This is a genomic window from Paenibacillus sp. PAMC21692 (assembly GCF_014303795.1).
Classification (GTDB): domain Bacteria; phylum Bacillota; class Bacilli; order Paenibacillales; family Paenibacillaceae; genus Pristimantibacillus; species Pristimantibacillus agaridevorans.
Window position 1 is genome coordinate 4,945,654 of the sequence record NZ_CP060293.1, and the last position, 57,671, is coordinate 5,003,324.

45 protein-coding genes and 1 pseudogene (2 of these 46 only partly in view) are annotated in these 57,671 nt (G+C 53.1%); 40 read left to right on the forward strand and 6 right to left on the reverse strand.

The window, feature by feature from the left end; all coding sequences use genetic code 11:
* From H7F31_RS19780 to H7F31_RS19815, 8 genes are all read left to right on the forward strand, one after another.
* Positions 1 to 344, forward strand: the final stretch of a protein-coding gene (locus H7F31_RS19780) for an extracellular solute-binding protein (protein WP_187100176.1). 1,360 nt of this gene lie to the left of the window's left edge; 344 of the gene's 1,704 nt are visible here — the last part of the coding sequence; the start codon falls outside the window, past its left edge; its stop codon occupies positions 342 to 344.
* A gap of 86 nt (positions 345 to 430) precedes the next feature.
* Positions 431 to 1,330 (forward strand): ABC transporter permease, encoded by a 900-nt coding sequence (locus H7F31_RS19785; RefSeq protein WP_187100177.1) that lies wholly within the window; start codon positions 431 to 433, stop codon positions 1,328 to 1,330.
* A 16-nt stretch (positions 1,331 to 1,346) separates the two neighbouring features.
* Positions 1,347 to 2,225 (forward strand): carbohydrate ABC transporter permease, encoded by an 879-nt coding sequence (locus H7F31_RS19790; RefSeq protein ID WP_187100178.1) that lies wholly within the window; start codon positions 1,347 to 1,349, stop codon positions 2,223 to 2,225.
* A gap of 315 nt (positions 2,226 to 2,540) precedes the next feature.
* Positions 2,541 to 3,542 (forward strand): zinc-dependent alcohol dehydrogenase, encoded by a 1,002-nt coding sequence (locus H7F31_RS19795; protein WP_187100179.1) that lies wholly within the window; start codon positions 2,541 to 2,543, stop codon positions 3,540 to 3,542.
* A gap of 67 nt (positions 3,543 to 3,609) precedes the next feature.
* Positions 3,610 to 5,964: an alpha-L-rhamnosidase-related protein gene (locus H7F31_RS19800; protein WP_187100180.1), complete on the forward strand. Its 2,355-nt coding sequence runs from the start codon at positions 3,610 to 3,612 to the stop codon at positions 5,962 to 5,964.
* A 31-nt stretch (positions 5,965 to 5,995) separates the two neighbouring features.
* Complete coding sequence (locus tag H7F31_RS19805) at positions 5,996 to 7,465, forward strand: extracellular solute-binding protein (RefSeq protein WP_187100181.1); 1,470 nt, start codon at positions 5,996 to 5,998, stop codon at positions 7,463 to 7,465.
* Between the two features lie 75 nt (positions 7,466 to 7,540).
* On the forward strand, positions 7,541 to 8,449 hold the full coding sequence (locus tag H7F31_RS19810) for a carbohydrate ABC transporter permease (protein ID WP_187100182.1): 909 nt from the start codon (positions 7,541 to 7,543) through the stop codon (positions 8,447 to 8,449).
* Between the two features lie 13 nt (positions 8,450 to 8,462).
* Positions 8,463 to 9,293 (forward strand): carbohydrate ABC transporter permease, encoded by an 831-nt coding sequence (locus H7F31_RS19815; protein ID WP_187100183.1) that lies wholly within the window; start codon positions 8,463 to 8,465, stop codon positions 9,291 to 9,293.
* Between the two features lie 328 nt (positions 9,294 to 9,621).
* Here the strand turns inward: H7F31_RS19815 and H7F31_RS19820 are convergent, their stop codons facing one another.
* On the reverse strand, positions 9,622 to 9,780 hold the full coding sequence (locus tag H7F31_RS19820) for an asparagine synthase (protein WP_087572097.1): 159 nt from the start codon (positions 9,778 to 9,780) through the stop codon (positions 9,622 to 9,624).
* Between the two features lie 168 nt (positions 9,781 to 9,948).
* Here H7F31_RS19820 and H7F31_RS19825 point away from each other — a divergent pair, with 168 nt between their 5' ends.
* The 8 genes from H7F31_RS19825 to H7F31_RS19860 all read left to right on the forward strand — a co-directional run bounded on the left by H7F31_RS19825 (position 9,949) and on the right by H7F31_RS19860 (position 18,102).
* The gene (locus H7F31_RS19825; protein WP_261800058.1) at positions 9,949 to 11,142 is read left to right on the forward strand and encodes a M20 metallopeptidase family protein; all 1,194 of its coding nucleotides are present in this window, start codon (positions 9,949 to 9,951) and stop codon (positions 11,140 to 11,142) included.
* 2 nt (positions 11,143 to 11,144) lie between these two features.
* Complete coding sequence (locus H7F31_RS19830) at positions 11,145 to 11,882, forward strand: creatininase family protein (protein WP_261800537.1); 738 nt, start codon at positions 11,145 to 11,147, stop codon at positions 11,880 to 11,882.
* Between the two features lie 150 nt (positions 11,883 to 12,032).
* Positions 12,033 to 12,830, forward strand: a complete 798-nt coding sequence (locus H7F31_RS19835; RefSeq protein ID WP_187100186.1) for a M55 family metallopeptidase — start codon at positions 12,033 to 12,035, stop codon at positions 12,828 to 12,830.
* Positions 12,831 to 12,904: 74 nt separating this feature from the next.
* Positions 12,905 to 13,759, forward strand: coding sequence for a sugar phosphate isomerase/epimerase family protein (locus tag H7F31_RS19840; protein ID WP_187100187.1), 855 nt, complete (start codon positions 12,905 to 12,907; stop codon positions 13,757 to 13,759).
* A gap of 4 nt (positions 13,760 to 13,763) precedes the next feature.
* The gene (locus H7F31_RS19845; protein WP_187100188.1) at positions 13,764 to 14,786 is read left to right on the forward strand and encodes a Gfo/Idh/MocA family protein; all 1,023 of its coding nucleotides are present in this window, start codon (positions 13,764 to 13,766) and stop codon (positions 14,784 to 14,786) included.
* Positions 14,787 to 14,873: 87 nt separating this feature from the next.
* Positions 14,874 to 16,076 carry an N-acetylglucosamine-6-phosphate deacetylase gene (locus H7F31_RS19850; protein WP_261800059.1) on the forward strand — a complete coding sequence of 401 codons (1,203 nt, stop codon included), beginning with the start codon at positions 14,874 to 14,876 and terminating at the stop codon, positions 16,074 to 16,076.
* Positions 16,057 to 16,911: a sugar phosphate isomerase/epimerase family protein gene (locus H7F31_RS19855; protein WP_187100189.1), complete on the forward strand. Its 855-nt coding sequence runs from the start codon at positions 16,057 to 16,059 to the stop codon at positions 16,909 to 16,911. The genes H7F31_RS19850 and H7F31_RS19855 overlap by 20 nt, the downstream gene beginning before the upstream one ends.
* 90 nt (positions 16,912 to 17,001) lie before the next feature.
* The gene (locus tag H7F31_RS19860; RefSeq protein ID WP_187100190.1) at positions 17,002 to 18,102 is read left to right on the forward strand and encodes a Gfo/Idh/MocA family protein; all 1,101 of its coding nucleotides are present in this window, start codon (positions 17,002 to 17,004) and stop codon (positions 18,100 to 18,102) included.
* Positions 18,103 to 18,155: 53 nt separating this feature from the next.
* Here the strand turns inward: H7F31_RS19860 and H7F31_RS19865 are convergent, their stop codons facing one another.
* On the reverse strand, positions 18,156 to 19,199 hold the full coding sequence (locus H7F31_RS19865; protein ID WP_187100191.1) for an SIS domain-containing protein: 1,044 nt from the start codon (positions 19,197 to 19,199) through the stop codon (positions 18,156 to 18,158).
* 135 nt (positions 19,200 to 19,334) lie between these two features.
* Here H7F31_RS19865 and H7F31_RS19870 point away from each other — a divergent pair, with 135 nt between their 5' ends.
* The 5 genes from H7F31_RS19870 (at position 19,335) to H7F31_RS19890 (ending at position 30,730) form a co-directional block, all read left to right on the forward strand.
* Positions 19,335 to 20,201 (forward strand): class II fructose-bisphosphate aldolase, encoded by an 867-nt coding sequence (locus tag H7F31_RS19870; protein WP_187100192.1) that lies wholly within the window; start codon positions 19,335 to 19,337, stop codon positions 20,199 to 20,201.
* Positions 20,198 to 21,256: a Gfo/Idh/MocA family protein gene (locus H7F31_RS19875; RefSeq protein ID WP_187100193.1), complete on the forward strand. Its 1,059-nt coding sequence runs from the start codon at positions 20,198 to 20,200 to the stop codon at positions 21,254 to 21,256. The genes H7F31_RS19870 and H7F31_RS19875 overlap by 4 nt, the downstream gene beginning before the upstream one ends.
* Positions 21,253 to 22,485 carry a Gfo/Idh/MocA family protein gene (locus tag H7F31_RS19880; RefSeq protein ID WP_187100194.1) on the forward strand — a complete coding sequence of 411 codons (1,233 nt, stop codon included), beginning with the start codon at positions 21,253 to 21,255 and terminating at the stop codon, positions 22,483 to 22,485. The genes H7F31_RS19875 and H7F31_RS19880 overlap by 4 nt, the downstream gene beginning before the upstream one ends.
* Before the next feature lie 279 nt (positions 22,486 to 22,764).
* Positions 22,765 to 26,295 carry a fibronectin type III domain-containing protein gene (locus tag H7F31_RS19885; RefSeq protein WP_187100195.1) on the forward strand — a complete coding sequence of 1,177 codons (3,531 nt, stop codon included), beginning with the start codon at positions 22,765 to 22,767 and terminating at the stop codon, positions 26,293 to 26,295.
* Positions 26,201 to 30,730 carry a fibronectin type III domain-containing protein gene (locus H7F31_RS19890; protein ID WP_187100196.1) on the forward strand — a complete coding sequence of 1,510 codons (4,530 nt, stop codon included), beginning with the start codon at positions 26,201 to 26,203 and terminating at the stop codon, positions 30,728 to 30,730. The genes H7F31_RS19885 and H7F31_RS19890 overlap by 95 nt, the downstream gene beginning before the upstream one ends.
* Before the next feature lie 67 nt (positions 30,731 to 30,797).
* Here H7F31_RS19890 and H7F31_RS19895 read toward each other — a convergent pair whose 3' ends face one another.
* Positions 30,798 to 31,061, reverse strand: coding sequence for a hypothetical protein (locus H7F31_RS19895; RefSeq protein ID WP_187100197.1), 264 nt, complete (start codon positions 31,059 to 31,061; stop codon positions 30,798 to 30,800).
* A gap of 219 nt (positions 31,062 to 31,280) precedes the next feature.
* Positions 31,281 to 31,964 (reverse strand): hypothetical protein, encoded by a 684-nt coding sequence (locus H7F31_RS19900; protein WP_187100198.1) that lies wholly within the window; start codon positions 31,962 to 31,964, stop codon positions 31,281 to 31,283.
* 517 nt (positions 31,965 to 32,481) lie between these two features.
* Here H7F31_RS19900 and H7F31_RS19905 point away from each other — a divergent pair.
* From H7F31_RS19905 to H7F31_RS19945, 10 genes and pseudogenes are all read left to right on the forward strand, one after another.
* A complete protein-coding gene (locus tag H7F31_RS19905; RefSeq protein ID WP_187100199.1) occupies positions 32,482 to 35,025 on the forward strand; it encodes a beta-mannosidase in 2,544 nt (847 codons plus the stop codon).
* A gap of 42 nt (positions 35,026 to 35,067) precedes the next feature.
* Positions 35,068 to 35,638, forward strand: a pseudogene (locus H7F31_RS34255) (thiamine pyrophosphate-binding protein); the annotation flags it as partial.
* Between the two features lie 269 nt (positions 35,639 to 35,907).
* Entirely contained in the window at positions 35,908 to 36,258 is a 351-nt protein-coding gene (locus tag H7F31_RS34260) for a thiamine pyrophosphate-dependent enzyme (protein ID WP_397374725.1), read from the forward strand.
* An 11-nt stretch (positions 36,259 to 36,269) separates the two neighbouring features.
* Positions 36,270 to 38,054 carry a glycoside hydrolase domain-containing protein gene (locus tag H7F31_RS19915; protein WP_187100201.1) on the forward strand — a complete coding sequence of 595 codons (1,785 nt, stop codon included), beginning with the start codon at positions 36,270 to 36,272 and terminating at the stop codon, positions 38,052 to 38,054.
* 15 nt (positions 38,055 to 38,069) lie between these two features.
* Positions 38,070 to 38,555: a hypothetical protein gene (locus H7F31_RS19920; RefSeq protein WP_187100202.1), complete on the forward strand. Its 486-nt coding sequence runs from the start codon at positions 38,070 to 38,072 to the stop codon at positions 38,553 to 38,555.
* A 258-nt stretch (positions 38,556 to 38,813) separates the two neighbouring features.
* Positions 38,814 to 40,442: a response regulator gene (locus H7F31_RS19925; RefSeq protein WP_187100203.1), complete on the forward strand. Its 1,629-nt coding sequence runs from the start codon at positions 38,814 to 38,816 to the stop codon at positions 40,440 to 40,442.
* Positions 40,435 to 42,231 carry a cache domain-containing sensor histidine kinase gene (locus H7F31_RS19930; RefSeq protein ID WP_187100204.1) on the forward strand — a complete coding sequence of 599 codons (1,797 nt, stop codon included), beginning with the start codon at positions 40,435 to 40,437 and terminating at the stop codon, positions 42,229 to 42,231. The genes H7F31_RS19925 and H7F31_RS19930 overlap by 8 nt, the downstream gene beginning before the upstream one ends.
* A gap of 257 nt (positions 42,232 to 42,488) precedes the next feature.
* Positions 42,489 to 43,460: an ABC transporter permease gene (locus tag H7F31_RS19935; protein WP_261800060.1), complete on the forward strand. Its 972-nt coding sequence runs from the start codon at positions 42,489 to 42,491 to the stop codon at positions 43,458 to 43,460.
* A gap of 18 nt (positions 43,461 to 43,478) precedes the next feature.
* Complete coding sequence (locus H7F31_RS19940; RefSeq protein ID WP_187100205.1) at positions 43,479 to 44,360, forward strand: carbohydrate ABC transporter permease; 882 nt, start codon at positions 43,479 to 43,481, stop codon at positions 44,358 to 44,360.
* A 79-nt stretch (positions 44,361 to 44,439) separates the two neighbouring features.
* Positions 44,440 to 46,143 carry a type 2 periplasmic-binding domain-containing protein gene (locus H7F31_RS19945; protein ID WP_187100206.1) on the forward strand — a complete coding sequence of 568 codons (1,704 nt, stop codon included), beginning with the start codon at positions 44,440 to 44,442 and terminating at the stop codon, positions 46,141 to 46,143.
* Between the two features lie 63 nt (positions 46,144 to 46,206).
* Here H7F31_RS19945 and H7F31_RS19950 read toward each other — a convergent pair whose 3' ends face one another.
* A complete protein-coding gene (locus tag H7F31_RS19950) occupies positions 46,207 to 47,409 on the reverse strand; it encodes a right-handed parallel beta-helix repeat-containing protein (protein WP_187100207.1) in 1,203 nt (400 codons plus the stop codon).
* 185 nt (positions 47,410 to 47,594) lie between these two features.
* On the opposite strand from H7F31_RS19950, the gene H7F31_RS19955 reads away from it, so the two are divergent.
* The 3 genes from H7F31_RS19955 to H7F31_RS34265 are packed head-to-tail and all read left to right on the forward strand — an operon-like array spanning position 47,595 to position 49,915.
* Entirely contained in the window at positions 47,595 to 48,596 is a 1,002-nt protein-coding gene (locus H7F31_RS19955) for an ROK family protein (RefSeq protein WP_187100208.1), read from the forward strand.
* On the forward strand, positions 48,577 to 49,767 hold the full coding sequence (gene nagA / locus H7F31_RS19960; RefSeq protein ID WP_187100209.1) for an N-acetylglucosamine-6-phosphate deacetylase: 1,191 nt from the start codon (positions 48,577 to 48,579) through the stop codon (positions 49,765 to 49,767). Before H7F31_RS19955 ends, nagA begins: the two co-directional genes overlap by 20 nt.
* Positions 49,768 to 49,777: 10 nt before the next feature.
* The gene (locus tag H7F31_RS34265; protein ID WP_261800061.1) at positions 49,778 to 49,915 is read left to right on the forward strand and encodes an RDD family protein; all 138 of its coding nucleotides are present in this window, start codon (positions 49,778 to 49,780) and stop codon (positions 49,913 to 49,915) included.
* Between the two features lie 27 nt (positions 49,916 to 49,942).
* Here the strand turns inward: H7F31_RS34265 and H7F31_RS19970 are convergent, their stop codons facing one another.
* Complete coding sequence (locus H7F31_RS19970) at positions 49,943 to 50,197, reverse strand: hypothetical protein (protein ID WP_187100210.1); 255 nt, start codon at positions 50,195 to 50,197, stop codon at positions 49,943 to 49,945.
* Between the two features lie 208 nt (positions 50,198 to 50,405).
* On the opposite strand from H7F31_RS19970, the gene H7F31_RS19975 reads away from it, so the two are divergent.
* The 6 genes from H7F31_RS19975 to H7F31_RS20000 all read left to right on the forward strand — a co-directional run.
* Positions 50,406 to 50,555, forward strand: coding sequence for a hypothetical protein (locus H7F31_RS19975; RefSeq protein WP_187100211.1), 150 nt, complete (start codon positions 50,406 to 50,408; stop codon positions 50,553 to 50,555).
* A gap of 877 nt (positions 50,556 to 51,432) precedes the next feature.
* Entirely contained in the window at positions 51,433 to 52,335 is a 903-nt protein-coding gene (locus H7F31_RS19980; protein ID WP_261800062.1) for a carbohydrate ABC transporter permease, read from the forward strand.
* A gap of 33 nt (positions 52,336 to 52,368) precedes the next feature.
* On the forward strand, positions 52,369 to 53,196 hold the full coding sequence (locus H7F31_RS19985; RefSeq protein WP_108994161.1) for a carbohydrate ABC transporter permease: 828 nt from the start codon (positions 52,369 to 52,371) through the stop codon (positions 53,194 to 53,196).
* A gap of 254 nt (positions 53,197 to 53,450) precedes the next feature.
* Positions 53,451 to 55,244, forward strand: coding sequence for a sensor histidine kinase (locus H7F31_RS19990; protein ID WP_261800539.1), 1,794 nt, complete (start codon positions 53,451 to 53,453; stop codon positions 55,242 to 55,244).
* Positions 55,228 to 56,844, forward strand: a complete 1,617-nt coding sequence (locus H7F31_RS19995; RefSeq protein WP_187100213.1) for a response regulator transcription factor — start codon at positions 55,228 to 55,230, stop codon at positions 56,842 to 56,844. The genes H7F31_RS19990 and H7F31_RS19995 overlap by 17 nt, the downstream gene beginning before the upstream one ends.
* Positions 56,845 to 56,954: 110 nt before the next feature.
* On the forward strand, positions 56,955 to 57,671 hold the 5' portion of the coding sequence (locus tag H7F31_RS20000; RefSeq protein ID WP_187100214.1) for an ABC transporter substrate-binding protein. 654 nt of this gene lie beyond the right edge of the window; 717 of the gene's 1,371 nt are visible here — the first part of the coding sequence; it begins with the start codon at positions 56,955 to 56,957; the stop codon falls past the right edge of the window.

The following is a 57,671-nucleotide window of genomic DNA, read 5'->3' on the forward strand; positions in this document are numbered from 1 at the left end:
TTTCAGAAGACTCGCAAATTAAAATCGAATCGATCAAAGCCTACCGTGAAAATCCTAAAGACGTCGGGGGATGGTTGACGGATCGTATATTCGGAGCAGGTCATAGCGCCTTGGAAGTCGTAGCTTCGTATTTGGACAATGATTTATATGTGAATAATGCGTTGAACGTCCCGACAACGCCAACGATGAGCGAGAAGATGTCTACGTTGAACAAGATGGAAATTACCATGATGACTAGAATTATCATGGGGGATGTAGGCATCGAGGAGTTCGATAAATTTGTTCAGGATTGGAACAGGCAGGGCGGGGAGCAAATCACTAAGGAAGTCAACGAAATGAATTAATTCACTTCCATGCGCCGATGTGCTGGATGTCATGTTAGGGGGGGATATTTGATCCCCCTTATACTTTGCAGGAAGGAAACGATGAAATGAAAAGCAATCGTTGGAAGCGCAATCTGCCTCTTCATCTCATGATTATACCTGGCGTGATCCTTATTTTCTTATTCGCCTATATTCCGATGGGCGGAATTGCGATGGCTTTTCAGAAGTTTATCCCGAACCGGGGGCTTTTTGGATCCGAATGGGTGGGATTTGCCAACTTTGTGTACATGATCAACATGCCGGATATTTACGATGTAGTCAGGAACACCTTGCTCATAGCGATGTCGAAAATTGTTTTAGGGCAAATTGTAGCCATCATGGCCGCATTGTTGCTTAATGAAATGCGCAACAGAAGAGTTGTCCGAACTGTGCAAACGCTCATCTATATGCCTCACTTTCTTTCCTGGGTCATATTGGGCGGTATACTCGTAGATGTTCTTTCAACGAATGGCGGAATAGTGAATCAGTTGCTTGGGGTGTTTGGCATTGAGCCCATTTTTTTCCTAGGCAGCAACAGCTGGTTTCCCGTTACCCTGATCGCGTCTGACATATGGAAGGAATTTGGCTTTTCGACAATTATTTATTTAGCTGCGCTAACTTCCATCAACCCATCGCTCTATGAGGCTGCTTATATCGACGGAGCCAATCGCTGGAAACAAACTTTGCATATTACTTTGCCGGGGATTGGTCCGATCGTGGTGCTTCTTGCGCTGCTTAGCCTTGGCAATGTACTTAACGCAGGTTTCGAACAAGTTTTTATGTTATACAGTCCACAGGTATATCGCTCTGGCGACATTATCGACACGATGGTGTATCGAATCGGGTTTCAGGATTTTCAATATGGCGTCTCGACGGCTGTTAATTTGTTCAAATCCGTCATCAGCATGGTGCTGATTATCATCTCTTATCGATTGGTATATAAAATTGCCAACTACCGCATCTTCTGAAGAAAGGACCAGGATTATGGTAGAACCAAACTCCCTATCGCGCAAACTTTTTCATGCAGCAAACTATTCCTTCATGATCGCGTTATCATTACTTTGTTTGCTGCCGTTTATTCATATTTGGGCGATCTCCTTCAGCGATTCCGCAGCAGTCAACGGGGGGCTTGTTAAGCTGTGGCCGGTCGATTTTAATTTGGATGCCTATTCTTATATTTTAGGCGATTCCAAATTTGGCTCTGCGTTCTGGATTTCCTTGCAAAGAACCGTTCTCGGAACCTTGATCAATGTATTGCTTTGCGTTCTTGTCGCCTATCCGCTGTCCAAAGAAAGTACCCATTTTCCAGCAAGGAGCGTATACGTTTGGTATTTCATGCTGACGATGCTCATTGGTGGGGGACTCGTACCGAATTATATGACCATCAAAGCATATGGTTTGATCGATAGCCTATGGGCGCTTATTTTACCCGGAGCCGTATCCGTTTATTTTATCGTGCTCATGCTCAATTTTTTTCGCGGTTTGCCGAGGGAACTGGAGGAGTCGGCATTCGTTGACGGTGCAGGTCATTGGACGATCCTATTCAAGATCTATATGCCGCTTTCGCTGCCCTCGATAGCCACGATTTCCCTGTTTGCAATGGTAGGACATTGGAATGCGTGGTTCGATGGTCTGCTTTATCTGAACCGTCCGGAGAATTATCCGTTGCAGACCTTCTTGCAGACGATCATCACTCAACCCGACATGTCCAAATTACATGATGTATCGCAAATGATGAACGTGACGACTCGAAATGTGAAGACGGCGCAAATCTTCGTCGGCATGCTGCCGATCTTGCTTGTCTACCCATTTCTACAGCGGTTCTTCATTAAGGGAATTGTCGTAGGCAGCGTGAAGGGTTAGACGAATGTTGACAGATCCGCAGTATGAATGCATCTCAATATCATAGGGAAAATGAAGTCCCCTTATTTAGAAAACCGTCAGGGAGCGAACTTATCTCTGACGGTTTTTATTGGGGGACAGTTAAGTCTTTCGTCAATAGAAGTCGACACGAAAGTCAGTATAGTGCAAATGTCGTATCGCAAACGCCATTCGGATGCCGCAATAAGGACCAAGTTATATGCCGCATAACAATATACTTTGCAAAGACGAAGCCTTGTAGACAACGTAGAATAATACCAAGAGAGAGGCCATTCGCCGAATATGGGAGGAACAACTATGAAAGCGTTACAAATCATCGGTGCCGGACAATTCCGAATCGTGGATGCCGAAATGCCCGATCTTCAGGATCATCAAGTTTTAGTCGAAATACAGATGGTATCGACTTGCCCGCGCTGGGACATCAATATGATGGCTGGTCGAGATATGTTTAATTATGCCGAATCTCCCCAATATCCGCTGCCGATTGGTTTCCCAGGGCATGAGATGGCAGGCGTCGTCAAAGCCGTAGGGCCCGGTGTACACCGCTTCGCCGTAGGGGATCGTGTCGCGGCTCTAGAGCATATCGTCCCTAAAGGAGCCTATGCGGAGTACGCCGCTTTCCGTGAAGAGGAACTGATTAAGCTTCCTGACAGCATTACGTTTAAGCAAGCGGTTTCGTTCGAGCTGTTGAAATGTGTGGTCATTGGATTAATGCAGCTTGGCGATCTTAAAGGAAAGTCGCTTCTGGTTTCCGGTCTCGGCCCTGCCGGCATTCTGGCCGTTCAGGTGGCACGGCTGTGGGGAGCTTCACAGGTTGTCGGAATCGACGTCAACGAGAGCAGGATCGAGTTTGTACGAAATCTGGGTCTTGGAACGGTCATGCATGCGAACGAATTGCAGAATCAACGATTCGAGCTCGGTTACGACTGCGTGGGCGCGGCCGCTTCCGTTCAGAATGTACTGTCGCATGTGAACGAGCATGTTGTTATCTTCGGAGTGCTGCGCGGAGATATTACCTATTCGGAGAACCTGTGGGCACGAGGTACGAAGCTGGAATCGTACAAATACAGGCCCGTAGGTCCAAGAGATCATCAATTGTTAATCGATCTTGTCATGAACAAGGGTCTTAATACCGAATGTCTTCAGACACATCATTCGTCATTCGTTGACTATGATCAGGCCGTAGCGTTGTTGAACCAACAGGAAGCGATTAAAGCGTTCTTCTGCCCACAAACCGACTTTCTATCGACTGGCGATCATCCAGGGCAAGCGGCCGCCGGCAAGGAAGCTCGCGAATGAAAGGCAAAGGCTTCGTCTTTACAAGCAGACTAAAAGTCTCTTATCAAGAGGTTGGAGGAGGCACAAGGTGACTAGAACGGGGAATTATGAGTTTTTTAGAGCGGCAAGACCCGTATGGCCGAAAAATTCGGAGAAGGAAAAAAACATTACCGCCGGATTCAGAGGTATAGCAACTACACGGAAGGATGCAGATTTGACGTTGCATATTGCCGCATCAACCCTCTATCGATGTTATATAAACGGCAATTTCATCGGGCACGGACCTGCACGCGGACCCCATGGGCATTATCGAGTCGATATATGGGACTTGAGCAAATACGCGCACGAGGGCGATAACTTCATTGCCATTGAGGTGGCCGGCTATAATATCAACAGCTATTATGTACTCGATCAGCCGTCTTTCCTGCAGGCGGAGGTTCAGTCAGGCATGGATACCCTTCTAGCGTCGGGAAGCGATGGCGGTTTCGAGGCGACGATCTTGATGGAACGCGTACAGAAGGTGCAGCGATTCAGCTTTCAAAGAACGTTTGTCGAAGCTTATTCGCTTCAATCCGGCTATGATCGCTGGAGAGTGGATAAAAGTTTTTCTTTCAATCGGGTTGACTGTGAGGAGACGGCCGCCAAGACGTTAATTTCCAGAGGCGTTCCTATGGCCGAATTCACTCAGCGTTATCCGCTTATGTTGTATGCGAGGGGAGAAGTGATTCACCGGAAACTGCAAAGAGAATATTGGCGCGATCGTTCTTTGACAGGGGTAGGCCGTCAGTTTGGAGGCTTCGAAATGGAAGATCTGACCTTCATTATGTCGGATGAATTGGCCGATCTTCCGGTCCGGAGCCAACATAAAGTTCAACAACCGTATGCCCAAGACGTTCCTATGCTGCTCCATAAGAATGAATTCGAAATTCTGGATATGGGAATCAACCGGACCGGGTTTATTGGCGGTACTGTTCGTTGCAGCCGTAGGACCTTGCTGTACGTGACATTCGACGAAGTTCTGCGTGAAGACGATGTGGATCATTTGCGTTTCGGCTGCGTCAATGCTCTGCGGTATGAGCTTGAACCCGGAACCTACAGACTGGAGACGTTCGAGCCGTATACTCTTCGTTATATGAAGTGGATCGCAGCCGAAGGGGAATGCGAGATTACGGGAATATATATGAGGGAATATACGAACGCCGATGCCGGCAAGGCGAGGTTTCAATCTGACGATGAACGGCTTAACGCTATCTTTGAAGCAGGAAGGGAAACATTCCGCCAGAACGTAGTGGATCTCTTTATGGATTGTCCCTCAAGGGAACGTGCAGGATGGCTTTGCGACAGCTTTTTCATGGGACGAGCCGCATTCAACTTGACAGGGGAGACAAATGTAGAGCGAGCCTTCTTCGAAAATTACCTCTTGCCTGATCGATTCCCGTATTTGCCCGTAGGCATGCTTCCGATGTGTTATCCAGCGGATCATAACGACGGCGTCTTTATACCGAATTGGTCGTTATGGTTCGTTATAGAACTGGAGGAATATCTGGAACGAAGCGGAGACCGGCAGATGATCGATGCGTTGAAGCCGAGAGTCCTTGAATTGATCGACTACTTCGAACGATTCAAGAACGAGGACGGGCTGTTGGAGAGTCTTGAAAGTTGGGTATTCCTGGAGTGGTCAAAGGCGAATGATTTCGTGCAGGATGTCAATTATCCAACCAATATGCTGTATGCAGCCTCGCTTGCCGTCGCGGGTCGCTTGTATCAACTGCCTCATCTTTTGCATGAAGCTGAGAAGGTACATGAGGTGATTCGGTCGCAGTCCTATGATGGAGAATTTTTCATCGACAATGCCGAGCGACTTGACGGCCGCCTTGTCATTACTCGCAATAAGAGCGAAATTTGTCAGTATTACGCTTTCTATTTCGGAACAGCCGACCCCGACAGCCATCCTGAACTTTGGGATACATTGTTAACCCGGTTCGGACCGCTCAGAAACCAGACGAACACCTATCAAGACGTTCATAAAGCGAATGCCTTTATCGGTAATTATTTGCGTCTCGAATTGCTGGCAAGATACGGATATGTAAGGCAGGCGGTAGATGAATCCGCAGACTACCTCCATTACATGGTTGAGCGAACCGGGACACTCTGGGAGAACGATGGGGATTATGCCAGCTGCAATCACGGATTCGCTTCCCATGTCGTACACAGCTTGATTCGCGATGTTCTGGGCATCTACAAGATTGACCCCATCGCGAAAACCATCACACTAAGATTCTGCGATCTGGAAAATTCCTATTGCAAGGGGGTGCTTCCTTTAGGGGACGATACGATTCGCTTGGAATGGTCAAAGGCGGACGGAAGAGTGGAATATCAAATCGAAATCCCGCCGGACTACAGGGTGGAGGTCGAGAATTTAACTGTTCTTTCGCTGAATTGAAAATTGAATTAAAAACTGGGAGGGCCTAACGATGAATAAAAAAATGACATGGAGTTCTTTAGCGCTCATACTCTGCATGGTCTTGTTTGCCGCCGGATGCTCGAATGCTGCAAATACAAAGGGAGGCGCAAGCAACACAACTCCCGGATCCACGACTCCCGCGACAGGCGAACCATCTTCAGAAGAAGTCGACAATTACGAGAATGGGTTGCCTAGGAATGAAAAAGTGACGTTAAAGATCGGCTTGCTCGAATCGGGGTATGGAAGAGAATGGTTCGATTATGCCGTCAAACTTTTCACGGAAAAATATCCAAACGTTACATTCGATATTACGGCATCTCCGAAGATCGGTGATCTTGTCTCGACTAAGGCAGCCGCTGGCAACGACGAAGATATGTTCGATTTGTTCTACAGCGACACCTGGACGGAATACGTCAATGCCAACAAGTTGGAGCCGGTAACCGATATTTTCGAGATGTCGCCGGACGACGCGCCAGGGCAGAAGCTGAACGATCTGATCGTTCCGGGGTTTAATGATCCGGAGAAATATTATAAAGATAATGCCTGGATATTCCCGATTGCGAACTACATTGGCGGCATGTTCTTCGATCAGAAGCTGTTCGATGAGAATGGCTGGAACAAAAGTCCTAAGACGTATGACGAGTTTATTCAACTTTGCGAGACGATTATGAGCCAGGGCATTGATCCGATCGTGTATGCCGGCTTGTACAATTACGCGCAGTTCGCTTTCGATACGAAAATATTCGAAATTGCAGATGAAAACGAAAACAAGCAATTCCGCAACGATTTTGAGTATTTCAATGGTCCGCAGAATACTTCCCCGGAAAATATCGAGGTGTACAAACGACTTTACGATATGGGCAAGAAGGGTTATATCAGCAAAAAAAGCGTGGGCATGAATCACACGCAGTCGCAAATGCTCGTTCTTCAACATAAAGCGGCCATGGTGCCTTCGGGCGATTGGATCGAGAATGAGATGAAGGAATCCGCTCCGGACGACTTCCAATGGGGATACATGGCGGTACCATTCACGAATAATCCGAACGGGCCGATTTATATGAATAACGGATTGAGTTACTCTTTCGAAATTTGGGCGGCCAAGCCGGAATTGAACAAAAAATGGGCGAAGCAGTTCCTTCTCTCGCTCATGTCGAACGAAGTTCAGCAAGAGCTGGTCGAGAAGGGCGGCGCGCTTCCGCTGCGCAAGGATTACTTAGACGTTCCGACGCGGGCGGACAATATGAAGCCGCTGCAGAAATCGATCGCCACATATATGAAGGAGAATCAGGTCGTGCTCGAACTGAAGAATCGCAAAATCGAGCTCACGCATCCCGATTATGCGGCATCGCTTAAGGTTATCGTAGACAATATGGCACTTGTGTTGACAGGGCAGGAACAACCGGAGCCGATCTTACAAGACGCGGAGAAGCTGCTGCAGAACGCCGTTAAGAACGACAAAGAAGCCCAAAACAAAGAATAGACGGAATAAGAAACGGTCGAAAGGAAGTCATCCGGACTGCCTTTCGACCGTGATATGCGAGGAGAGAAGACCGCTATGCATTTCTTGAAAAGCGCACGGTTTCAAAAAGCGATATTTCTTTTCATTGTCGTGGCTCCGGCGTTTGCAGCCTATGTGTTATTCACACTCTATCCGAATGCTCTCTCCATCTTCTATTCTTTTTTGGATTGGGACGGCATAGGCGTCAAAACGTTCATTGGATGGGACAATTATATCCGGTTGTTCCAGGACCCGTTCATCGCGCGGGCATTGCAGCACAATCTGATTTTGCTCGTTACGGTTATTCCCATTACTTTAACGATTTCGTTGGAACTAGCCGATCTTCTTGTCAACCGTTCCTTCAGGGAAAATTCGTTTTATAAAGTCCTTTATTTTTTCCCGAACGTGCTGTCTCTAGTCGTTATCGCGCTCATCTGGTCATTCATCTACGACGGTACCTTCGGGTTGCTGAACGGACTGCTTCAGGTGTTCGGCCTAGGAGGGGAGCATAACTGGCTTGGCAGCAAAAGTACGGCGCTGCTCTCCATGATTCCGTTATACGTATGGTGTTACGTCGGTTTTTACGTGGTCATATTCATGAATGCGATGCAAGGTATCCCAAAATCTCTTTACGAGTCCGCCACTCTGGACGGAATCACACATATGCAACGGTTTACGAAGATTACGCTTCCTTTGTTGTCCGGCGTTATTCGGGTCGGGACGATCTTCCTGATTCTGTCCGTGATCAAAGGCTTCGAATATATGCTCATCATGACCAAGGGAGGTCCCGGCGGTTCGACGGAAGTCATCTCCCTATATATGTTCAACCTTGCTTTCGGCGGCTTAAACCTCGGTCAGCATTTTTACGGCTACGCATCCACAATCGGCATGATGATCTTTGTCCTGCTCGTCGGTCTGAAGCTGGTCGTGGACAAATTTTTCGCCAAAGACAGCGTTGAGTACTAAAAGGAGGGGTTCTATGAGAATCGGGGTCACTTCGTGGCTATGGCGAATGGTGCTGTTCGTTTGGGCGCTTACCGTCCTGCTTCCTCTATTCTGGATTTTTTATCAATCTCTTAAAACGAATCAAGAGTTTTTTGCCGATATATGGGCCTTCCCTTCGCACCTGAAATGGGGCAATTACGAGAAGGCTTGGACGCAGCTCGGCATCGGCAAATCGGTGATTAACACTCTTTATTATGTGGGGCTGAGTCTGCTTATCAGTCTGTTTGTCTCCACGGTGAACGCTTACGCCTTCACGCGAATCCAATGGAAGCTGAGATCCTTGTTGTGGAGCGTTATCATGATTTCATTGTTCTTGCCGGGCATCAACATTCTCGTATCCCAATATACGTTGATGCGCGCCTTGGATCTGACCAACAGTCTGAACGGATTGGTGCTCCTAGCCGGTCTGCCTGTCGGGGCCTTCGAACTGCTCTTGCTCGGCAGCTTCATGCGCTCTTTGCCTAAGGAACTGGATGAAAGCGCGTTTATCGACGGGGCGACGTTATTTCAGGTATTCCGCAAAATCATCTTGCCTCTGTCGATGCCAGGCATCGTGACGATCGGCATCTTCAAGTTTGTAGGCTTATACAATGATTTCCTGGGTCCCTTTATTCTCATCAGCGATCCAGACAAGTATCCGATTAGCGTGAACATGTATAATGCCAACGCTATGATGGAATTCAAGGCGGATTGGGTAACGCTGCTCGCGGGTCTTGTCATCACGATCATACCTACCGTTATCGTATACGTGTTATTTCAGAGAAGAATTATTGAAGGCGCAACAATGGGCGGAGTCAAGGGCTAAATGGATCTTCTCGAGAATTCGGATGACATGCTGAACGCAGGGGAACTCGATGGCTTTCCAACGGCAGTCGGCCTTGGTCCCTGATTTGAGGCATCAAGGAAGCTATTGCTGCGGACTCTCTGGAGCTTACTCTATCCATGTGTAAGCTCTTTTTTGCGTTTGACAGCGCAATGCCGATCTGACAGATTGACGATGATTCATCAATATGTCAGGGGCAATCTCCTTGCCCTTTTTCTACGGAGGGCTCTGACGACTGGCAGGGGTTCTGCCTCCTTCGAATGATAAACGGAGGATGCGATCATACGCATCCTCCGTCGTCTTGCCGCACCTATCGGTGTTCGACCAAATCGATGGCTCCGAGCACGATATGAGCAAGTCCAAATCCCAGAATGCCGGTTCCGATCAGCTTATGGTTCCTCTTCACTAGAGCGGCTCCGGAAGCCGTTACGACAGTTCCTAGCAGGGCCGGAATCATTCCTTCTCGCATATCCACCACTCCTCTGGTTTAATGGGCAAGACCTCCTTATTTTCCCTTAACGCTTCAAGCTTATTCAATAAATGCAAGTATTGTATCGTTTCGACCTATAAAAGAAAAGACAGCCATAGTGCGGAATCGGGGCCGGCTCTTTACAATACAAATAATGGGGGTGTTCATGTGAAAGAACATGTTTTGTTGGCGTCGGCCAAACAGTTAGCCGACCAGTTGATCGAATGGAGAAGGGACTTTCATCGGAATCCTGAATTAGGTTATGAGGAGGTTCGTACCTCCGGTATCGTTGCGGAGCATCTTCGCAGCTTGGGACTCGACGTTCGGACGGAGGTTGGCGGCACGGGAGTCGTCGGGCTGTTGAAGGGCGAGCTGCCGGGACCCACGTTCCTCCTTAGGGCGGATATGGATGCGCTGCCGATTCCGGATGCGAAGCAAGCCGAATACCGTTCGAGGGTGGAGGGCAAAGCGCATCTCTGCGGGCATGACGCTCACACCGCCATGCTGATGGGAGCGGCAAAACTGCTGGCGGATAGAGGCCTCAAGCGAGGCAACATCAAGTTTATGTTTCAACCGGCCGAGGAAGGCGGAGCCGGCGCGAACGCCATGATTCGGGACGGCTTGCTCGAAGAGCCCAAAGTCGACGCCGCGGCGGCCCTTCACGTCTCCCCGATGTTCAAGGTCGGCCGTGTCGCGGCTGCGAAGGGACCTGCTAGTGCGGCCACCCAATCGCTCCGAATCAAGATCATTGGCCGTGGAGGACATGCGGCAAGCCCGCACCAGACGGTCGATGCCATTGCTATCGCCGCGCAAGTGATTACGGCGCTGCAGCATATCGCAAGCCGTCAAGTCAATCCGCTCGATTCGGTCGTCGTTACGATCGGGAAGATGAGCGGAGGGCATGCGTTTAATGCGATCGCCCCGGAAGCGGAGCTGCTGGGAACCGTAAGGACATTGAATCCCGAGCTGCGCGAACAGATGAGGGGAAGGATCGAGACGATCGTAAAAGGCGTAACGGAAGCGTTCGGCGCCGGATACGAGCTGGAACTGAAAGAGGGATATCCCATCGTCGTAAACGATGGCGAGATGCACGAGTTGTTCGCGAGAACGAGCGAAGACACGCTAGGTCCAGGCCTTTGGGAGACGATCAAGCCGACGATGGGCGGAGAAGATTTTTCGTTCGTCGCGCGTCAGGTGCCGGCCGTCATGTTTCGACTCGGTACCAGGAGCGGCGATGAAACCGCTTTCCCGGTGCATCACCCCTCATTCGATCTGGATGAAAGCGCGATGCCGCTCGGAGCGGCCATGCTGGCCTCGATCGCGATCCGCTACTTGGAAGAGGGGGACGATCCTGTTTGCTGAACATGTATAACACAAGGAAGCAGTTCCTGGAGAAGGAATGCGAACTTGCCGTCCTTCCTGTCGGCGCGGTCGAGCAGCACGGCAGCCACTTGCCGGTGGGCACGGACGCGATCATCGCCCAAGAAATCGCTGCCCGGTTGGCGCGACGGTTGAACGCCTACTTGCTTCCTTGTTTAAGCATCTCATCCTCCATCGAACATCGGGAGAGCAAGGGAACCGTCTATTTGCGGTCGGATACGCTTGCGCTCGTTATTCGCGATATCGCGGAGTCCCTTCGATACTCGGGTTTCCGCCGTCTGATCGTTTTTACCGGGCACGGCGGCAATTGGATCTTGAAGCCGACCATTCGCCAGATGAACCGAGATTACGTGGAGCGCGGCTTGGATATGGACGTGATTCTCATCCCGTCTAATATCTCGGGGGCGCGGCAAGGCGACATTCTGAACCATGTGCAGCACGACCTCCATGCCGGAGAGAAAGAAACGTCAATCATGCTGCATCTTTGTCCGGAACATGTCGAGCCTATCGTGCCTGCAACGGCTCATACCACGGTCCCTCAGGATTATATGGATTATTTCGACGTCATCGACATTACCGAAGACGGTTATTGGGGCTTTCCGCAGGAAGCAACGGCCGACAAGGGAAAACAGCTGCTCGACCTCATGGAGGACAGATCGATCGCTTATTTGGAAGCGCTCGAGCAGGAGCGCCGGAGAATCAACGCTTTGAAAACGCGGTAGACGAGACGAACTAAGTTCTTGCGTCGTTCATTTCGTTTTCGGGTTGTTGGATAGAATCGTCGGGCATAAGACAATTTTGTCTAATGGTCCGTCGGCTATTTCTGTGTCACGCTAGGTATGACGGCAGGTACGCGGGAGGGCATGGTATTCGTGAAATTTTACGTCAGCGTCGATATGGAAGGGATTGCGGGAATCGCGTTCAAAGAACAGATTACCCGGGGAGAAACCTTATATCAGGAAGCGAGGCAGCTGCTGACGGATGAGGTGAACGCCGTCGTGGAGGGACTGGTCCGAGCGGGGGCCAAGGAGATTATTGTCAAGGATGCCCACGCAACCGGATATAACTTTTTGTTCGACCGCCTTCATCCTGCCGCATCATACGTAGTCGGTCCGCTGGCGATGTCGTCGCGTTTTCCCGGCGTCGATTCTACGTTCGACGGCGCGCTGTTGGTCGGCTATCACGGCATGGCCGGTACGGAGGGAGCGATACTGGATCATTCTTGGAGCATTGCCGATATATTCGGGCTGGAGCTTAACGGAACGCCGATCGGCGAGATCGGGTTCGAAGCGCTGCTATTCGGCCTTCACGGCGTGCCGGTCATTTTCGTATCGGGCGACGACAAAACCTGCGACGAGGCGAAGAAGCAATTGGGAACGGTTTTTACCTACGAAACAAAAAAAGCAGCCGGACGCCATTCCGGATTGCTGAAAGCGCCGAAGAGGGTCCAAAAAGAAATCGGCGAGTCCGCGATGGAAGCCGTCAGGCGAAGAAAGGAATGCAGCCCGTACAGTTTGCCGGCTCCATATGAAATGAAGATTACGTATATAAATACAAGCTTGGCCGATACCCGATATTACGACGACAAGGAAGCGGTTCGGCTGGACGGGCGAACAAAACTGATCAAGGATACGGATCTGCTGCGGCTTTTCTCGAGAACGTTTGGATAAGGCTTTCATCGATTGTCGGCTTTTTGTGCTGCGGGGTTGTCTTACAAGGCGAATGAAGGAAGGGGATCAATCCGATGGTGTTGGACAGATTAGGCGTATTGACGGACGAAGTATCCGACTGTTACGAGGAAGCGCTCGATTGGGCGGCGGAGCAGGGCCTCAGCCACGTGGAAGTGCGGATGGTGGGCGGGCGCAATGTCGCGGAACTGACCGACGAGGAGGCTGCTGAGATCCGCCGCCATGCTGAAGCAAGGGGGCTGTACATATCGGCCGTCGCGTCGCCGCTGTTTAAATGCGCGCTGGATCCCGCGAGACCCGTGGTTACGGGAGATACCTTCGGTCAAAAGGAAGAAAGCGTGGAGGCTCACCACGATAAGCTGCCGAGAGTGATCGAGATCGCCAAAAGGCTCGGCACTCATCGAATAAGAATCTTCTCGTTCTGGCGGGAGGAGGACCCGGGACTCCATACCGAAGAGATCGGCGGTCACCTAAGGCGGGCAGCCCGGATTGCCGCTTCGGAGGGGATGGAGCTTCTGCTCGAGAACGAACCTTCGTGCAACGGGGGTGTCGCCGAAGAAGTAGCCGCGATCGTCCGTTCGGTCGATTCGCCTGCCTTGCGCGCGCTATGGGATCCGGGCAATGAGGCCCATACGGGCAGGGAAGCGTATCCGGCGGGTTATGAAGTCCTGAAAGACCTTGTGGGCCATGTCCATCTCAAGGATGCCTACGTCGGCCATAACGGCAAAGGACGCTGCGTGCCGCTTGGATCGGGCGCCGTGCCGGTCATCGCGCAGCTTCGCGCTTTGGCTGCGGATGGCTACGAAGGGCTTTTTACCATCGAAACGCATTTCACGCCGGCGGGCGGAAGCCGGATGACGGGAACGCGCATTACGCTCGATGCGTTGAAGGCGTTGCTGAAGGAGGTGTAAGCGATTGACTCATTGGCGGTTCGGATTGATAGGCTGCGGCAGCATCTCGGATATGCATGCGGAGGCGATACGGCGGATCGATAATGCGAGCTTGCGGATCGTATCCAGCAGGGACGAAGCAAAATCGAAAGCGGTTGCGGACCGCGAGCGCTGCGACTGGACCACGGATTATAAGGAATTGCTTAACCGCTCCGACGTCGATATCGTCTGCGTCACGACTTCGAGCGGCAGCCACGCATCAATCGGGCTCGACGTACTGAATGCGGGCAAACATTTGGTGGTGGAGAAGCCGATCGCCATGAACGCGAGGGACGCGCAAGCGCTGGTCGACAAAGCCAAGGAAAAGGGAGTCGCTCTTTCAGTTATCTCCCAGCGTAGGCTCGAGCCCCAAAATCGAGCGATCAAGCGGGTGATGGACGGTGGCGGTCTCGGCAAGCTCTTGTTGGCCGAAGTATCGCTTCCCTACTACCGAAGCCAGGAATATTACGACAGCGCCGAATGGAGAGGAACGATCTCCGAGGATGGCGGCGTCCTGATGAATCAGGGGATCCATTGTCTGGACCTAATGCTTTGGTTCGCGGGAAACGTTCGATCGGTGTTCGGCAAGACGGCCACGCAGACCCATCACATCGAAGCGGAGGATTTGGGGCTTGCAATCCTGAGGTTTGAAGGCGGGGCTTTCGGCACCGTCATGGCTTCGACTTCCGTCTCTCCCGGTTACGCGGCATCGATCACGCTCTACGGCGAGAGAGGCACCATCAAGATGGAAGGCACGGAAATCGTGCGCTGGTCCGTTCCCGGCTGGGACGAACCGGACCGGACGCAAAAGAATAAACTCGGCGGCGTGTCGGATCCAAGAAACATCGTTTCCGATTACCACCAAAGCCAGTTAATCGACGTCATGGCCGCGATCGAGACCGGCGCGAGGCCGATAAGCACGGGCGAGGACGGGGCGAAAGCCGTTCAGCTGATCGAAACGATCTACAAAAGCGCGGCCGAGGGCAAAGAAATCTTGTTTGACAGCTAGGAAGCGATGCAAGATGGCCACGAGCTTAAGGACGCATGCCGATTGTCTGCTGCTCGTAGACGAGGCATCTTTTCCGGGGGGATGACGATGAAACTCAAGGCGCTCCATTATGAAACGGAACAACCGATTACGATCGAGATCGAGCATGGCAGGATAACCCGGATTACGTGGAGCGAAGCCGAACATGCGGAAAGGGCATCGCTGCCTTACGCCGCGCCGGGACTTGTCGATTTGCAGATTAACGGTTTTTTGGGGAACGACTTCAATCGATTTCCCTTGGATCCGGGCATGGTCGGCGACACGGTCCGGCAGCTTTGGAAGGAAGGCGTTACCGGTTTTTGTCCGACAATCGTCACCAATCGTCCGGAGTCGATCATTGAAGCGATGAAAGCGATTCGGCAAGCCTGCGAGAGCGATCCCGCCGCCGCTTCCTGCATTCCCGGCATCCATCTGGAGGGTCCGTTCATTTCGGCCCAGGACGGGGCTCGGGGAGCGCATCGCAAAGATTTCGTAAGGCAGCCGGATTGGGAGTTGTTTAGCGCATGGCAGGAAGCTTCCGGAGGCCGCATCGCCATCGTGACGATGTCTCCGGAGTGGGAGGGAAGCGAAGAGTTCATTCTCCGATGCGCGGACAGCGGCGTTACGGTGTCGATTGGACACACCGCGGCAACGTCGGAGCAAATCCGGGAAGCCGTGGCTTGCGGGGCCAGAATGTCGACGCATTTCGGCAATGCCGCCCACCTGATGCTGCCACGGCATCCGAATTACTTATGGGAGCAGCTTGCCCAGGACGATCTTTGGAGCTGCGTCATCGCGGACGGCTTTCATCTGCCCGATCAAGTGTTGAAGGTGGTCATGAAAGTGAAAGGTCCCCGCGCGCTGCTGGTCAGCGACGCCGTGTATTTGAGCGGACTGCCCGCCGGCGAATACACGACGCATGTCGGGGGGCGGGTGAAGCTCGACGCGGATGGCAGGCTTTGCCTTGCGGAGAACGAGCAGCTTCTGGCAGGCTCGGCTCAGATGCTGCTCTGGGGAATCGAACGGCTGGCAAACCGCGGGCTCGCGGAACTTGGGACGGCATGGAACATGGCTTCGACCGGACCAGCGGGATTTATGGGGCTTCCCGCGGCAGCCGGCTTGTCGGACGGCGCGCCGGCGGATCTCGTCTTGTTCAGGCGGGACGGCGGCAGGCTATCGGTCGAAAGCACATATAAATCGGGAAAACTCGTTTTTTCTTCGAATCGAACGAATGAACTGAGGGGGAAGCCGAATGAAGATTGCGGCATTTAGCGGCGTATTGATCGAACACAGCATTCAGGAAGCCATGCAGTTGACGAAGAAGCTTGGCATGGACGGCATCGAGATCGCGGCAAGGGAGCCTCATATCTCGCCAAAAACGAGTCTTGCTAGAGTCAAAGAAGTGAAGGCGCTTGCCAGCTCGCTGGAATTGGAGATACCGGCGCTGGCGGGATATGTCGGAGGGTTCTCCGATGCCAGCGACAGCGAGGCGAGAAACAGCTTCGAAGAGTTCAAGCAGCTGCTGGAAATCGCGGGGCACTTGGATTGCGGGATGATCCGCATCTATCCGGGCGGTCCGAACGCGTTCTTGGCGAACGATTATCATTATGTCAAAGCGGCTCATTGGGTGAACCTGTGCGCGGAGGAAGCCATGAAGCACAAGGTGAAGGTTTTGATGGAAATTCATAACGATTCGTTAGTCGAAACCGTGGAGGGAAGCTTGCGCCTGCTGAATATGATCGATTACGACAACGTCGGCATGATCCATGACGCGGGCAATATGTATATTACCGACACGGATTACGGGCGCGATTCCGTATTGGAGCTTGGCAGCCGTCTGTTCCACGTTCATGTCAAGGATGAACTCCGGGTCGATGAGGTCGGAGCGCCGGGCACGTTTACTTCCACGACCCGGAACGGCAAGGAAAAGTTTCTTCAGAGCCGGCTCGGGGAAGGCGGCGCGGATCACTTGCCTTTGTTCAAAGCTCTCCGCGAGGTCGGTTATTCCGGCTGGATGACGCTTGAATGCCATGCCCCGTTCCCGGCCTACGAGAGACTGGAGCATGATTTGAACGTCGTACGCGAATTATTGGCAGCCTCTCGGTAGCGGGCACGGACGAAGGTGTAAAGCCGGCATGGCGCTTGAATGCAGGACGGCGCATAAATCCAATACGGGATAAGGAAGAGGGATATTTCAATGACTAGTAATCCGCTAAAGGTTGGCATTATCGGACAGGGACGCAGCGGGCGCGACATTCACGCCAATCTGCTGGTCCAGCTTCCGGGGCATTACCGCATCGCCGCGATCGCGGACGCGTTGCCGGAGCGCCGGGATCGCGCGCGGCAGGAATTCGGCTGCGAAACGTACGAGACTTGGGAGGAGATGGTCGCTCGCGAGGAACTCGACCTGGTCGTCAATGCGTCCCCGAGCCATCTTCATTTTCCGATTTCGCTGGAGCTGCTGAACCGCGGCTTCAACGTCCTCTGCGAGAAGCCCCTCGCCAAATCGCCGGAGGAGGTCGATGAACTGATCGCGGCGTCCGTTCGTTCGGGCAAGCTGCTTGCCGTCTTCCAGCAATCCCGCTATCATCCCGCCTTCCAGCAAATCAGAAGCGTTATCGATTCCGGCGTGCTGGGACGCATCGTTCAAGTCGATATCAGCCTGAACGGGTTCGCGCGCCGCTGGGACTGGCAGACGCTGCAAAGCAACAACGGCGGCAACCTGATGAATACGGGACCTCATCCGGTGGACCAAGCGCTGCAATTATTCGGAACGGATGTCCTGCCGCAGATTACCTGCATCATGGACCGGGCCAATACGTTCGGCGACGCGGAAGACTACGTGAAGTTGATCATGAGGGGGCAGGGCCGCCCGACCGTCGACATCGAGATTTCCTCCTGCTGCGTTTATCCTCAGGACGCCTTTAACATTCAGGGCACGAACGGAGGGCTGCGCGGCAGCGGGGATCAGTTGGAATGGAAATACTTCAAGCCGGAGGAAGCCCCGGCCCAGCAGCTCATCAAGGAGCCGCTTATTAACGCGAACGGTCTGCCCGCTTATTGCAACGAAACGCTGGATTGGCATCAAAACAGCTGGAAGATGTCGCTTCCCGAGGGACAAAGCCTCTTTGGGCACATGACGGAGCGGTTGTATCTCATGCTTCATGACGCGTTGACGACGGGAGCCCCGCTTGAAATTACGCCGGAGCAAGTGCGTCAGCAGATGTGGGTGATGGAGGAATGCCGGCGCCAGAACCCGCACATTTATAACGGGCAAGCCGCCGCCGTGTCCAGCTAAGTTCGATAAAGATAGAAGCCCTTCCCATATTCCATCGAGAAGGGCTTCTTCGTTTACAGTTCGACCCAAGCGGCAAGGCCGTCCGGATGATCGGGATTCATGCCCAGCCGTTCCGCGCGGCAAAGCGCGGCGATCTGAGGGATGAATAAAAGCGGGATGCCTTGCGAGGCGGGATCAAGCGTAACACCCGATGCGGCGACGAAATCGACGGTCGATTCCGGCACGGCTTCTTCGTTATCCGTATAGACGATGACGGTCGCTCCACGTTTCTTCAAGTCGCGGAGCAGGTTATGCCTATGTTCGTTCCCGCTCCCCGATATGGCCGCTATGACAAGGGTTTCGGGGCCGACGACGACCATCGGACCATGCCGGACGTCCAGCAGGTGGAACGAATGGGCTTGAACGCCCGCGATTTCGGTGAGCGCGATCGCGCCTTCCGCCGCTATGCCTTGCAGTTCGCCGTCCGCCAGCATGACCGCGTTCGTCCAATCGAAGTTTGCCGCTTGGCGGATGCCGGCTTCGACCTTCGCCATATAAGCTTCGCCTTCCCGGATTGCAGCGTCGACCGAGGCGATCAGCGCTTCGTCCTGCCCGAGGAAGGCGGAGATCAGCAGGTTGGCGGCATAGAGGTTAACGACCGTGCGGGTCTGGCAGACGCTCGCGTCGAACGCCCATGGAAGCTCAAGCGACAAATCCGCCATCGCGGAGAGCGGAGAGCCGATCACGCAGGAGATGGAAATCACCGGCGTTCCGCTGCTTTCCCGCAGCCGGCGAACCGCTTCCACGACCTCCGTGGTGCTGCCGGAGCGGGAAGGCGCCACGAGCAAGGTGCGAGCTAAGAGAGGGGCGTATCGATCCGCGTTCAGCAGAAGATCGCCACCCGCGATCGCCTGGGCCGGAATCCCCGCTCGAAGGCGCGCGGAGAACGCGGCGGATTCGCATAGACAGTAGCTGGAACCGCATCCGACGAAGGTCATGGAAGCCGGCGCATGCTTCTCGGCAAAGCGAACGATACGTTCCCGCTCGACGAGCATGTAGTCAAACGTTTGTCGCAAGGCGGCATACTGTAGTTTCGTTTCTTGATAAGTCAAACTCATCATTTTTCCTCCTATATACTGGTTTATGGTTGTAGTATAAAGGAAAAAAATGATATATTCAATCAATATTTTGAAATATAAAATCATTAATGTAATTATAATATTCATAAATCGAATATTGAAAGGAGAATCACCATGCCGCTTATTTCCACTACCTCCATGCTGCAGCACGCAAGAACACACGGGTACGCCGTTGCGGCCTTCAACGTCCATACGCTAGAAATGCTGCAAGCCGTCGTGGAAGCCGCCGTCGAAACCGAATCGCCGCTGATCATCCAGTCGACCGTCGGCACCGTCAAACATCTGGGACCCGACTATTTGGCCGCCGCATCCACCGTCGCCGCCAACCGGACCCGGCTTCCGATCGGACTTCACCTGGATCATTGCACGGACTATGCGCTAATCGTAAAGTGCATCCGCGCCGGGTATACCTCCGTCATGATCGATGCCTCCATGCATCCATTCGCGGACAACGCGGAACGCACCTTGGCCGTCATGGCCGTGGCATCCGCGGCCGGCGTCAACGTGGAGGCCGAGCTTGGGAAGGTGGGAGGCGTCGAGGACGATATCGTCGTCGACGAACGCGACGCCATGCTGGCCGATCCGGAGGAATGCGCGAGTTTTGTGGCGCTGACGGGCGTCGATACGCTGGCGCCGGCGATCGGCACGGCGCACGGAATCTACAAGGGCGCGCCGAATATCGATTTTGCCCGCATCGCGCGAATTGCCGAGCGGGTCGAGGTTCCTCTGGTGCTTCATGGAGGCTCCGGCATCCCTCCCGAACAGGTTAAGGAGGCGGTATCGCTCGGCATGGCCAAAATGAATATCGCGACCGAGCTGCGCATCGCATTCTCCGATGCGATCAAGCAGGTTTTCTCCGGGAATCCCGGAGAAAACGACCCTCGCAAATATATGGTCCCGGCCAAGGAAGCCGTCAAACGGCTCGCGATGGAGAAGATGATGCTTTGCGGATGCGTCGGCCGCGCAGGCGAAGCGAGATGATCTGGCCTAAGGATTGGGCGCTCTCCCGCAAGCCCGCATTTTCGATAATCGGCTGCCAGCACGGGCATATCGGAACGTTTCTTGGGGCGATGCTGGATTTGGATTATCATTGCGCCGGCATTTACGAGGAACCAGGGGAAAGTCGAAGGCTCGCGGAGAGCTTGGCGGCCAAGCACGGCGTTCCTTTGCTGGGACGAATGGAGGATGCGCTTGCCGACGAGGTCGAGCTCGTTGGCTGTTCAGCCGTCAACAGCCGCAAAATCGATGTCGTGGAGACCTGCGAGAGGACGGGCAAAGCTATCATGCTGGATAAGCCTGCCGTCACGAACCGAGACGGACTCGAGAGGCTGCGCAAGGTGGTAGAACGCGGAATAATCGAGACGGGCATGCTGCTCACGCAGCGCTTTAGTCCGGCGGTGTTTACGCTAAGGCATTACATTCAAGAAGGAGCGCTGGGAAGGCTGGTATCGATCGCCATGCGCAAGCCGCACAGACTTGGCGCGTCAAATCGGCCGGACTGGTTTTTTGACCGGGCGCTTTCCGGCGGGATCATTCAGGATCTGCTCATTCATGATCTGGATCTGCTTCGCTGGCTGACGGGCAACGAAATCTCGGGTTCGCAAGGTTATATGAGCAAGCGCATTATGCCGGAGCACCCCACCTTTTACGACGCAGCCCAGCTGTTGGTCACGATGGAAGATGGTCTGGCGGCCCAGCTGTACGCCGACTGGCATACGCCGGACGGAAGCTGGACGTGGGGAGACTGCCGAATCTTCGTAACGGGAACGGAAGGTTCCGCCGAGCTTCGGCTGCAAGGCGATCCCTTGATATCTCGTACAGCTGTCTTTCTGCTGACGACCCGCTCGCAAGAGCTTCGCCAGGTACCGCTTCTTCAGCCGCCGGTCGGCATCGTAGAGGATTTTGTCAATAGAACGAAAGGAAAACACTCGACTTTGACCGGAGCGGATGTGCTGAACGCCTCGAGCGCAGCCGTACACGCGGACGAACGAGCCGAAGTGATGAACGGGTTTCGGGAGAGGACGGAGTATCAATGAAAGTTCGCCATGCGTTATTGATCGGCACGGGCGGCTTCGGCCGCAACCATCTGAACGAGCTCGTCCGGCTGCAGGACGAAGGCGTTCTGGCGCTTGGGGCCGTAAGCGACCTGCGCTTCACCGAGCATGCGGCGGCCATCGTCGCGGAGCGGGGGCTTCGGCATTACTCCGATTACCGGGAGATGCTCGCAAACGAGAAGGCCGCGGATTTCGTCATTATTTCCACGCCGATCGCGCTGCACGCTCCAATGTGCATAGACGCGCTGGAGGCCGGGTACCATGTCCTGCTGGAGAAGCCCCCCGGCGCGGTTATTCAGGATGTCGACCGCATTCTGGAAGCCGTTTGCCGAACCGGCAAGCTTTGCGGCGTTAATTTCTTTACCCCGTCTTCGGAAGCGCTGGAGCTTATAGAAAGAACCGTCGGAACAGGCGAGATCGGGCAGGTTCGAGGCATCAAGGGCCTTGCGCTCTTGACAAGAACAAGCGCGTATTATCGGCGCACTCCCTGGGCGGGCAAGCTCATGTCCGGAGGGAATCTCGTGATGGACGGCGCGTTTCACAATCCGGCGGCGCATCTGCTTTACAGCATGCTGAAGCTGTCGGAGCTTCTCGCCGGAGCCGCGGCCCCGTCCGTAGCGCCTTCCCGGGTTACCGCCGAGCTCTATCATGCCAATCCGATCGACAGCGACGACACGTCCGCGATAAGGATCGGGATGAGCGACGGCACGGAGATTCACTTCTACGTGACGCTGTGCGCGAAACGAACGGAACAGCAGCGCATCCGGATCGAGGGGACGGAGGGCATGCTGGAATGGACCTACGACAACCAAGTAACGGTGTGGCGCGACGGAGCCATTGTCAGCCAGCGTGAGTGCCGGGAAGAGGGGAAAGGAATCATGGAGCGCAGGTACCGGAATTTGATCCGCGCCATTGAAGGGACCGACCGGCTCGACGTATCCCTGGAATCGGCTCGCAAGTTCACGCTTGCGGCGAACGGCGCGTTCGAGTCGGCAGTCCGCATCAAGCCGATCGCTTCCTCCCGCGTGCAAACGTCCGAGTCCTCCGAAGAGCCTGGGGCTTATATCGAGGGAATCGAGTCGACGATCAAGGAAGCGTTTGCCTCCGGAAAGCTGTTTTCGGAGATGGGCGTCCCTTGGGCGGAGCCTTCGGTGCCGTTCGAGTTGACGGAATACAGATCCTTTCCGCGTCGGTTCGAGCTTGGGAGATAACCGCCGCGCGGTCGTCGCCGAGCGCAGATAGGTCCGCCACCATGGTGTGGCGGCCTTTTTTATATTTTATATATAATAGAATAAAAGGATAAATTTAACTAGGTATAAGTCATACTTGCCTCATAACTCGTCCCCGGATCATGCCCCTATACTTTAGTTGCAGCTTCAGAACTACATACGGCTTTACGCACGCCACTTTGGGTAAAGGAGGTGGAATTGCTCGTTCTTCCAAGATATGAGGCAATTGCTTCGCTATTTACGATGAAGGTGGTGTAAGAAATGAGAAGGTTTATGAAAACGATTACATTGCTAACCTGCACTACGCTACTGGCCAGTCTGGCGTATCTCGCTCCTTCCCCGGCAATGGTTTCCGCAGCTTCCGTAGAGGTGAACGTCGCAAGAGGCATCACGGACGTCAGAACGAACGGGATCGCTTCGCGGAACGGCAAGCGGCTATCCGTCGTGACGGACGGCGACCGCTCAACGTCGGAGTACGCGCTCATCGGGACGGACTCCGCGGCCAAGTACATCCAATTGAACCTCGGAGAGCCTCATAACGTGACGAAAGTGAATATTCTTAACGATTACAACCCGGAGGCGCCGCGTACCGGCAAGGATTTGATCGTGCAGCTATCCAATGATCCGTCGTTCGCGACCGGCGTTACGACAATTTACAACAACGACGCCGACAACAGCGCCGGTCTCGGCGCCGGTTCCGACGCGGAATACGTCGAGCCCTCGACCGGAGCCGGATTAACCGTGACGCTCGGCAGTCCGACCTCCGCGCAGTATGTGCGTTATTGGGCCAACGGCCATACGCGGTCGGGAACAAGCGCCTACAACGCGATGAATACGCCGGTGGAAGTCGAAGTCTATGCGCAAATGCCAGGGCTGAGCACGGCTCTCCCCGCGATCACCTCGCTGTCGGCCGGCGACATCGGGGGGGATTCGGTCAAGCTGTCCTGGGTCAGTCCGGGACCGAGCGGCATAACGGGCTACGACATCCGGTACGCAGCCGTGCCGATTACGGAAGGAAATTGGAATAACGGCTCCGTCGTAACGCGGGTCGTCGGCGAACCGTCCGTAGGGGCGGCCAGCGCGCCTCAGCAGCTGGTTCTGCAAAACCTTCCGATTAATAAGAAGCTCTACTTCGCGATTAAGACGGTCAATGGCCTAATCGACGCTTCCGCTTTGTCCAATCAAGCCGAAGCCACGTTGCTTACCTCGATTAACGCCGCGTTGAACAAGACGGTTACGTCCAACGGCACCGCCAGCGGCGGAGCGTTGTCCTATGTAACGAACGGGAACCTGACGCGAGGCGATTACGCCTTAATCTCGACAACCGACGGTCCCAAATACGTCCAAGTCGATTTGGCGGACAGCTACGACATCGTCGGCGTGAACATCCGGAGCGATTGGGGCGGCGACGCGACCTCTTATCGTTACGGGCATGATTACGTCGTTCAGCTCGCCGCGGACGCCGCGTTCACGAGCAGCGTGACGACGATCTTTAATAACGATGCCGACAATACGCTCGGACTCGGCGCGGGCAGCGACCCGCTGTACATCGAGCCGATCGACGGCGCAGGCTTGCACATTCCGCTGGCGACGCCAACAACAGCGCGGTATGTCCGTTATTGGGCCAACGGACATACGCGGGTCAACGGGACTTCGAATGCGGTCAATACGCCGGTGGAGCTTCAAGTTTTCGCGAAGTCTAAGGACGTCACGGCGCCTTCGGCGGTCTCGAATCTGACGGCGCCCAGCGTCGGCTGGAAGAGCGTCCAGCTGCAATGGACGGCGCCAGGGAACAACGGGACGACGGGCACCGCGTTCGAATACGACTTCCGTTATTCCACGTCGCCCATAACGTCCGGCAACTTTGACGCGGCTACGCCGATGGCAGGCGCGCCGTTGCCCGCCTTGGCGGGGACGACGCAAACGTTCGGTTTCGGCGGGCTGCAACCGAATACAACGTATTATTTCGCGATGAAGGCGAAGGACGAGGCGAACGTTTCCGCCATATCGAACGTCGTGACAGTCACGACGCCGGCTACGGACAGCGTCGCGCCTGCGGCCATCACGAACCTTTCGGCATCTCGCGCGAACAGCAAGAGCATGCAGTTGTCCTGGACGGCGCCCGGGGATGATCTCGCCGCCGGCAGAGCCGCCTCGTACGAGGTGCGCTACTCCACGTCTCCGATTACGGCGGCGAATTGGAACTCGGCGACGGAAGCGGTCGAGGAGCTGCTGCAGCTTGATCCCGGGACGACGATGAAGTACCCCGCGAACGAGCTGAACGCGAACACGAAGTATTACTTCGCCGTGAAAACAAAGGATGCGGCGGGGAACGTATCCGCCATCTCCAACGTCGCAAGCGCCACGACGACCGCGCCTTCGCCGGACGCGGTTACGGTCAGCTCCCTTTCCGCGCTTCAGAGCGCGATCAATGCGGCGCCGCAGTCGGGACGCGTCATCACGTTGGCTTCCGGAGTCTATAACGTGACGTCTCAGATTTCCATCAACGGGAAAGACAATGTGACGATCCAGGGCGCAACGTCAGACCCCGAGGATACGGTGCTTAAGGGTCCGGGCATGACAAGCTCGCTCGGGCAAATTTTCGACGTCAACGATTCACACTACCTCACGATCAAAAACCTGAGGGTGCAGGACACGAAGTACCACGGCTTTAAGATCAACTTCGGCTCCAACTACTTTACGGCGGACAACATCGTGGCATGGGATCACGGCGAAGGCGGCTTCAAAGTCACGGCTCAGCCGTGGACGGAGGGAGCGCCTTATTCGGACTACGGAGTCGTCAAGAACTCGAGGCTCGGCTATACGACGGCCGGCAATAACAACGCCGTCGAAGCGATCGACATCATTGCCGGGATCAACTGGAAAGTTCAGAACAACACGTTCGAGAATACGTACAAGAGCGTCGGCAACGGGGTGGCGTACGCCGTTTTCGCAAAAGGCGGATCGCGCGGCACCGTCGTCGAGAACAACGAATTCCGCAACAATTTCACGGCGATCTCATTCGGCGGCGGCGGTACGGGAGCAAGCTTTTTCCGCCATGGCGTCAGCACTTACGAGCATTACGACGGCATCATCCGGAACAACGTCATTATCAAAACGACGGATGCCGCGATCTACATGAACAAGGCGACGAATTACAAAGTATACAATAACACCATTTTCAACGTGGGCTCGGGAGTGGGAGCCATCGAATCCAGATACGCGCAGAGCCACGGCTTTATCTACAACAACCTCATGAACGGCATTATCAAAAACAGAGATTCCGGCACCAATACGGCCGCGAACAATATCACGAACGCGACGATCGACTTCATGGTCGACGCGGCGAACGGCGACTATCGCCTGAACCCGCTTAAGGCGACCGCGGCGTTGCACGCGGGCATGTCGCTGCCTGCCGACGTGCCGACGGATTTCTACGGCAATGCGCGGCCGTACGGCTCCGGCTTCGACATCGGCGCGGTGGAGTTCCACCCGGACGAGACGATTCCGCCTGCGGATATTACGAACTTAAGCGCGGTCGGCGTCACGATGCGGACGGCAACGCTGACCTGGACCGCTCCGGGCGACGACGGGACGACGGGAACGGCAATCTCGTACGACCTGCGCTACAGCACGTCTCCCATTACGGAAGCGAACTGGCGCGGCCAAGCCGCTGCCGCACGAGCCGGCTCCCGCGGTGGCGGGCACGACGCAGTCCTATACCTATTATGGCATTCCTGCGGGAGGAACGTATTACTTCGCGATCAAAACGACCGACGACATGAACCATGAGTCGGGCTTGTCGAACGTGCTTGCCGTTACGACGAACGGCACGAGCGCGAAGGAATTTAACGCGACCGACGACACGTATATCTACGGTGGCGGGGTCTACGGCAATGCCGCGCAGTTGCTCGTGAAGCAACATACCGGCGTAAATGAAAATCTGTACGCGTACTTGAAGTTCAATCTCGCGAACTTTACGCAGACATCGTCATGGAACGCGAACCTGTATCTCAACATCAGGAGCACGCAGCTGCCTACGATTCCGGTTACCGTCTTCGGCGTGCTTGACGACAACTGGTCCGAGGCTACGGCTAAGAACACGGTGCAGCCGGACATCTCGAACGAGATTAATCTGGGCACGTTTATTGCAAGCGCGGCGGGCGTAATCGCTGTGGACGTGACGGACTTCGTCAACAGCCAGCTGGCCGGCGACAAAATCGTCACGCTTCGACTGGCCGATATCGCGAATACGAAATATTCGGTGACGTTCGAAAGCTCGGAGAGCGCCGTCAATCAGCCGTTCCTGCTGGTGCAGGACGGAACGGACGCGATGCCGCCTGCTGCGGTCTCGAACCTTGCCGCATCGAATCCGACGAACAAGTCGGTCGATCTGTCGTGGACGGCGACCGGCGACGACGGCATGGTCCGTCCGGCATCCGCCTACGACATTCGCTATAGCACGTCGCCGATCACGGCCGCCAATTGGAGCGGCGCTACCCAAGTGTCCGGAGAGCCTCTCCCCGAGGCACCGGGGACGAGTCAAAGCTTCACGTTGTACGGCTTAAGCGTGAATACGACGTACCACTTCGCGATGAAGGTCGCGGACGACGCGGGCAACGTGTCCGATCTTTCGAACGTCGCCACGCTGAAGACGGCTGCCGGCGTTAACGTAGCGATGAACAAGACGGTCGCGGCCAGCACGTCCGACCTGTTCGGAGGTTCCCTCGGCGTCGTAACGGACGGCCAATCGGCCAACTCTTCCGGCTACGCCGGCATCCGCACGACGACCGGACCGCAATATTACCAAATCGATCTAGGCGCGGCTTATGCGCTGGGCCGATTGCGCATCGTGAACGACTGGGGCAGCTCCGCATCCGTCTACCGCACGAACAAGGACGTCATCGTGCTGCTTTCGAACGATCCGACGTTCGCGACGGGCGTGACGGTCGTCTACAACAACGACGCCAATAATTCCGTAGGTCTCGGAGCGGGAACGGATCCCGAGTTCCAAGAGCCGCCGGGAGGAGTTGGGACGTGGTTCGACCTCGGAACGCCGGTTAACGCGAGATACGCGAGAGTATGGGGGAACGGCCACGTTCGCGTGGATAACTCGTCGCATGCCGTCAATACCCCGATCGAGTTCGAAGCCTACGCGGATCCCGGCGATAACACTCCGCCGGCGAACGTGGCGAATCTGACCAACGTGTCCATGACGTTCGACAGCATCGAGCTATCCTGGACGGCGCCGGGCGACAATGGCACATCCGGGCGAGCGAAGCGGTATGAGCTGAGGTATTCGACTTCTCCGATTACGGAGGCCACATGGAATTCGGCCGTGCCTGTAGCCGGTCTTCCGTTGCCCAAAGCGGCAGGGGGGCTGGAGTCGATGGTCGTCGGCGGCTTGACGACGAACGCGACGTATTATTTTGCTTTAAAGACGCTGGACGCTGCAAACAATATTTCCGGGTTGTCGAATGTCGTAACTGCGACGATTACGAATACGGATCTAACGCCTCCTGCGGCGATCGCCGATCTCGAGGTGCTTCGTACGGGACCCAAAAGCATCCGTCTAGGATGGACGGCGCCGGGCGACGACGGGACGGCGGGTACGGCGAAGTCGTATGAAGTGCGTTACGCCACCTCTCCGATCACGGAGTCGACTTGGAGCTCGGCGACGGAAGCGATCGACGAGCTGCGGCAGCTGACCGCCGGAACCGCCATGGCCTATCAGGCGAACGAGCTTGCGCCGAATACGACGTATTACTTGGCGGTGCGCACGATCGACGACGTCGGCAACGTCTCGCCAATCTCGAACATCGCGGTCGCAACGACCGCATACGCGACTCCGGACAGCGTGACGGTCGATTCGCTCGCCGATCTCCAGGAGGCGATCGACACGGCTCCGGCATCCGGACGCATTATTACGCTGGCGGCCGGGAATTACTCGCAATCGGCCTCCATCGCGGTCACGGGGAAAGACCACATCACGATCCAAGGGGCCACCGCGAATTACGGCGATACCGTCTTGACCGGACCCGGCATCACGAGCGGGCTGGATATTTCCATTCGGGTCAACGATTCCAACTACTTCACGATTCGCGATCTGACGATCAAAGATTTTAACTACCATGCCGTACAGGTGAATTCCGGTTCCTATTACTTCCATGCCGACAATTTCCGCGGTTGGGACCTGGGCGAAGGCGCGTTCAAAGTAACCGCCAACGTGTTTGCCAGCGGAGCGAAGTATACCGACTACGGTCTCATCGAGAATTCCTTCCTGGGCTACACCGACGGCGGCAAGCGGGGAGCCGTCGAAGCGGTCGACATTATCGCCGCCAGAGGCTGGGTCGTGCGAGGCAACACGGTTCATAACGCGTACTATCCGACCTCAGGTTCGGTTGCCTATGCGTTGTTCGCGAAGGGCGGCTCGATCGACACGGTCTTCGAGAACAACGTCATCAAGGGCAGCGACATCGCGATCTCGTTCGGCGGAGGTCTCACCGCGTCCCAGTACTTCCGGGGCGGCGTTCAGGACTTCGAGCATTACGGCGGCATCATTCGCAACAACGTCATCCACAACACCGACGACGCCGGCATTTATTTGTCCAAATCGACGGGCTTCAAGGTGCTGAACAATACGCTGATCAACATCGCTCCGGGCGTTAGCGTCGGAGGAATCGAGTCCCGCTTTGCCGGAAGCAACGGGGAGATTCGCAACAATATTGCCGACAAAGCGCTCAAAAAACGGGACGGCGGCAATTACGCCGAGTCGAACAACATCGTGACGGCGACTTCAGCGTGGTACGTCAATCCGAACGCGGGCGACTACGCGCTGAACACGGTCTCGGCGGCCAGCGCCATCGATGCCGGCCTATCCCTGCCGACCCTCGTGCCGACAGACCGGCGCGGCGTTCAGCGCCCGATCGGCGCGGGTTACGATCTTGGAGCCATGGAGTCCGGTTCGCCTCCGGCCGACGCGGCGGCGCCGCAAGCGCCGACCGGCCTGACCTTGGCCGGCAAGACGGCTACGACGGTCTCCTTGTTCTGGACCCCTTCGACGGATAATGTCGGAGTGGTCGGCTACGACATCTATGTTGGCGGGACGAAGCTGAACGCGCGGCCGGTTGCGGGCGCAAGCTTTGCCGCCTACAATCTGGTTCCCGCCACGGCTTATTCGTTTACGGTCAAGGCAAGGGATCTTGCGGGCAACGAATCCGCGGCAAGCAGCGCCTTGTCCGTCACGACGGACGCGGTTCCGGATACGATTTCGCCAAGCGCTCCGACGCTTTCGAGCACGGGCTTCACGGATTCCACCGTAACGCTGAGCTGGACGGCGGCGACCGACAACGTTGCCGTCGCCGGGTACGACGTGTACGTCGGATCGTCGAAGGTCAACGTTAGCCTGATCGAAGACACGTCGTATACGGTCACGGACCTTGCTGCCGCGACGTCTTACGCCTTCACGGTGAAAGTCGTCGATACGTCTTCGAACGAATCGGAAGCCAGCAACGCCGTCACGGTGACGACGGCGAGCGGGGGCCCGGCGGACACGACGCCGCCTAGCGTGCCTGCCGGCTTCCAAGCCGCTTCGCGCACCGATACGACGATCACGCTAAGCTGGACCGCCTCGACGGACAACGTTGCCGTCGCGGGCTACGACATCTATATCGGCGGGACGAAAGTCAACGTTGCGCTCGTGACCGGGACGACATATGTCGCGAGCGGCCTTGCCGACGATACGCCATATTCGATTTACGTCAAGGCGGTCGACACGTCGAGCAACGAATCCGCTTCGAGCGCCGCAATCAGCGTAAGAACGTTCGAAACGCCGCCTGCAGGCGCGCTGGCAAGAACCGGCTGGACGGGATCGGGTTCCACGAACGCCAATACGCTCAACCCGCTTGACGGAAGCGGCGGCACTCGCTGGTATGCTTCGAGCCATTCGCCCTCCTCCTTCTATCAGGTGGATATGAGGGCGGCGTACGACATTGAAGGACTCTACTTCCATAAGGGATCGTTTCCCGACAATTTCAGCGTCGATTATATCATCGAAACGTCGACCGACGGCACGACGTGGAGCATAGCCGGCACGGCCGACGGTACGGGACTCGGCTCCGTCACGGCCAGCTTCACGGAGGTAAACGCCAGGTACGTGCGCATTACGCCAACCGGTTCGCAGTCCGGCTGGTGGAGCATCGCGGAATTTTACGTCATCGGGCAATAAAGAGAGGAGAGGCCGCCGCTGCTTTCGTAGCGGCGGTCTTTTTTCACATAGAAGAAAGTGTAAGTCTTCAATTTACTGGACTTACATTTCTCGGCATGTAAAACGCTTCGCCGCCAAAGGACGGCGAAAGCCGTTTCGCCTTGGCAATAGAATGTAAAGTTGCCGAGAATTCGAAAAATCGAAAATCTAACTGGCGATAAAACCTTCCTTGTGCATCCGAAGCTGCATTACTTGCAAAGTTGAAGGTCACACATCCTTTAAGGCATCCAAAAGGAGTTTTTTCAGCACAGCGTTCAAAGTATAAAATGGGTAGATCTATGTTCGCAGGCAATTCGCGTATCCTCCTGCAACCGATTGAAGTCAGGATGAAATGTAAAACATACAGTTATTTCGAACCAGTACCATTAACATTCACTACTTTAATGCAAAATGTACAGTTACTTTTCCAGATATCGCCACTTCCCCGTTATTGTGACTGATTTAACTGTACCTTTTACAGGAAAATGATCAAACGGATGTCCCCGAAGCCCAATAACATTACCTTTTACAGTTACTTTTGCCACAAGGAGTCCATTCCTGCTCTCGTCAGCTCATATTGGACAATTCGAACATTTCTGCCTCTCGAGACAGGCAGCAGGCAGCCTTTCTCGTATAACGATTTTAATATCCTTACAGCTGTCCGATGATTGATCTCAAAGTGGTCTTCGACATCTTTGGGCCGGATAGGCCGGGATAACTTGACGGCCAGACGAATCGCCTCATTCTCTTCGAATACGACTGGCTTGCACGGCGTTTGACTCATTTCATATTGACTTAATAACATGCGAATAAGCGAGACGATGAGCCCAGGATTATTTTCTAAGTCGTCATATGCGATGGATATCACGCGGAAGCCTAATGCCTCAAGATAGAGCTCTCGCTTACATTCCATGCAAAATTTGTTGCGGTCCATTTCCTTCACGTGGCTATTGAAGCCCTTGATTTCCCAAATAAGCGTCACTCTGCTTCCAGGAACTTTATAAGCAAAATCCGCGAAGTAGGACTTGCCGCGCCAGTCGGTAACCTCGTACTCAGGATGAAGCGCGTCGAAGCTTCCTTTCAATTCCCACCAGATGTTCTGGCAAAACAGCTTTTCGCCGTGCCTGTGTCCTCTCTCCAATCGACCCCTGCGCTCTCCATTGCGGCGATTCAGATGGTTTTGAATAAATGCGGCATGAGCCACTTCAAATCCCATTTCGATTCCTCCCCCCAAAAAGAAAAAACGTCCCAGCCCCCGCATCGTGCGGTGAATGAGGACGTTCTTCGTCTCTTCTTACCACAATAGAATTTATACGTTTCCGAGCATTCGGAAATCGAAATTCTATTTGGCGATAAAACCCACCTCTAAACGCGGTCGCTCATCACTGAGAGGCCTCGATAGAGGTTTTCTTACATTTTACAACAAAATGGTTGGTTGGCAAGTCACCGAAGGCGTTTCTTCTTACCACATAAATATTAATTTTTTCTGTACTTGTCGGAAATCTGAAATTGTTATTGACGCTATAAACCTAACTTTGAATGCGATCGCTCATCTCTAAAGGTCGAGGGGGTAGTGGTTTTCTCCATGTAAACATGCGCTTGGGCCACATTGGAAGAAGCTAATAGTTTCCTAGTAAAAGTCAGCATTGCCCCGTATATTGACGAAGCCGTTCGCTATACCATGATAGATAGCAACGAATGACGAAATAGGTGCGGGAGGCGGTAAGAAAAAGATGACCTCTGTACAAACGCAATATATCAAGCTCGACAAACAATGGAAACTGCACGGCTTCGACGCCAAGGAGCAAATCCCGGACGACATTCACGAACCCGGTTTCGACGAAGCGGAATGGCTGGAGACGCAAGTGCCGGGAGACGTTCATTCCACGCTTCTTGCGCACGGAGTCATCGAGGATCCGTATTACTCGACGAACGACCAGGCTTGCAGATGGATCGAGCGGAAAATATGGGTATATCGGTTGAAATTCGATCTGCAAGACGAGGGGGAAGACGCCGCTGTCGTGTTGAAATTCGACGGTCTCGACACGTTGGCGGAGGTATTCGTGAACGGAGAATCCGTCGCTGCCTCGGATAATATGTTCGTGCCCGTTCATGCCGATTTGACGGGAAAGCTGAAGAAACGGGGCAATGTCGCGGTCATCCGTTTCGATTCAGCCGTAGCGTACGCCGCGGAGCAAGACGTCTCCCGTTTCTGGTCGAAAGTCAATTACGAACGCATCTGGCTTCGCAAATGCGCGTGCCATTTTTCTTGGGACTGGGGGCCGCGGGTCGTGACGGCCGGCATATGGCGGGACGCCTGGCTGCAGATCGTCGGGAAGGCGCGTATCGATCACGCGTTCATGAAAACGCTGTCGCTGGGGCCGGACGGCGCTGAGGTGGAGGTTGAGCTCGAGGTCTCCACGTTCGGGGAGGAACGTCCGCTATCGGCCGAAATCGGCTTGAAAGGCAAATCCCAAACGACGCGGCATGAAACGCGGGTCGAGGAAGGACGCGCGGCCATCCGCTTCACGGTTAGCGATCCCGAGCTTTGGTGGACCTTCGACCATGGCGATCCTTTCCTGTACGAGCTGACGGTCCGGTTGAAAGCGGATGGCGAGCTTATCGATACGAAAGTCGAGGAGGTCGGCATTCGGACTATCGAGGTCATCACGCAATCGGAGAGCGGAAGTCCGAGATTTACCTTCCGGTTGAACGGCAGGGACGTTTATGCGAAAGGCGCGAATTGGATACCCGCCCATCATTCCGTGGGGGCCATAACCGACGAGCGTTATGCCGATCTGATCAGCCTCTCCAGGGAAGCGAACATGAATATGCTTCGTGTCTGGGGCGGAGGCATTTACGAGAAAGCCGCGTTTTACAAGGAGTGCTCCCGGCAGGGGGTACTCGTTTGGCAGGATTTTATGTTTTCTTGCAGCGAGCTCCCGGATTACGATCCCGCGTTTATGGCCAACGTGCGCACGGAAATTATCGTGAATACGAAGGCGCTGCGCAATTATCCGTGCATCGCGATATGGGCAGGCAACAACGAGAGCCAGGCGATTCATAGCGAGAAAATGTATGGCCGAAGCGATTACCGCTTTTACGGAGAAAAGATATTCCATGAGTTGATTCCCGAATTGCTTAAGGAATTGGACCCGACCCGCTTGTACTGGCCGAGCTCCCCTTGGGGCGGCAACGACCCCAACAGCTTCACCGAGGGAGATACGCACAACTGGGCGGTGTGGGCCGGCGACGTTTATCCCCGCAGGTACGGGGAGCAGCCCCGGATGGACGTATCGCCTTACGGCATTTCGTACCGCAGGTACGCGGAGGATACGTCGAAATTCAGCAGCGAATTCGGCATTCACGGAAGCACGGTGAAGGAAACGCTGCTCCGCAATATTCCCGGGTCCGAGCTGTATTACGGCAGCTTCGAGCTGGATTACCGGAACAAGGATTACGAACCGGAGAAAGCCGACATCACGATGGCTGGATACTCGGGGTTGCCCAGCGATCTGGACCAATACATCGATTTTTCGATGCTGTGCCAGGCGGAGGGACTGAAATTCGGCGTGGAGCATTTCCGCAGAAGAAAGCCGGAGAACAGCGGCGCGCTGATCTGGCAGCTGAACGACATTTGGCCCGGAATCAGTTGGAGCTTGATCGATTATTATTTGTTCCCGAAAGCGTCGTACTACTACGCCCGCCGGTTCTATCATCCCATTCTGTTGTCCTTCAAAGAAGAGAGCGGCGCGATCTCGGTGTGGGTCGCGAACGACAGCATGGAGAGGTACGAGGATACCCTGACCGTCGGCGTTCGGAATTGTTTCGGCAACGGGACCTTCGAACGCGCGTATTCCGTCGTCGTGGAGCCGAACTCTTCCATGCGGGTCACCGAATTCAGTCCGGCCGAGGTGGAATGGCGACTTGGCGTAATCGATAGGAGAAGCCATTTCATGGCGGTGCGGAGCGAACGCGCGGATGTGTACGACAACCATTTCTTCTTTGCGGAGCACAAGGATCTGCGTTTCAGTCCTTGCCGCCTGAAGATCGAACACGAAACCCGCGCCGGCTCGATCGAAATCACGTTGACGACCGACTGCTTCGCCCGGTTCGTGAAGCTGGAATGTCCGATCGATCATACGATGTTCTCCGACAACTACTTCAACATCCTACCGGGAGAGAGCAAAAAGATCGTCGTGATCAATCGGAAGGGTACGGCGGTAACCATGGACAACATCGTCATCCGCGCATTGAACGGAAGCAAGAACGATTAAATCCAGGCGGCGCATGCCGACGAACAGGCAAAGGAGGGAAGGCTGGTGAGCACCATTAGCACCGACGCTCGCGAACGGCTGACGGAGAAGCTTCTTCAGCCCGACGTCATCTCCGGTTCCGAAATGCTGATGCGCAGCCTTCTCCTGGAGAACGTGGAGTGCGTATTCGGCTATCCCGGCGGGGCCGTCCTGTATATCTATGACGCGATCCGGGATTACGACGATCGGTTCAGGCATATGCTCGCCCGGCATGAGCAAGGGGCGATTCACGCCGCGGACGGTTATGCCAGAGCATCCGGCAAAACGGGGGTCTGCATCGCCACTTCCGGGCCGGGAGCAACCAATTTGATTACCGGCATCGCCGTCGCCCACAGGGATCATGTCCCTTTGGTCGTCATTACGGGAAACGTTGCGTTAAGCCTCAGGGGAACGGATGCGTTCCAGGAGGCTGACATCATCGGCATGACGCTTCCCATTACCAAGCATAGCTATTTCGTCACAGACGCCGCGGATATTCCGGACACCGTTCGGAAAGCATTCCGGATCGCCGCGAGCGGACTGCCGGGTCCGGTGCTGGTCGATATCCCGAAAGACATTTCCGCGCAAAAAAAGGCTTTTCGTTATCGATTGACCGATGACGATACGTCGCGATACCGCGCCGAGTCCGTCGAATCCATTCATGCGGAACATTCGGAAAGCGGACCGGGACCAATCGCCGAAGTCGTTGAACTCGGCGACGGCTGCGACAAAACCGAGGCCGTTTTGCGGCTCATCCGCAACACATTGCCCGAAGGAGGCATCGTGATGGTCGACGAGAAGCGGCATCACGCGCTGCTCGCCCGGGACGTTTGGCCGGCTCGAACCCTGATCTGCCCCGTCGGGATGGAGGCGCCGGGGTATAGTCTGCCTGCCGCCATCGGAGCGGGGCTCGCCTACCCGGAACGAACGGTCGTCTCGGTCAACGGCGAATTCGGACTGCAGAAAAACGCGCAGGAAATGGCGGTATGCGCCATCCACGGCATTCCGTTGAAAATCGTCGTTTTCTCGGAAGAAGCGAAGTCTTCCGGAGGCGCAAATCCCGATTTCGTCAAGCTGGCGGACGCATACGGTATCAAAGGGCTGCGGGCGGAACGGCCGGAAGAAGCGGGAGAGGCATGGGCGCAGGCCATGAACGAAAAAGGACCCGTTCTCGTGGAATTCGCGCTTGAACGATCCGGCACATTAGAGCGATAAGGAGACAGGACATGAAAAACAGTTACTTAGTACCGGATATGATCCGTATTTGTCCACAGACCGGCGACGTGCTGGAGCAGCATGCCCGCATCCGGTCCCTGGCCGACCTGTCGGAAGCTTCGGCGAGTCTGGTCTCGCCGCGCAATGCTTATGTATCCTTCCAGATTGCGGTGCGGCTGGACGGCGTGCCGGACTCCTCGTTCAGCGTCAGGGCGGATGTCCTGAGCGGTGAACGCGACGAGATACCCGGCGAGGAATTTACCTTCTACGCGGAGTGGTATCATCGCGTGCAGGGCAAGTATTATCCCGACGCGCTGGTGCCGCTCGCGATCAAAGAGCCGGTGGAGCGCACGCTCGCATCCATTACGCATCGGAACGCGGTGCCTGATCAAGCGTTTGCGGTGCTATGGGTGGATCTTTTCATCCCTTCTGGCGTTCGCGCAGGCGAATATACCGGCGCGATCCACGTGACGGCCGGCGACGCGACCGATACGCACGTTCTTCGGGTGAAAGCGCTCGAAACCTCGGTGCCCGACGAATCGCTCATCATCGCGGATCTGAACAGCTATGCCGACAATATTTCGCGAAGAATGGCAAGCCTGTGCGCCAACGAGAATCGGTACGAGGACGGCACCTACAATCGGGTGGAAAGCCAGTTTTACCGCATGGCGCACGAACATCGGGCATTGCTGCATTATTTGCCTTACGAGCACTCCGGCAAGATTCCTCCCGCCTTCATTCCCGAGCTGGAAGGCAAAGGCAAGGAGATGCGCGTGAAGGACTGGTCTAGGTTCGACGAGCACTTCGGTCCTTATCTCGACGGCTCCGCGTTCAAAGAGACGAAGCGCGGCGCGATCCCGCTGCCCTATATGTATTTGCCGTTTAATTTCCATTGGCCTGCCGATTACGCCAAGTTCGGAATGAAAGGCTACCGTACGGAGTTCTCGTCCATCATGGAGGAATTCTACCGCCACTTTACGGAAAACGGCTGGCTGGGAACCAAATTCGAGCTTTTCCTGAACCATAAAAAACGCTATAAGCTTTTTCCATACGACGGCGACGAGACCCGCTTCATCTGGGACGAGAAAGTCAATGACATCTTCTACGAGTTGTCCAAGGAAGTGTTCGAGAAGGAAGAAGGAGCGCGATTCGTGTTTCGGACCGACTCCAGCTGGAGTTACGGACTGCACTTCGAGAAATACGCGGACATCATTAAGTTGTGGGTCGTCAACGAGCAGATCTTCTCCTGGTTTCCCGAGAGCCTCGGACCGATTCGCGCCGCGGGCAGCGAGGTGTGGACTTATGGCACCGCGCAGCCGATCGGCCAGACTTTGCTCGGTACGGCGATCGCCCCTCTCTCCGCGGTCGCGAGAGGCGTGGACGGATTCGTCTACTGGGAGAATACGAAGTGGGGCGACAACTGGCACGAGACGCCGGATTCGGAAGGCAGCACGACGGTATTTTATCCCGGAGACCAGCTGTTCGGCATGGACGGACCGATTCCGTCGATCAGGCTGAAGACGCTTCGCGGCGCCATGCAGGTGGCAGACTGCATGGAGCAGTGGATTCGGGAACAGCCGGAGAACGGGCGGGAGACGATGAGGGAGCATATAAGCGAATCGCTTGGCATCGACAACGACGCATGGTGGCCGGGCAAGCCGTCCTTCTCGGACCTGCCTCCTTACAAATGGGAGAACGCCATGTTCAGCGAAGCCCCGAAAGCTACGCTGCACAAAGGGCAGGATCCCGAGGTATTCGGCGCGTTAAAACTAAAGCTATGGAACTTACTGGGATAGGGGGCTGAATCAAAGATGGAACGAATGTCTTATCCGCTGATGGAAATCGCGAGAATCGGAGCGTTGTTCATCCCAGGCGACATGCTGGAGTACGTCATGCCGGAAGAAAGACGGGAATATCCGATTCTGGCGGGAGAAACATATAGCGAATTTGCCGTTGGGGATGAGGTCGACTTCGTCGAAGAGAACTTCAATGGGTTAAAACGAATGCTGTTGTTGACGGAGAGGATCGATCCCACGCGGAAAACGTACGCATCTTTATGGATCCGCCGTCCCGAAAATCCGTCGCGGGGCGAGGTGATGGTGGCCGGAGGGGCGCTGCCGGCGGAAGGTTACGTGATTCAGCCGCTGTGGCCGGAAATCCTGCGCGCCTTCGAAGGTCACCCTACGCATTGGGTACGCAATGCCGGAGAAACGGTCTATTATCCGATCTGCAATTCGGACGAGGAAATCGTAGGCGTTCTCGAATTGACCGCCAATATTACCCCTTGTTTTATCTGAGGTTTGTCCTTGTATGCCAAGGCGCCGCAACCAGAGTTCGTCCGGGATCCTCCCGGCCCGAATTCCGGTGCGGCGCTTTTGCGTTTACGGCAGGTGTAGCTTTTCTCCGCGGCGAATGTTAATAGAAAGTTAATTTTGCCATTCATTGTTTATGATTGCCACATAGACGGGACAGGACTACAATGCGCGATAATAATTACAAGGTGTTGGGGCCGATTGCCTTGTAACCGTGCGAAAACGCGAATGGAGGATGGCCGAATGGTGAGAGTACTGGTCGTGGACGACGAAAAGGAAATTCGCAAGGGACTTGTCACCCAGCTTCCTTGGAAGGAATGGGGAGTCGATGAAGTGGTGGATGCCGATGACGGAGATACCGCGCTCGAGCTCGCGAAGCGCTATCCTCCCGATCTCATCTTGACCGATATCCGCATGCCGCGCATGAGCGGACTTCAGTTTATCGAAGAATTGATAAGCAATCGGTACACGGGCGGCCTGATCGTGATCAGCGGGTACGATGAATTCCACTATGCCCGGGAAGCGATGAAGTTGGGAGTATCGGATTATTTGCTGAAGCCGATCAGCAAATCCGAGCTGGCGGACGCCGTAGCCGTCTCGCTCTTGCGCTTGCGCGAGCAAAACGCGGAAGAGCGGAGTCGGAGCCTCTTGCAGGAAAGCTATTTGCAGGCGATTCCCCGGATGAGGGAAGAGCTGCTGCGGGAGCTGACCGAGCAGCCCTTCCGCGATAGCCATTCGCATCGTATCGAACAGAAGCTGAGACAGCTGAATCTGGAATGGATGATGGACGTTCCGCTCCGTCTCATTATATTCAGGGTCGATAGTTTGAAAGCGTTATCCAAAGATTCGCCGCATGAAACAGAAGAGCTGCTTCTCGGGATGGGCCGTTTGCTTGAGGAGTTGTTCGCGGTACGCCTGAGCTGCGGGCACGTGTTGTTCCGATCCAGGAACGATGATTGGATCTTGGTGCTCGGAGACGGCGACGACGCCGAAAGCGCGGAAAGCCTTGCGGAATTGTCGGAAGCGGCGTGCGAGGAGATAAAGGAGCGGCTCCGAATTCGGATCAACCGGGGATATGCCGTGCGCCAAGCGTCGGTGCCGGAGCTCTTCGAGCTGCACCGCAAAGCGACGAGCTATCTGGAGTATTATAAAGTTCACGGCTCGCTCAAAGGCGACGAGGACTTGTCCGGCATGAACGATCGCGCCGAGAATCAGCTCGCGAACGCCAAGGATCTGGTGGAGCTGCTGAAATACGGAAGCCATCAAGACATTCGCGACGCCATGTCTTTTTTTCCTAGACTGGTCAAGACGTGGAACGTTCATCACCCCAAGGATCTTCAGCAGCGCATTTTCGAATGGCTGCTCGAGTTATTCCGGACCGTGCAGAAGACTACGGGTTGGAAAGAACCGTCGTGGGAGAAAAATCCCATCGTTCTGTGGGAGCATCTTGAACATTTCGACACCCTGGAATCTCTATGGAAGGAAACGACCAATCAGTTGCTGGCGGCAGCGGATAACATAAGGGTGCAATCCGGCTTCAGAAGCCAGATCGTCCACGAAGCGCAGCGCTTCATCCTGCGGCAATATCAAGACAATTTGACGCTCCAGACGGTCGCCGATCATGTTCATGTGACGCCCGTATGGTTAAGCAAGCTCTTCAAGAAGGAAACCGAGATGAATTTCCTGGAATACCTGACCGACGTCCGGATGACCAAGGCCGCGGAGCTGCTGGTCGATCTTAATCTCAAGATCTATCAGATCAGCTTTATGACCGGGTACCAAGATCCGGTTCATTTCTCCAAGCTGTTCAAGAAAAAATTCGGTTGCACGCCGCAAGAATATCGGAACAGCAGGGGCTGCCAGCATGAATAATCATTGGCTGCGGATGGGCCGATTTTCGATTCGGCATCAAGTTATCATCCTATTTTTCCTGGTCATCATGCTTCCGTTCCTCTTTATCGGTTACTTCTCGTATTCCAGATCCGTAGAGGCGATCCAGGACGTCAGCTCCATCATATCCAGCCAGATGATGGAGAGAAACGCACGGAATCTGGATAATTATCTGGAGCTGGTCAGCAATACGCAGAACGAAATCATGTATTCGCCCGACATGCAGAACCTGCTCGGCATTACGCCTTCCAGCACGCTGGAAGAGCTCGACATCGCAATGAGGCTCAATCAATATAATAGCCTGCTCAGCAGCAATTCGCATGATTTTTCCATTCGGATTTTCCCGATCGATCCAGGTCGATACCCCACGTTTACCCACTCCATCTATCATAATATCGACGTGGAGATGGAAGAATGGTTCAGCAACGCGAAGGTCATGAAATCGCCGTTTTGGCAATTATTCCTGCCGGTAGACAACCAGACGCTTTACAAGGAGCCGATCCTATCCCAGATCAAACAATTATACGGCTTGGGCGAAAGCCGGCCGCTAGGCTATGTATCGGCCGATATTAAAGTAAGCACGTTGAGCGATTATCTGGCGCCGTTAAGGAAGCTTGAACAGCAGCAGGTCATGCTGGTCGACAACAAGGACATCATCATGTATCACCAGGATCAGAGCCTGATCGGCACGAAAGTGGAATCCCAAAATCTCCGGGAGTATCTGCGGATCATGCCGAGCGACTCCAATCCCATCAACATCGACGGCGCCGAGTACATGGTATCTTACGCGCCGGTAGCCAATAACGACTGGAAGGTGGTAAGCCTGCTGCCGGTTTCCGTCCTGACCAAGCCCGTTGAAGGAATCGAACGCGTCAGTCTGCTGTTCCTGCTGTTCTACTCCGGGCTATCCCTCATGACCGTGGCCTATTTGACCACCCGTTTTACCAACCCGATCCATCGATTGGTACAGGCCATGCGAAGAATGGAACGCGGCGAGTTCCTGTCGAGCGTGCCGCATGTCAGCCGCAGCGACGAGATCGGCTGGCTGTACTTGGGCTACAATAATTTGGTCAGAAGAATCGACGAGCTGGTCCAAAGCGCCGAGAAGGAAGCGAAAGACAAGAAGGAGCTGGAGTTCCAGGTTCTGACGCACCAGATCAATCCGCATTTCCTGTACAACACGCTCGAGGCCATTCGCTGGAAGGCGGAGAGCCGGCATGCCGACGACATTAGCGAAATGGTCAGTTCGCTCGGGAATCTGCTGCGGCTGAGTTTGAACGACGGCCGCGAGCTGTCGACGGTCGAACGGGAAATCGAACACGTAAAGGCATATGTCAACATTCTGTCGGCGCGCCAGGATACGTCGATCCGCGTCGTCTATATGATCGATGACGACATCATGCAGCTTCCGTGTCTGCGGCTGCTGTTCCAGCCTCTGGTGGAAAACGCGATCAAACACGGCACCCGGTTCACGGGAGCCGGGGACGAGGTGAAAATCTTAATCAAGGGCACCAAGATTGCCGATAGTTTGCATTTCGACATCATCGACAACGGACCTGGCATTCCGGAGGAGGTTCGACCTTCGCTGCTGTCCCCGGACCATGGGGATCCAAGCGAAAGAAAAGGCGTCGGCTTGCGCAACGTTCACGAACGGCTAAGCATCTATTTCGGAGAGCGATACGGGCTGCGCATTCTGAACCGGAACGGGGAAGGGACCGCGATCGAGCTGACGCATCCCATTCTCGGCCATGAACCGGCGCAGGCGGGTTAACAGGACATAGCAAAACTTAGAGGCACCTGAAGCGAATTCAGGTGCTTTTTTCTAGTTACAGGAAAGTATAAGTTTTCTCCGTACTTGACCTATAATTCTCGGCAATGTTACTTACTGCGCCGCCAAAGGACGGCGACAGCCGTTTCACCTTGATGTTCTTGTTTAAGAATCACCTAGTAAAGAACAACTTTGAGAGATACTGCGGGAGGGGCGACTAACGTTATAATGACAACAAAGAGAACGGAGGAGATTCGACCGTGAAGATTAATTTCACTAATATGAAAGCGTTTAAACTTGGCGATGGGCCAGGGGCGGTTCGCAAATCCGGACTCTGGAATCGCATTAAAAGGCAGCACATTCTGCTCTGGATGTCCGTTCCCATCATGCTGCATTTGATGGTGTTCCAGTTCGTCCCGCTCTGGGGTTGGCTCATGGCGTTCAAGGACTACAAAATCGGGCGTAGCGTGTGGAGCGCCGAGTGGGTAGGGCTCGCTCATTTTAAAGAATTGCTTTCGCATGACGGATTTTTTCTGGCATTACGCAACAACTTTGCCATGAACTCCATGCAGCTGGTAGCCGGTACGGTGTTCGCGATCGGATTGGCCGTCGTCCTGAGCGAGCTCAGAAGCAAGGGCTTCGTAAGAGTCGTACAAACGATGACCTATTTGCCTCATTTCGTTTCCATGGTCGTCGTGGCCAATATATTCGTTATGCTTCTATCGCCGGACGGCGGCCTCGTTAACGTGCTGCTGGTCAAGCTGGGCTGGATCGACGAAGGAATCTTTTTCTTCGGCAAAGCGACTTGGTTCTGGGTGCTGCATACGATCATCCTTACCTGGAAAGGCTTCGGCTGGGGCGCGATTATTTATTTGGCGGCGATTAGCGGAATCGATCCCAGTCTCTACGATGCCGCGCAGGTTGACGGGGCAAGCCGCTGGCAACGCGTCAAATACATCATTATTCCTTGCATCATCCCAACGTTCGTCCTTCTTACGATCCTTTCCATCGGCAATTTGATGACCGGCGGTTTCGAGTCGCAATTCCTGCTCGGCAACGCCATTACCCAGGAATATTCGGAAGTCATTTCGATTCTGGCGCTGAGGCTCGGGCTCAATCAAGGGGATTTCTCCTTCGGCACGGCGGTCGGCATCTTTAACTCCCTCGTCAGCATAACGCTTGTCCTCATTGTCAACGCGATTGCGAGACGTTATCAAACCAACCTCTTTTAACGATTGGAGCGATCTTCTATGCCTCATTACCGCAGTACGGGAGAACGGCTGATTGACATCGGGATGTACGCCTTGCTGTCGGTGGCTGCGCTGTCCACCGTATATCCGTTCATTTATCTGCTGATCATTTCGCTTAACGAAACGACCGATGCGCTTAGAGGGGGCTTATACCTGCTTCCTCGCAAATTCACGCTGGAAAACTACGCTTACGTGTTTCAAAACGAGAAACTGGCGAGAGCCTCGCTCAATTCGGTGCTGCGGACGGTCATCCAAACGGTCGTTTCGGTGTTCTGCAACGGGATGCTTGCTTACGTGCTCAGCCGAAAGATGTTCATTTTCCGGCGCCATTTCAGCTTTATTCTCGTCATCACGATTTACGTAAGCGGAGGCCTGATCCCGACTTACCTGCTGATCAAGGATCTTGGGCTGATGAACACCTTTGCCGTATACATCGTTCCCGGAATCGTCAGCGCTTTTTATATTTTCGTCATGAGAACGTTCTTCGAGCAGCTGCCCGACGGCCTCGTCGAATCCGCTTATATCGACGGAGCGAACGACTTCGGCATTTACACCCGGATCATCTTGCCGATCAGCCTTCCCGTGGTCGCCACGGTCGCGCTTTACGTAGCCGTGGGCGAATGGAATTCCTGGTTCGACAACTACTTGTACAACAGCCGCAACGAGAAGCTTGCCGTCTTGCAATACGAGCTTCAGAAGATGATCCAGACCGTCGAAAGCAGTGTTTCGGATACGGGAGAAAGCGACGCGGTACGCGTCATATCGCCTTTGACCATCAAATCCACTTTGACGATTCTGGTAACGGTTCCTATCTTGCTGGTCTATCCGTTCCTGCAAAAATATTTTGTCAAAGGTTTGACCCTCGGTGCCATGAAGGATTGATTTCGCAGCGGTTTCCGTTTATAAGGATAAAGACGGAAGCCGCTTAGAAATATAAAAAATGACGTGGAGGTCGCAAAAAATGGGGAAAAGAATCAAGTTCCATGCGGTAATCGCCTTGCTGATGGCGAGCATTCTGCTAATCTCGGCTTGCTCGAACGGTAATTCGGGCAGCGGCAATGCCAAGACTGAGGAAACATCCAAGCCGGCGCCTACAACCGAGAGCACCGCGCCTGCCGAAGAAGCTGCCAGAACGCCGTTTACGTTTACGATGAATACGGATAATCCGAACATCAACTGGACGAGCGAAGTAGCGCTTGAAGTTCAGAAGCGCACGGGCGCCACGATCAAGTGGGATATCATTACGGGCGACTTCCGCGAGAAAATGAATATTTGGCTTGCGGCCGGCGATTTCCCCGAGGTCATCAATATTCACGACAACACTCTGCTATCCTACATCGACGCGAACGCGGTCCTGGATCTTACCGATCTGATCAAGGAACACGGACCTAACATTATGAAAGCTTACAACAACGACCTTTCGATGCTTGCGCATACGGACGGCAAAGTCTACGGCCTGCTCCAGCCTCCTACACAAGAGGTACGCAACCTGAACCAAGCGGGATGGATCGCCATCCAAGCCGCCGTTCTGAAGGAAGCCGGTTATCCCGAAATCAAGACCCTTGACGACGTCAAGAAAGTAGCTGCCGACTATATCGCGAAATATCCGGAAATCGACGGCGGCAAGACGATCGGGTTCTCCAATTACGGAGCGGCCAACCAGCTTTACAATATTTTCGATACCTCCGCTCGTTCGTACGCGGGTTTCCCGACGACGGCGCAGTATTTCGTGGACGATCAAAAAAATGCAAGACTTCGTTTCTTCGAGCCCGGCTATACCGACGTGTTTAAATTCTTCAATCAAATTAACAGCGAAGGGCTGTTCGATCCGGAGTCGCTCGTTCAAACGCCTGAACAATTCACGACGAAATGCAACCAAGGCCGCGTCCTGGTCATCTTCGGCGGCGGCGGCAACTGTAGCAGTACGCTCGCGCAGAACGGCATGGAGGATCGTTCCTATATCTCCTTCGACATCGTTGCGCCGGGCAAGACGAAATTAGTGAACAAACCGTCCACGAATCCGAATAGGGGCGGCGACATGTGGCTGTCGTTTACGAAAAACGCCAAGGATCCCGTTCGTCTCATCCAATTCTATGACGACATGTTCAAGCTGGAAAATCAAATTCTCGTCGGCTGGGGTATCGAAGGCAAATATTATACGGTCGAGAACGGCAAACGTACCGCAACGGATTGGCTGGTGAACGAATACAAGACGAAACCGAGCACGTTCTGGGAGGATCTGGGCATGGGTTACGCCCGCATGCTCTCCACGAATTACGCTTCCGGCTTTACCTTGTCGGATGGCGATTACGCCAGATGGGATAACTCGGAAAGCTGGATCTCGAAAAACATGAACCCCTCCCAAGTCGAAGCTTACGGCAAGTACGGGGCCAAAACGGCTGCAGACCTGTTGATTAAAGGAGAAGAAAAGGATTACCAATTCGCTCCTTCTGTGGTCAAGTGGACGGACGATATCAAAAAATTCAACACGGAAGCTATAGCGGAGTGGGGCAAAGCGCTTCCGAAATTCATTCTGGAGAAGGATCCGGCGAAGCTGGACGCGATCTGGAGCGACCTCGAGAAAACGCTTAAGGAAAAAGGACTGGACAAACAAAATCAGGACGTTACCGCTCTGTACCAGGAGAGCCTGGATTCCGCCAAATAAAGGAGTTAATTAAAAAAGCCGTACCGTTCAGCAGATTTTGCTGAAGCGGTACGGCTCTTTTTTTCATTTAGCGGCGATTAACCAATGATCGTGCGTCTCCATCGCGCAGTTCACGAACTCGTTATCCTTCAATCGGATCTCGCCCGTATGCTCCTCCATGCAAATGCCGATCGTTTGTTCCGGAGGAGCCGACGAGAAGCAAATTCGGTTGCCGATCAGTTCGACGTCATGCGTTCCGCCGCGGATTCGAATGCCGACATGCCCCGCTTGTTCCGAACCGTTGTCTTCGATCAGATTGTGCTCGACGCGATTGTAGTTGGCCGCCATCGGCTCCGATTCGTTCCGGAAGAAGATGCCGTACATGTTATTTTCGGACAGCCGGTTGGAACGAATCAGGTTGCGAATGTCCTTGTGGCCGATGGAGAGGCCGCTCATTCGGTTGCGAATGGCCGTGCAGTTCTCGACGATGCTATCCTGCACACGCCAGCAGAGAAAAATCCCGTCCATTCCGTTTTCGTTAAAGCTGCTGTTCAGAATCTCCGTGTTTTTGGTCCCGCTGCCAGGATGGATGCCTTTGCCCCCGTTGCGAGCGCTTTCGCAACGGAGGACGCGAATGGCGGATGAATGCTGATAGCTGATTCCGTCACCGTTATAGTCCCTGACGCTGCAGTCTTCGATAAGCACGTCATGGGCATCGAACAGGAAGATTCCCGCGCAGCGGCATCCGTTTGCCAGCGTCGGATTGCTTTGGTTGCCCTCTACGATCAAGCCGCGGATTTCCACGCCGTTGCAATCGTATCCGCTGAGCACCGGGGTATGAGTCGTTACGATGCCTCCCTCGGACAGCAGGGTCGTGGAGAGGAGCTCGCGGTCGAGATAAAGCACGTTACCGTCTTTTCCCGTCACGACGGCGACGGTATCCCCGAATCCTCTGCTTTCGGCTCTTCGGCGTATGGCGACGGTTTGACCGACGGGGAAGAGCTCGGGTTGCTCGACGCTGACCTGACGTTCGTGGAGATCGGCGTCGGCCGTAATGGCCGAAATTCGTTCTTCGCGCTGCCGCAGCACCGTGCGGCCCGGACTTCCTTCCAGCACGACGCCCGATCTAAGATGAACGGTGCTTTGCATTTGGTAGACTCCTTCCGCGAGCCTGACCGTTCCGCCGCCAAGGAAAGACACGTAATCGACGGCTGCCTGAATGATCTGATTGGTTCCTCCTATGAAATCGCCAGAGGATTCGCCTACGGTAATCATTATTTTTTCCATAAAATCTCCTCTCTTCTTACAGCCTCGAATCCAGTGTACCACCCGGGGTTTTCTTGCCGCGATGGGTATTCCCGATTGGATAATAGCCGCTTAGTATAAGACAATATTGGCCCGTATGACTGAACGGACGATCGCACTACCATTAAGATATGCAAGCTTGCGGCTTAAAAAGGGAGGCGGAGCACATGACGGCCCAATCGTCTTCGCATGACGCGATCGTTGGGGTAGACATCGGAGGAACCAATACGGTGATCGGCATTTTCGACGCCGAAGGCGTTTTGCGCCTGAAACGGAGCATCGCAACCATCCGCGGCAATCCCATGCGGCCGACGTCTAATGCGGTCGAGTTTCTCGAACGGTTATCCTCGGAGATTGTCGCGATGGCGTCGGAAGCCGGCTACCGGGGGATCGGGGCCGCAGGATTCGGCATTCCCGGCTGGGTGGAGCCGGGCTCAGGAATTGCGCTGGATTCGTCCAATCTCGGCTGGAGGAACGTAGCGTTCGCGGACGATATGAGCAGGCGGTTAGATGCGCCCGTGTTTATCGACAACGATGTAAAAATGTATACGTTGGGAGAAGCGGCCGCCGGTGCCGGGGTCGGCTATCGCCACTTGATCTGTCTCACGCTTGGCACGGGTTTGGCGGCGGGGATAATAAACGACGGCGTGCTTGTCCGTGGTAACCGTCAGCTAGCCGGCGAATTCGGCCACGATGTCGTAGACGGAACCGGCTATCCATGCAATTGCGGGAAGCTCGGGTGCCTGGAGACGATCGCGTCGGCGTCCGGAATCGCGCGTCTGGCGGAAGAAGCGGTTCGGACAGGAGAGCGGACGGCGCTTGGCCGGCTGAACCGTCCGATAACCGCTCTCGATGTCTACGAGGCATGCGAGGCAGGCGACGAAACGGCGCTGGACATATTCCGGTACGTCGGGCGCACGCTTGGACGCAAACTGTCCACGATGGCGCTGATACTGGCTCCCGAAGTTTTTATCGTCGGAGGTGGCGTGGCGGCCGCCGGCCGTTATTTGATGGAGCCCATCCGCGAGGAGATGGAGATTCATCTCGATCAGCTGGACATGCGGCCGGAGTTGATGGCCGGGAAGCTAGGCGATTCGGCGGGCATGATGGGTGCAACGCACGTTGCATTGGAAAGATGGAGAAAGGAGAGTGGACGTTATTCAAGTTAATGCTCGGAATCAAAGGCTGTTGCTGACGAATGGGCGTATCTACACGGGCAGGCGCGTGATCGACAACGGATGCCTGCTGGTTGGGACTGATGGACGGATCGAAGCCGTGGGCGAGCCGGAAGAGATATCGGAGGCGTTCATGGAGGCGGTCCTGGTTCTTGATCTGCAAGGAAAGCGGGTTCTTCCCGGTCTCATCGACGTTCATGTCCATGGCGGAAACGGCTTTCAGGTGATGGACGGCACCTTCGAGGGACTTGATGGGATGAGCAGGTTTCATGCCGCGCACGGCACGACGTCGTTCCTCGCCACGACGGATTCGGCATCGGAGCAGGAGATTCTGAAAGCGCTTCGTTGCGCGGATGAAGCGGCGAGCAGGGGACTGGACGGCGCCGAATTGCTCGGCGTCCATCTGGAAGGTCCGTTTCTTCATCCGGGTCGCGGCGGAGCCCAGGACAAGAGGCATCTCCGTTCCGCGACTAAGGCTGAACTGAGGCGCCATATCGAAGCGTCCGGCAACCGCATAAAGCTGGCCACGCTCGCCCCGGAAATCGAAGGCGGTCTGGAAGCGGTCGATCTGCTGGCCGGGCTCGGCATAACGGTTTCGATCGGCCATTCGGACGCCACGCACGCGCAAGTGCTGGAAGCCATCCGCAGGGGGGTCTCGCACACGACGCATCATTTCAACGGCATGAGCCCCTTCCATCACCGGGATCCGGGCGTCGCGGGATCCGGTCTGATCTGCGGGGAGCTTACGACGGAACTCATTCCGGACGGCATTCATGTCCATCCGGCGGTCGTTAAGCTGCTCTTCGACATCAAAGGCGCCCATAAAGTGTGCATGATCACGGATGCCGTGCAGCAGGCAGGGCTTCCCGACGGAGACTACGGCGAGATCATCTTAAAGGATCGGCAAGTTTGGCTCAAGGACGGATCCAGCCTGGCCGGAAGCACGCTGACGATGATTCAAGGCTTAAAAAACGTGCTTTCTTATACCGGATACGCGCTGGAAGTTGTCTTGCCATCCTTTACGGAAGTACCTGCACGTCAGAGTGGCGTGGCCGACCGCAAAGGAAAGCTTGAAGCGGGAAAAGACGCGGATTTTCTCATTGTGGACGACGATCTTGCCATTCGCTCAACCTATGTGGGAGGGAGAGAGGTATATGCAATTTAGGCGACGACGAATGAACCGTACTTTTCGCGTCAAACCGATTGCAGGCATATTCATCGCTTTCTACTTGTTTATGGTTGGGCTGCGTGAGGACAAACGCCGCATTCATGACCTCATAGCGGGGAATCAAGTCGTTCGCGGGAAAGGTTGAAGTCATAGCGTGGGAGGGAGGCGTCCTTTAGTCGCCTCCACCCCCACTTCCGCCATCGCTGCTTCCGCTATCTCCGTTTCCATGTCCTCCACCATGATCATGGTGATGTCCACCCGTCTGGTTGTCTTCGTGGGGGCGACGATGGGAGTCATCATTATAAGCAAATCCCGAATGACCGCCATCCGAAGGTGAGCCGCGATGATATGACTTTCTTTTGGATCCCAATCCAGCAATCATGATGACGATGAAGAATACGATAATTACGACGAACAATAATTCCATGTTCTCACTCCTTCAAAACAAATAGTCTGCATTCAAAATCGTATAGTTATATAGTAAGTGAATGATAGGCAGATGGGAAGGCGCTTCGCCCAACCTCATTGGCCTATCTGAATAAATTGCTATTATGCCTTTGTGATGGGCGGAAGCGCTTCTACTATTCCTTCCTTTTCGCGCATATGGTAATAAAAAGGCGCGAGGAGGAAATAGGATGGCATCGGGTTACGCGATATTATCCATTTGGCTGATCGGTTTGTTTAGCATCACCGGGACGTTGATCGCACTGCTGGCGGCATTTATAAATCGGGATTCATGGTCGTATGACGAGCCATATGTCTGGCAAAGGAAGATGAAGGAATAAAGACGACGCCGACGGAGATACGTCCAACAATTCTCAAAAGTATGATAAATCGCTTGATGAAATAGCTCACTTGATGAATGAAACCTCAAAAATGAAGAAATGGCGGTGCTAGGGCGTTATCCCTGCACCGCCATTTCTGGCTTTTGGTCTATTGCCGCCTTCTTGAGAAATTGTGAGCGAGCGAAAGCCACCCGACCTCAAGTTTTACGTTAGGCAGGCCTAGAAGCAGGAACGTCGTTATTGTTGCTGCTCCATAGTCGTTAATATCGCCTATGGGGTGTATTTGTTGCTGTTACGAGCTCCATAGTCGTTAACAACGCCTATGGGCTGTAGTTGTCGCTGTTACGAGCTCCATAGTCGTTAATAACGCCTATGGGGTGTATTTGTCGCTGTTACGAGCCCCATAGTCGCTAATAACGCCTATGGGCTGTAGTTGTCGCTGTTACGAGCTCCGTAGTCGTTAATAACGCCTATGGGATGTATTTGTAGCTGTTACGAGCCCCATTGTCGTTAATAACGCCTATGGGATGTATTTGTCTCTGTTAGGAGCTCCATAGTCGTTTATAACGCCTATGGGATGTATTTGTTGCAGTGGTCGGTCAAGGATTGGTATCCTGACCGACCATTTCTGTGTCTAACTGTGCGCATTACTGACTCGCTATTATTTTTATATCTTTTGGGACAGTCCCATTTACTTTTTAATATAATGTTTCCGCAAACTTTCGATCAGCGAGTGCGCAGGCGTGCTCATTCTTCGGACTGCTGTTCATTGTATAAATGCATTACATATTATAGATTTGTATTATTTTTGTTCCAAGCTCCCCTGGATACAATAAGAGCATCACAGATAAGACGCAACAAAGAGGGAGAGTTATTTATGACGAATGCCATGAAAATATCAAAGCGCAATAAGTTGGTCGACGGACTATGGGGATACGCATTCATATCGCCTTGGCTAATCGGGTTGTTTCTGTTGACGCTTATTCCAATGGGACAATCGCTATATTTTTCGTTAACGAATTATCATTTGCTTGAGAGTCCTCAGTTCTCCGGCCTTGGGAACTACAAAGAAATCTTTATGAATGACCAAACATTTACACAAGCATTAAAGGTAACCTTTCTTTATGTATTTGTATCGGTTCCGCTGAAGCTGGCGTTTGCGTTGGGCGTAGCCATGCTTTTATATAAATCGATCAAAGGAATGTCGATATTCCGCGCTGTCTATTATTTGCCATCCTTGATAGGCGGCAGTGTAGCTATAGCAGCGATTTGGCGTAATTTGTTCGGATACGACGGATTGGTCAACAAGCTGCTTGGCACATTTGGAATACCTGCGACGGATTTCATTAATATGCCTAGCACTTCTTTATCTACACTTATTGTTTTGTCGGTCTGGCAATTCGGTTCATCCATGGTTATTTTTTTAGCGGGATTAAAACAAATTCCGAAGGATTTATACGAAGCGGCTGCGGTTGACGGTGCCTCTAAGACTCGTATCTTTTTCAAAATGACGCTGCCGATGCTGACACCCATTATTTTGTTCAATACGGTTATGCAAACGATCAATAGCTTTCAAATGTTTACGCAGGCATTTGTTATTACAAAGGGCGGACCCATTGATTCGACTTTAGTATATGCCTTGTATTTGTATCAAAAAGCGTTTGTATTTTTCGATATGGGTTATGCCAGCGCGCTTGCATGGATTTTGCTCGTCATTATCGGTATTTCGACTGTCATTATTTTCGGCACATCGAAAAAGTGGGTGCACTATGAAAACTAAAACGAATAAGCGGCAAGAAGGAGGAGCTATGTGATGGCTCATACAAAGCTGTGGACGAAATATATCGTCCTGATTGCAGGCAGTATTTTGATGATTTACCCAATCCTATGGCTGTTCGGCAGCTCAGTGAAATCCAATACGGAAATGAACAGCACGAGCTTATTTCCCTCTCATTTCGAATGGAATAACTTTTTGGACGGCTGGACCGCTATACCAGGATTTACTTTCGGACAGTTTTTTCTGAATTCGTTTTTTATTGCCGGCCTATCTGTTGTTGGCACGGTACTGTCAAGCGCGCTCGTTGCATACGGTTTTGCGCGAATAAAATTTCCGCTTAGAAATTTCTGGTTTGCGATTCTCATGATTACGCTTATGCTTCCAACACAGGTTACTTTGGTGCCGCAATATATTTTGTTTAAAAATTTCGACTGGATTGGCACGGCGCTGCCGATTATTGTGCCTCACTTTTTGGCGGTAGGACCATTCTATGTGTTTCTTATTAACCAATTTGTGCGCGGCATCCCGAATGATTTGGATGAATCTGCGAAAATCGACGGTTGTTCGCAGCTTGGCATTGCGTTTCGAATTGTGCTGCCGCTATGTATGCCGGCTATTATTACTTCAGCGCTGTTTTGCTTCATTTGGACATGGGATGATTTTCTTGCACAGATGCTCTATCTGACAGATACGGCGAAATATACGGTACCGCTTGCGCTTCGACTATTTTTGGATAACTCTTCTGCTGTTACTTGGGGTCCGATGTATGCTATGAGTGTACTGTCTATTTTACCTTGTTTTATAATATTTATGTTCTCGCAAAAATACTTTGTGGAAGGGATTGCTACAACGGGGATCAAGTAGAAAATTATTCTCGTGTACAATTGACTAAAAATCAATTAATCTATTAACCTGGAACCACGAGACTAGGGCGTGTCTGAATACTCCGAGGGGAGCAGATTTTGCCGAATTTTCGTTCCATGCAAGGAACTTTTGTGAAGGCGTACCGGGGGTACGTCAAGCAAAAGTGACGAAGCAGGGGGCGGAAAGGCGGTGAAAGATGCCCCTGAGCGGGTTTTCAGACACGACCTAACTACCATGAGACGACGGTGAAGGATATGAAAAATCCGATTAAAGTGTTTTCCCTTCAGGCCAATCTCTTTACTTCCTTTATTATTATTTCTGCTATTCTCATCTTAACGCTTGGAATAACCAGTTATATGATTACGAATCAAGAGGTCGTCGACAAGACGATCTCTTCGCGCATTTTGTTGCTGGATGAAATTAACAAGCAAATCGATATTCAACTGCAGGCCGTTGAATACGATTCCTTGGTTGCGGCCAGTCATCCCCTGATTGTAGAGTATTTGCAGGAGGAGGAAAACTCATTCTCCAGAATTGAGAAAAATGAGCAAGTGATCGATCTGCTAAGCAGACAGAGCTATATTAAGGAAGGTATTCATTCTGTTCAACTGTATGCCAAGGGGAGTACGAACAACTATTATTCGGGGGTAAACGGCATTTTTGCCTACTCGATTTTAGAGCAATCCCCGATGTATGAGATGATCCAGCATGCCGATTATATTTGGCTGGGTACCAATAAACTTATTAATGGCAGCTTTGTGCAGCGCAAGGATGATGTAGTCAGCTTTAGCCGCAAGGTGCTCTCGCCTGAGGGCAAGGAGCTGGGGGTACTCGTTTTTAACGTGAATATTTCATACATGCATAAGCTCATGTCGAGTCATGCAGCCGATGCCGGAAGATTTTTGCTGGATACGAATTCAAGGCTAATTCTCGATTCCAGTCAAGTGAAAAACGACGCTTTGCCATATTCCGCTATTTCTGAAGCGCTTCCTGACATGATGAATCAGGGGAACTTTCAAAAGCAATATGCCATTCACCATTTTGATGAAAAACAGCTGTTGGTTTGGAGCAAGCAGCAGCGCACACAGTGGGTGTCACTGGATTTGATTTCATGGACGGGCATCACGGCTGGCAGTCAAAAAATTAAAAATACAATTGTTATTGTGGCGGTAATTTGTGTTTTGTTGGCCACAACGTTTGCTTATTTTTTGGCGAGACAATTTGTTCATCCTATTAAAGGGCTTGTAAATGCGATGAAACATTTGAAAACAGGCAGACTGAATACGCGAATCGACAATGAATATGATAACGAATTCGGCTATTTGAACAATCATTTTAATAACATGGCTATCAATATTGAGGAGCTTATCGAGCAGCTGAATCGAAAAAATCAGCAAAAAAGAGAAGCGGATATTAAGGTTCTGCAGGAGCAAATGAACCCTCACTTTATTTATAACACGCTGGATGTGATGAATTGGCATGCCATTGAAGCAGGAGCGGGCGAGATTAGCCGTATGCTTTCATTGCTTGGAAAAATGCTCAGGATCGCGCTTTCGAGCGGCGAATCCTTTATACCGATAAGAAAAGAGGTTGAGCATATTACCTGCTACGTTGAGCTGCAAAAAATTAGATATCAGGATCAAATTCATATCCTTCTTCATATTCCGGAAACAATAAATGATTATTATTTACCTAAATTAACTTTGCAGCCTTTTGTCGAAAATGCGATTATTCATGGCTTTCATTCCAGAAGAAAAGGGTTTATAGCCATTCGTGCTTTGGAGTTGACCGATTCCATTGTTTTTATTATTGAAGATAATGGTCATGGTATGGAAGATACGGCGAAGGTAAGGGAACGGCAGCATCATGGCGTGAGCAATGTTTCGGATAGATTTGATCTTTATTTTGGCTCTGCCTATGGCGTTAATATAGAAAGCGTTCTTGATAAAGGCACAACAGTTACAATTTCAGTTCCGAAGCTTTCGTCTGTTCCATTGGATTGGGAAAGGTTAAGAGAGGGGCATGATGGTCATGAGCGCAAAGATTAAAGCAGTCATTATCGACGATGATCAAATGACTCTGCAGGGGCTAACCAGAACGATTGATTGGCAAAAGTTGAATGTAGAGATTGCTGGTCTCGCGATTGATGGCATGGAAGGGCTTGCGATGATCGAGATGCATCAGCCCGATTTAATATTGACGGATATTTACATGCCCAGAATGGATGGAATCGCTATGCTGCAGTCGGCACGACAAGCAGGCTCCAAGGCAGAGGTCATTATTTTAAGCGGTTATGATGATTTTAATTATGCTAAGTCTGCTTTAAAGCTGAAGGTTTCCGACTATTTGTCCAAACCCGCAACCGTTCCGGAAATTGAATCCGTACTGCTGGAAACCATCAAAAAGATAAAGCAAAGCAACCAGCATGAGCAGGAAGAACGGGAGCTTAAGGAACTTGTAAATTACCATTTGCCAGAAACAAAGAAGAGACTGCTTAAGGGAATGCTTGAGCCTCATTTTTGTGAAAAAGAGTTTTTTGAAAAGGCAACGAAGCAATTAGGGCTGAACTTTACCAATCAGATATTTACTGTTGCCGTGCTCGAATATGTGGTTCCAATCGGCAAAGCCCATTTTGAAAGCAAGGATTTATTAACGTATACCTATGCGGTAACAAATATATTGGAAGAATTAGTATCCAAGCAAGCGAACGTTTATTTGGCGGATGTTCAGAAAAATAAATTTGTTCTCGTATTCGCGCAGCCTCATCATCTGAGAGAAGAGACGTCTAAAAATAGAATGAAATATATTATTAAACAGTTTATAGAACCTATCAAAAATTATTTGAAGCTGGATGTATGGGGTTCGCTGGGCACAATTGAATATGAGGTTTCCTTGGTTTGGCGATCCTACCGCCATGCGATCAATGCCCTGGTTGAGAGAGCATCTGTAGAGGATAATTGGCTCGTAGTTAACGAGCAAAGCTTGAACAAGCTGTCCGAATCGCTTCCGTCTAAACCGATTGAGCATTATCAGTCATTAATGGAAGTCGTATTGGAGGGACGCTCCGATGAGCTTGCCGCCCATATTTCGGGTCTGCTTCTTACCTTGAATGAGCATAAAGCGATGAATGTGCATTATATGCGAAGCGTTGTCATTGATTTGATGGGCATGCTGACGATCAGCTTGTACCAGCAAGGTATTAATGTGGAGGATATATATTCGAATGTCCGCTGGTATCAGGATCTGGAGCGTATCAATCATGCGCAGGATTTGGAGTCCTGGCTGAAGGAAACGATGGCCCTCGTGTGCGATGCGATGGCGAATCGAGTGAATCACAAGCATAAGAAAACGGTAGATTATATTAAAAAGTATGTGAAAGAGCATTTGAATGAGGATGTTACGTTAGACATCATTGCCGATAAAGTGAGCTTGACTCGAAATTATTTAAGTCAGATTTTCAAAGATGTAACGGGCGAAAATTACAACAGCTACGTGACGCATGTTCGAATGGAGCGGGCTAAGGAGCTTATGATGAGCGGAAAATATAAGCTATATGAAATTACGGCTATGGTTGGCTATAAAAATAATGCCTATTTCAGTCAGCAGTTTAAAAAGCATATGGGATGCAATCCGTCCGATTATTGTTAACCGTATTCATATATTAACGATACTTTTTATAGATTTATATTATTTTGTTTACGATACGGTTTCCTATAATTAAAGACAGCAAGGATAAACGCATACGAGGAGTGAATGACATGACGGGCAGCAACAAGTGGTTTAAAAAACCTTTATTGATCGCATCAATATCAGCTTTGCTAATGTCGCTATTAGCGGCATGCGGTCAAGACAACGGCAATGGCGGCGGCAGCGCGACAAAAGGGGAAAATGGCAATAAGGAGCAAGGAGCACAAGAAGAAAAAATTGAATTGCGCTTTGCTTGGTGGGGATCGCAGGGCAGACATGACAGAACTTTGCAAGCGATTGCAAAATTTGAAGAGAAATATCAGAACATTAAAGTTATCCCCGAATATTCCTCTTGGGATGGGTACTGGGAGAAGCTTTCTACACAGGTATCGGCAGGCAACGCGCCCGACGTGATGCAAATGAGTATTTTGTATATTAAAGAGTATTCCGAACGCGAAGTATTGGCGGATCTCAATCCTTTTGTTGGCAGCGCTCTAAAGATTGACGATTTGAATGCGGATGTGTTAAGCAATCAAGGTACGATAGGCGGAAAACTGACAGGCATCCCGGTTGCCGATAATGCATCCGTCTTGCTCGTTAATAATGAAATGTTCGACCAAGCCAAAATCGGCAAGCCTGAAAAGGATTCGACTTGGGATGAGCTGTTTGCCATATCGCGTGAGCTGAAGGCGGCGTTAGGGGACAATGTTTACGGAATGTTCGACTCCTCTTCTTCGCTTGAGGCCTTTATGTACTATTTGTTTTCCAAAGGCGACAAGATGTACTCG

Bases quoted from the DNA above. Each gene is read 5' to 3' on its own strand.
- H7F31_RS19785 (WP_187100177.1), top strand. From the start codon at position 431: ATGAAAAGCAATCGTTGGAAGCGCAATCTGCCTCTTCATCTCATGATT.
- H7F31_RS19790 (WP_187100178.1), top strand. From the start codon at position 1,347: ATGGTAGAACCAAACTCCCTATCGCGCAAACTTTTTCATGCAGCAAAC.
- H7F31_RS19795 (WP_187100179.1), top strand. From the start codon at position 2,541: ATGAAAGCGTTACAAATCATCGGTGCCGGACAATTCCGAATCGTGGAT.
- H7F31_RS19805 (WP_187100181.1), top strand. From the start codon at position 5,996: ATGAATAAAAAAATGACATGGAGTTCTTTAGCGCTCATACTCTGCATG.
- H7F31_RS19810 (WP_187100182.1), top strand. From the start codon at position 7,541: ATGCATTTCTTGAAAAGCGCACGGTTTCAAAAAGCGATATTTCTTTTC.
- H7F31_RS19815 (WP_187100183.1), top strand. From the start codon at position 8,463: ATGAGAATCGGGGTCACTTCGTGGCTATGGCGAATGGTGCTGTTCGTT.
- H7F31_RS19820 (WP_087572097.1), bottom strand. From the start codon at position 9,780: ATGCGAGAAGGAATGATTCCGGCCCTGCTAGGAACTGTCGTAACGGCT.
- H7F31_RS19830 (WP_261800537.1), top strand. From the start codon at position 11,145: ATGTATAACACAAGGAAGCAGTTCCTGGAGAAGGAATGCGAACTTGCC.
- H7F31_RS19840 (WP_187100187.1), top strand. From the start codon at position 12,905: ATGGTGTTGGACAGATTAGGCGTATTGACGGACGAAGTATCCGACTGT.
- H7F31_RS19850 (WP_261800059.1), top strand. From the start codon at position 14,874: ATGAAACTCAAGGCGCTCCATTATGAAACGGAACAACCGATTACGATC.
- H7F31_RS19855 (WP_187100189.1), top strand. From the start codon at position 16,057: ATGAAGATTGCGGCATTTAGCGGCGTATTGATCGAACACAGCATTCAG.
- H7F31_RS19860 (WP_187100190.1), top strand. From the start codon at position 17,002: ATGACTAGTAATCCGCTAAAGGTTGGCATTATCGGACAGGGACGCAGC.
- H7F31_RS19865 (WP_187100191.1), bottom strand. From the start codon at position 19,199: ATGAGTTTGACTTATCAAGAAACGAAACTACAGTATGCCGCCTTGCGA.
- H7F31_RS19870 (WP_187100192.1), top strand. From the start codon at position 19,335: ATGCCGCTTATTTCCACTACCTCCATGCTGCAGCACGCAAGAACACAC.
- H7F31_RS19875 (WP_187100193.1), top strand. From the start codon at position 20,198: ATGATCTGGCCTAAGGATTGGGCGCTCTCCCGCAAGCCCGCATTTTCG.
- H7F31_RS19880 (WP_187100194.1), top strand. From the start codon at position 21,253: ATGAAAGTTCGCCATGCGTTATTGATCGGCACGGGCGGCTTCGGCCGC.
- H7F31_RS19885 (WP_187100195.1), top strand. From the start codon at position 22,765: ATGAGAAGGTTTATGAAAACGATTACATTGCTAACCTGCACTACGCTA.
- H7F31_RS19900 (WP_187100198.1), bottom strand. From the start codon at position 31,964: ATGGGATTTGAAGTGGCTCATGCCGCATTTATTCAAAACCATCTGAAT.
- H7F31_RS19905 (WP_187100199.1), top strand. From the start codon at position 32,482: ATGACCTCTGTACAAACGCAATATATCAAGCTCGACAAACAATGGAAA.
- H7F31_RS34260 (WP_397374725.1), top strand. From the start codon at position 35,908: ATGGAGGCGCCGGGGTATAGTCTGCCTGCCGCCATCGGAGCGGGGCTC.
- H7F31_RS19915 (WP_187100201.1), top strand. From the start codon at position 36,270: ATGAAAAACAGTTACTTAGTACCGGATATGATCCGTATTTGTCCACAG.
- H7F31_RS19920 (WP_187100202.1), top strand. From the start codon at position 38,070: ATGGAACGAATGTCTTATCCGCTGATGGAAATCGCGAGAATCGGAGCG.
- H7F31_RS19925 (WP_187100203.1), top strand. From the start codon at position 38,814: ATGGTGAGAGTACTGGTCGTGGACGACGAAAAGGAAATTCGCAAGGGA.
- H7F31_RS19930 (WP_187100204.1), top strand. From the start codon at position 40,435: ATGAATAATCATTGGCTGCGGATGGGCCGATTTTCGATTCGGCATCAA.
- H7F31_RS19940 (WP_187100205.1), top strand. From the start codon at position 43,479: ATGCCTCATTACCGCAGTACGGGAGAACGGCTGATTGACATCGGGATG.
- H7F31_RS19945 (WP_187100206.1), top strand. From the start codon at position 44,440: ATGGGGAAAAGAATCAAGTTCCATGCGGTAATCGCCTTGCTGATGGCG.
- H7F31_RS19950 (WP_187100207.1), bottom strand. From the start codon at position 47,409: ATGGAAAAAATAATGATTACCGTAGGCGAATCCTCTGGCGATTTCATA.
- H7F31_RS19955 (WP_187100208.1), top strand. From the start codon at position 47,595: ATGACGGCCCAATCGTCTTCGCATGACGCGATCGTTGGGGTAGACATC.
- H7F31_RS34265 (WP_261800061.1), top strand. From the start codon at position 49,778: ATGAACCGTACTTTTCGCGTCAAACCGATTGCAGGCATATTCATCGCT.
- H7F31_RS19970 (WP_187100210.1), bottom strand. From the start codon at position 50,197: ATGGAATTATTGTTCGTCGTAATTATCGTATTCTTCATCGTCATCATG.
- H7F31_RS19975 (WP_187100211.1), top strand. From the start codon at position 50,406: ATGGCATCGGGTTACGCGATATTATCCATTTGGCTGATCGGTTTGTTT.
- H7F31_RS19980 (WP_261800062.1), top strand. From the start codon at position 51,433: ATGACGAATGCCATGAAAATATCAAAGCGCAATAAGTTGGTCGACGGA.
- H7F31_RS19985 (WP_108994161.1), top strand. From the start codon at position 52,369: ATGGCTCATACAAAGCTGTGGACGAAATATATCGTCCTGATTGCAGGC.
- H7F31_RS19990 (WP_261800539.1), top strand. From the start codon at position 53,451: ATGAAAAATCCGATTAAAGTGTTTTCCCTTCAGGCCAATCTCTTTACT.
- H7F31_RS19995 (WP_187100213.1), top strand. From the start codon at position 55,228: ATGAGCGCAAAGATTAAAGCAGTCATTATCGACGATGATCAAATGACT.